This is a genomic window from Vibrio kyushuensis (assembly GCF_050337325.1).
Classification (GTDB): Bacteria; Pseudomonadota; Gammaproteobacteria; order Enterobacterales; family Vibrionaceae; genus Vibrio; species Vibrio kyushuensis.
In genome coordinates this window covers 403,700-460,474 of record NZ_JAKJSV010000006.1, presented here as the reverse complement: position 1 = coordinate 460,474, position 56,775 = coordinate 403,700, and the positions used below count along the sequence as shown (strand labels likewise).

Below are 56,775 nucleotides of genomic sequence, written 5' to 3'. Positions count from 1 at the left end.
CAGAGCCAGAGCCAGAGCCAGAGCCAGAGCCAGAGCCAGAGCCAGAGCCAGAGCCAGAGCCAGAGCCAGAGCCAGAGCCAGAGCCAGAGCCAGAATCAACTGCCGTAGCGAATGAATTTGGTACGCCACACGATGATGACTGGTTAACAGGTGAAGAATTAGAAACGCCAGATGTCGAAGCCGAAAGTGTGCTTGCAGGAGAAGAGGCCGAAGACGATTTTGAAGAAAGTCTATCCGATACACTTGATGATCTCGGTCTACCAACACTTCCTGTAGAGCCTGAATTAGGGGTAGAGCAAGAACTTGTCGAGAGTCTTGATGAGATTGAGTTACCTAGCCTTACAGAAGATGCCGAAGAAGAAGATGTACTGGCCGAAATGCCAGCCGACTCTGATGTTGAGCTAGATTCAGAACTCGATTCAGAACTTGAGCCTGAGCTTGAGTTAGACGCTGAACTTGAAGTAGCGTCAGCATCAGTAGAAGAGCCTTCGTTAGATGAGCCAACAGAGATTGCATCTGAAGAGTCGCTTGAGCCTATTACTGAAGAGCTAGAAGAATTACCTGAAAGCTTTGATGAGCTAGACCTTCCGACCTTCTCAGAAGATGATGCCGCCGAAGAAGATGTACTGGCCGAAATGCCAGCCGACTCTGATGTTGAGCTAGATTCAGAACTTGAGCCTGAGCTTGAGTTAGACTCTGAACTTGAAGTAGCGCCAGAATCATTAGAAGCGCCTTCGTTAGATAAGCCAACAGAGATTGCATCTGAAGAGTCGTTTGAGCCTATTACTGAAGAGCTAGAAGAATTACCTGAAAGCTTTGATGAGCTAGACCTTAAAACCTTCTCAGAAGATGATGCGGATGAAGAAGATGTGTTGGCCGAAATGCCAGCCGAATCTGACGTTGAACTAGATTCAGAATTTGAGCCGGAGCTTGAGTTAGATCCTGAACTTGAAATAGAGTCAGAGTCAATAGAAGAGCCTTCGTTAGATGAGCCAACAGAGATTGCATCTGAAGAGTCGCTTGAGCCTATTGCTGAAGAGTTAGAAGAGTTACCGGAAAGCTTTGACGAACTAGACCTTCCGACCTTCTCCGAAGATGATGCCGCAGAAGAAGATGTACTGGCCGAAATGCCAGCCGACTCTGATGTTGAGCTAGATTCAGAACTCGATTCAGAACTTGAACCTGAGCTTGAGTTAGATCCTGAACTTGAAATAGCGTCAGAGTTAGTAGAAGAGCCTTCGTTAGATGAGCCAGCAGAGATTGCATCTGAAGAGTCACTTGAGCCTGTTTCTGAAGAGCTAGAAGAGTTACCGGAAAGCTTTGACGAACTAGACCTTCCGACTTTCTCAGAAGATGATGCCGCCGAAGACGATGTGTTGGCGGAAATGCCAGTCGACTCTGATGTTGAGCTAGATTCAGAACTTGAGCCTGAGCTTGGATTAGATGCTGAACTTGAAATAGCGTCAGAATCAGTAGAAGCGCCTTCGTTAGATGAGCCAGCAGAGATTGCATCCGAAGAGTCGCTTGAGCCTATTGCTGAAGAGTTAGAAGAATTACCTGAAAGCTTTGACGAACTAGATCTTCCAACCTCCTCTGAAGATGATGCCGCCGAAGAAGATGTGTTGGCCGAAATGCCAGCCGACTCTGATGTTGAGCTAGATTCAGAACTTGAGCCTGAGCTTGAGTTAGACCCTGAACTTGAAGTAGCGCCAGAATCATTAGAAGCGCCTTCGTTAGATGAGCCAACAGAGATTGCATCTGAAGAGTCGCTTGAGCCTGTTACTGAAGAACAGTCAGAAGCTAAACCTGATGAAGACTCAATTGAAGCAGTAGCTGAATCTGGAAGTGATGAACTTCCTGAAACCTTTGATGCATTAGAGCTTCCCGAATACAACGAAGAGGACGCGTTGGCTGATATGCCTATCGCGGATGAACCGTTGAACGAAATTGTAGAGAGTTCTGAAGATCACCTTCCTGAAACGTTTGATGAATTAGATCTTCCTGAGTATAGCGAAGAGGATGCTTTGGCTGATATGCCTATTGATCCAGAGCTTGAATCAGAAATAGAATCAGCCAGCGTGGTCACCCCACCAGAAGTGACAGATTTTGATGCACTTGCTGACGAGTTAGCCGAAGAGCCGGTTATAGAACCTTCGAAGCTTTCCATGGAATCAGAGCAAGATGCATTATTTGATGTGTTTCAAGCTCAAGATATAGATTCATTATCACGTGATGAGTTTGATGAAAGCGCTCTGACTGAGTTACTTTCAGAGACGGAAGAACCTCTTGAGGCTAGTTCATTCTCATTTGATAACCATATTGATACACAAACTTCCGATAGTGCCGGTATGGATATTGATGCCATGCTAGAAATGGGAGGCGAAGATTGGAATGGCTTCAATCTTTCTCCAGAGCAGCAGGCGAGTATTTCTACTGATATTCCTGAAGAGGAACAAGCCGTTTGGAATGAAGACAACAAACCTGAGCAGGCCGTTGTTTCTGACGAGAACTGGGAGAATCAAGAGGATTTCGATACAAAGCCGGACCAATATCGCACTATTGATGAGCTAATGGCTGAGGTCGACAATGAAGAAGAAACAGCGCCGGATGATGAAGAGTTAAATCTCAACGTTGGGTTAGATGAATTCCCTGATGTTATTGGTGATATCGGCTTTGAAGATGTCGATACCAATGCTGAAGCTGTTGGCAAGCTTGATCTGGCTAAGATTTATATGGAAATGAACGACTCAGACGGTGCGATTAAACTGCTAGAAGAGGCGATTGTTGATGGCTCCGATAGTATTCGCCAAGAGGCAAAAAGCTTAATTGACGCTATCCGAAAAAGCTAAATTTTAAGACGTAAATATCAAGAGGTAGCTATGGCTGCCTCTTTTTTTTAGAGTTGTTAGATATTTGTCGTTATTGATATTATAATCTGCGGCCCAATTTTAAGAGTAAATGAACATGAGAATTGCACTGGGCATTGAGTACGATGGTACTAAATATTTTGGTTGGCAGCGCCAACGAGATGTTAATAGTGTTCAAGAGGAGCTTGAAAAGTCTCTGAGTATCGTAGCCAATCATCCCGTAGAAGTTCAATGTGCGGGTCGTACTGATTCTGGTGTACATGGCACTGGGCAAGTTGTTCATTTTGATACCAACTCCACACGTAAGCCTGCAGCTTGGACTATGGGGGTTAACGCTAACCTACCCAAAGACATTGCAGTCCGCTGGGCACATGTTGTCGATGAAGAGTTTCATGCTCGATTTACTGCGACTGCGCGCCGTTATCGCTATGTGATTTACAACCACTCCTTGAGACCCGGTATTCTCGCGTCTGGAGTAAGTCATTATCATGGTGATCTTGACGTCGAAAAAATGCACCAAGCAGGGCAATACTTGATTGGTGAGAATGACTTCACGTCCTTTAGAGCTATCCATTGTCAATCTCGTAGTCCTTGGCGTAATATCATGCATCTGAATGTGACTCGTCTTGGGCATTACGTTGTAATCGACATCAAGGCCAATGCATTTGTCCATCATATGGTAAGAAATATCACGGGTAGCTTAATCACAGTCGGTAAAGGTGAGCAAGAGCCTGAATGGATAGAAAGCCTTCTACAAGCGAAAGATAGAAAGCTTGCTTCAGCGACGGCAAAAGCGGCCGGATTATATTTGATTGATGTTGACTACCCTGAGCATTATCAGTTACCTAGAGAGCCTATCGGGCCTCTATTTTTGCCTGATGTATTAATTTAATGTTCGGATTGAGTCAATTTTTAAACACGTTGTGTGTGAGATATCGATACAGGAAATAGGTACAACCAGTTTTTTGTCTACAGTTGGCATTTTATATGCTTTAATCCTTCACGCATAAATTCCGAATTTGTATCTTACGCAATTAGGCGTAAGACTTGATAGAAAGGTCTTCCATGAGTTGGCTTGAAAAGATTTTAGAAAAAAGCAACATCGTTAGTTCTCGTAAAGCGTCTATCCCAGAAGGTGTATGGACCAAATGTACTTCATGTGAACAAGTGCTATATCACGCAGAACTAGAGCGTAACTTCGAAGTTTGCCCTAAATGTGATCATCATATGAGAATGAAGGCGCGTCGTCGTCTTGAAACATTTTTAGATGCGGGTAATCGTGAAGAGTTAGCGAATGACTTAGAGCCAAAAGATAAGCTTAAGTTTAAAGATTCGAAACGTTATAAAGATCGTATTTCTGCTGCTCAAAAAAATAGCGGTGAGAAAGATGCACTTATCGTAATGAAAGGTGAGCTATTAGGCATGCCTCTTGTTGCCTGTGCTTTTGAATTCTCCTTTATGGGTGGTTCAATGGGCTCTGTAGTAGGTGCTCGCTTTGTTCGTGCTGTTGATGCGGCGATTGAAAACAACTGTGGTTTGGTTTGTTTCTCAGCAAGTGGCGGTGCACGTATGCAAGAGGCGTTGATGTCTCTAATGCAAATGGCAAAAACCAGTGCTGCACTTGAACGTTTATCTTCAAAAGGTCTACCGTTTATTTCGGTGATGACTGACCCGACAATGGGTGGTGTATCAGCGAGTCTAGCAATGCTAGGTGACGTGAATATTGGTGAACCTAAAGCTCTAATTGGCTTTGCTGGTCGTCGTGTTATTGAACAAACCGTTCGTGAAGATCTTCCTGAAGGTTTCCAGCGCAGTGAGTTCTTATTAGAGCACGGTGCGATTGATATGATTGTCGATCGTCGTGAAATGCGCCAGCGTGTTGGTAGCTTGATCGCTAAAATGACTAACCGTAAGTCACCATTAGTAGTTTCTGTGAACGATTCTCCAAAGGAATCGGGATATCAAGTACCAGAAGCGGCTGAAAAAGGTTAAAGTAGTCACTAACAATAAACCACCGTTATTTGGTTATAGTTAGATGAAACAAAACCCAATTCCTCAAGCCACATCTCCCTTAACGATGTGGCTTGATTATTTAACCAACATCCACACTTCTGCTATAGATTTAGGTCTTGATCGCGTTCAAGCGGTTGCTGAAAAGGCCGGCCTTATTAAACCTGCGTCTACCGTTATTACCGTTGCTGGCACGAATGGTAAGGGCTCGACTTGTGCATTGATGGAAGCCATTCTTTTAGATGCTGGTTACAGTGTCGGTGTCTACAGTTCACCTCATTTGATTCGTTACAACGAACGTGTTCGCATAAATGGTGATGACCTTTCTGATAAAAAGCATTGCTCAGCATTTGATTATATAGAAAAGATGCGCGGAGAGATCACGCTTAGTTTTTTCGAATACGGTACTTTAGCCGCACTGAGAGCATTTCAAACTGAAAAAGTCGACGTAGTATTGCTTGAAGTTGGATTAGGTGGTCGCCTAGATGCGACTAACTTAGTTGATCATGACGTATCGGTTATTACTAGTCTTGCTGTTGATCATGTCGACTGGCTTGGTGATGACATCAATATTATTGGTTTTGAAAAGGCAGGAATATTCCGCTCTAATCGCCCTGCGATTTGTGGTCAGCCAAAACCCCCTGCGACTGTAGCTGCTCATGCCGATGATATTGGTGCCAATTTTCATCAAGTTGGCATTCAATACAGCTACCAAAAAGAGACAGACTCAACTTGGCAGTGGAAAAGTGGCACGTTTGAGTTAGATGCGTTACCAATACCAAAGTTACCGTTACCAAATGCCGCAACCGCTATAATGGCGCTGGCGACGGCAGAACTTGATTTGAGTGATGTCAACATTGTCAATGGTTTGAAATCGGCTCATCTTCCTGGCCGAATGCAGGTTATATCTACAGAACCCACCATTGTACTTGATGTAGCCCATAACCCTCACTCGGCGGAGTACCTTGTAGCGTCTATTAAAGAGCAATATCCTGATAAAGTGATTCATGCCGTTGTCGCTATGTTGCACGATAAAGATATTAAAGCGACGCTTGATGAGTTAACGCCGGTCATTACGCATTGGTATCCAGCATCACTTAAAGGTCCTAGAGCGGCTTCAGTTGAAGAGTTAAGTGAATATCTGCCTAACTGTCATGACTACTATCAAAACCCTACAGAGGCAATTCAAGGCGCGTTGACACAAGCTGCCAATCAGGATGTCATTATTGTAGTCGGTTCATTTCATACTGTTGGTGAAGTTTTAGAACACTGGCAGAATAAAGGAGAATAAATGGCGAGCAAGTTTCAAAGCCGCTTAGTAGGGACCATTGTATTGGTCGCTGTCGGCATCATTGTCTTACCTGACTTACTTGATGGTGAAAAGCAGCACTATAAAGAAGAGGTGGCGAGTATTCCTATTAAACCTGAGCTTGATAGTGAAATGGAAGTTTTTGAGCTGTTAGATCCAGTAGAAGACGAAATTGCGCTGCCAGACTCCCCGGTTGAAGTTATCGTTGATAGTGGTGATGTTGCTGATGAACCCGATAAGCCACTGCCGACAAACATTAAACAGATTGATGAAATAAATGACTATCAAGATAGTGCTTGGATTATCCAGCTGATGGCTTTAAAGAATGCTGAAAATGCAGAAACTTTAGTAAAGGATTTACAAAAGAGAGGTTATCAAGCTCATACTAAGAAAGAAAATGAATTCACACGTGTGATTATTGGCCCAGACGTGTCAAAAAGTAAACTTGAGCAACAACTGATTGAACTACAGAAAATTACTGGTTCAAATGGTCGATTGCTTAAATTTAAACCACTAAACCCATAAGAAAACGTTTGCGTCAGCATTTTTTCTGTTAAAATGCGCGCCAACTTAAGATGCAGAAAACATGAATTGGTTAGATATTGTCATTTTAGGGGTGATCGGGCTATCAGCTTTGATCAGTTTAGTTCGCGGTTTTGCGAAAGAAGCATTGTCATTAGTGATTTGGTGTGGCGCGTTTTTTATCGCCAGCCAGTATTACGCAAAATTGGCGGTATATTTCACCAATATTGAAGACGATATGTTTCGCAATGGTACTGCGATAGCAGCGCTGTTTGTTGCCACTCTAATCGTTGGAGCAATCGTTAATTACGTTATTGCCCAATTAGTCGAAAAAACAGGACTATCTGGGACAGACCGAATTTTAGGTATTGTCTTCGGAGGATTAAGAGGAGTGATGATTGTCTCGGCAGCGTTGTTTTTTATGGATATGTTTACAGCATTTCCGAATTCAGAGTGGTGGAAAAGCTCTCAATTGGTACCTGAATTTAGTCGTATCATTGAACCGTTTTTCGAGCACTTACAAGCAACATCAACTTTTTTATCTGGCGCGTTATAGCGCCAGCAATTGTCGATAATCGAGGGTTAGGTCATGTGTGGTATTGTTGGAATCGTGGGCGCAACGCCTGTAAACCAGTCTATTTATGATGCATTGACTGTGCTACAGCATCGTGGCCAAGATGCTGCGGGTATTTGTACCATAGAAAGCAATCGTTTCCGTCTGCGTAAAGCGAACGGATTAGTGAAAGACGTATTTGAAACAAAACACATGCAACGCCTACAGGGCACAGTAGGAATCGGCCATGTTCGTTACCCAACGGCAGGCAGCTCTAGTGCTTCTGAAGCTCAGCCATTTTATGTGAACTCTCCATTTGGTATCACCTTAGCGCATAACGGTAACCTAACTAACGCTCATAAAATTCGTGAGAAGTTAGCTGAGAAAGATCGCCGTCATATCAACACAACTTCTGACTCAGAAGTACTGCTAAACGTACTAGCACACGAAATTGATATGGTTAAGGGTAACGTAACTTCTGAAGACGTTTTCCGTGCTGTGACTAACGTTCACCGTACTATTCGTGGTGCTTATGCTGTTGTTGCAATGATCATCGGACACGGCATGATCGCGTTCAGAGATCCAAACGGTATTCGTCCTCTGTGTTTAGGTAAGCGTGAAGTAGCAGGTAAGACAGAGTACATGGTTGCTTCTGAATCTGTGGCTTTAGATGCAGTCGGTTTTGACTTTGTACGTGACGTTGCACCTGGTGAAGCAATCTACGCAACATTCGATGGCCAACTATTTACAGAGCAGTGTGCTGATAATCCAGTACTGAATCCATGTTTATTTGAGTTTGTATACTTCTCACGTCCTGACTCTTTCATCGATAAGATCTCGGTATACAGTGCTCGCGTCGAAATGGGTAAAAAGCTTGGTGACCGTATTAAAGACGAGTATGCCCACCTAGATATCGATGTGGTTATCCCTATTCCTGAAACTTCGTGTGATATTGCTCTACAGATCGCTCAAGCCATCGATATTCCATACCGTCAAGGTTTTGTGAAGAACCGTTATGTTGGCCGTACTTTCATCATGCCAGGGCAACAGCAGCGTAAAAAATCAGTACGCCGTAAGCTCAATGCAATTCGCTCTGAGTTTAAAGATAAAAACGTACTGCTTGTCGATGACTCTATTGTTCGTGGTACAACATCAGAGCAGATCATCGAGATGGCTCGTGATTCAGGCGCTAAGAAAGTGTTTATGGTTTCGGCAGCTCCAGAAATTCGTTTCCCTAACGTTTACGGTATCGACATGCCAAGTGCTAATGAATTGATTGCACATGGCCGTGATAATGAAGCAATCTGTAAACAGATTGGCGCAGATGAGTTGATTTTCCAAACGCTAGACGACCTAATCGATGCAGTTGGCCTTGGTAATACAGATATCGCGCGTTTTGAAGCTTCAGTATTCAGCGGTGAGTACGTTACTGGTGACATTAACCAGGACTACTTAGACTATCTAGAGTCGCTGCGTGGTGATGATGCGAAGGCAGAAGCAGAAGTTGAGCTAGCCAACCTTGATATACATAATGAAGGTGCGTAGCAAACAGCTGTGTATGCTCATTGAGTTTAGCGCAAGCTGTATTTAATCAATGATAACTACGAAAAAGGCTTCCTGTTGGAAGCCTTTTTGCATTTTAGCGTGTTCGTTCATGGGAATTAGTGAACTAAGAAACAAGGGCAATTTAGTTGACTTTCGTCTTAATGATTTGGCTTAACATAAACATACCCGTAGCACTTATCACTACTGATGGACCGGCAGGCGTATCAAAAGTCCACGATAGGTATAAACCGCAACAGACTGAAATTGTGCCAATAACTGACGCTATTGCCGCCATCTGCTCTGGGGTCTTCGACAATTTTCTTGCGGTTGCAGCAGGGATGATTAGTAAAGAGGTCATAATTAGCGCACCGACAAACTTCATGCCCACTGCAATGACGAGTCCTACCATTAACATTAGTATGAGACGCATCAAATCAACATTAATACCATCAATCGCAGCGAGGTCTTCATTGATGGTTGTTGAAAGCAATGGGCGCCAAAAAATGAATAAGGTGATTGCCACGATAGCAACGCCAGCATAGATAACGATCAAATCGGAAGGGGATACGGCAAGTAAGTCACCGAATAGGTAGCTCATCAAATCAATTCGCACCGAGTCCAAAAAGCTAACCGCAATTAAGCCAAGCGAAAGTGAACTGTGAGCAAGTATGCCAAGTAATGTATCGGTAGCCACTAATTTTTGTCTTTGTAATGTCACTAGGATGACGGCTAAACCAAGACAGCATATAAGCAATGCGAAATAAATATTAATCTCTAATAAAAATCCAAGTGCTAGCCCCATCAAAGACGCGTGTGCAAGAGTGTCACCAAAATAAGCCATCTTTCGCCAAACAACGAAAGAGCCAAGTGGACCGGCGATAAGTGCGATGCCTAAACCTGCTAGTAGCGATGGTAATAAAAAATCAATCATGTGAATGCCCGTGATTATGGTTGCTGCAGTCTGAAGCCTTGCCTTTTATTGTTTGACCTGAGAGATCGTGATGGTGCTGGTGTTGGTGTTGGTACAGAGCAAGTGACTCTTTACCACTGTGGCCAAACATGGCGATGTATTTTGGGTGCTTGGTGATATCTTGTGGCGATCCTGAGCAACAAATATGATGATGTAAACAGATAACATCATCAGTTTTTGCCATAACCAAATGAAGGTCGTGAGAAACCATAAAAACAGCGCAGCTAAAACGATGGCGGATATCATCGATTAAGTCGTATAAGTCAATTTGGCCCTGTATATCAACGCCTTGAGCAGGCTCGTCTAAGACTAATAAGTCTGGACGTTGAAGTAGAGCCCTTGCGATCAAAACACGTTGGTTTTCTCCACCGGAGAGTTGATGCATGTTGTTGTGTAGCAAATGCTCAGCTCGAACAAGCTTCAGTGAGTCTAGAATTTCTTGAGCGCTATATCTTCCAGCTAATTGGAGAAAGCGTTTAACGTTTAAAGGCAAAGCATCATTCAATCTTAGTTTTTGGGGTACATAGCCAATCTTACATGGAGTACTTTTATCAATGTTCCCGGAGTCTAGCGATTGAAGGCCAAGCAAGACTTTTACAAGTGTCGATTTACCTGCACCGTTAGGCCCAATAAGCGTTGTGATTTTTTTTCGCTCTAAAGTTAAGCTAACGTTATCCAATACGCGCTTACCGCTGAATGATACGCAGATATCTTTTAACTCGACCAAAACGGACATAAATAGAACTCATTTGCAATTGACTATTGTTATAATGTAACATTCCTTTCCTTCCAATTCTATAGAACGTTGACTGGTACCAAAAATGAGATCTCGCGTAGTTATTGCTTTACTGCTGTTAGTAAACACCTCTCCCGTGTGGGCAGTTAATCTGTTGACGAGTATTAAACCAATACAAATGATTGCAACTGAAATCATGATTGATGTTGGGAAACCTGATGTTTTACTTGCCAACAATACATCACCTCATGATTATGCTTTACGACCGTCAGATATGAGACGTATCAGAGGCGCAGACCTTGTGATTTGGTACGGTCAAGATTTAGAACCATTTTTGGTGAGAGTATTGAGTCAACAATCCAACGTTTTAACGCTAAGTGATATTCCTGGGTTAGCACTGGTTAAGCACTCTGGTGATCAGCATCAGCACGATGGCCATGATCATGGTGACTATAACCCTCATTTTTGGATGGGTGTTGAACCAAGCATACAAGTAGCAAAAGCGATCTCTGAGCATTTATCTGATATAGACCCTGATAACAAGGAACAATATCAGAGTAATTACCAAGCGTTTGAAGTGAAAATGCATAATGAGAAAGCACAGATCGCAGAAAAACTGAGCCCTGTAGCCCAACATGGGTATTACGTTTTTCATGATGCTTATGGCTACTTTGAAAACGACTATCAACTGAATCATTTAGGCTACTTTACTGTGAGCCCTGATAGAAAGCCCGGTGCCAAAACGCTAATTACCATAAAGAACACACTACGAGAGAAACAAGCTAAATGTGTTTTCTCTGAACCTCAATTCACACCAGCGGTTGTTGAATCGGTAACGAGAGGTAGTGACGTTAAGCTAGGTGAACTTGACCCGATTGGTATCGAAATAGAAGTGCAGGCTGGTAGCTATTTCGTATTTTTAAATCAGATGGCAGATAGTTTTGTTGAGTGTTTGAGTGAGTAGATTCAGAATCTGATGTACACCCAAAATTACAAACTAAAATAGTTTTTGCGGTATCTCTTGGTGAATATCTAAATGTGTTCATATACACTAAGAAAATTATCGCCGCAAAAAAACTGCACATCATTTCGATTTCTGGTCGATACCTTTTATAGAAGATAGTGCTAATCAATAATTAATGGCGTAGCTACACACTTACTTTGTTGCTGAAAGGGTATAGTTTGCTATTACGTTTCCTTCTGCTTTTATCTATTGCGCTGTTACCTCAGGTAGCAGCAGCAATCGATACATCACCATCCGTATTTTATCCTCTGTCGACTCAAGCAGAGGGGCGAGTCATTGCAGCTAAAAACCTTTTTCTTAGTGAACAGGGTGGGATTTGGATTCATGATGTTCATGGACGAGTCGTTTTTTATGATGGAAAAAATACGCTACCAAGGCGCGGTTCTGTCTTAGACTTCACTACCGAGCAACTTGTTTATCTCGACCAATCTTTTTGGTCTTTTGCTGATAACGAGATTTATCGTTCTGAGCCTAATCAGCAACGTGAACTGATCTTTAGCCTAACTCCGGGAACTTCAATCCGTACTATAGGCACATCTAAACAACTGATCTGGGTTGCCGATGACAGCAATTTCTACACGTACAACATTGATTCTGGTGAGTTTAGAAGTTACTCCTTGATGGAGTTGTATCAGTCAAGCCAGTCTAGCCGAGTTGTTATTAACGATGCCCAATTTATTAAGTCTAAATGGGTGTTGGCAACAAATACGGGTGTGTTCTTATCTGATAAGAACCAATTCTCCCATGTTAGCGCTTCAGGCAATAAATTTATTGAAACACTCTACTTTTCTGAAACTCGTAATGAGTTGGTGGTCGGGTCTTTATCTGGCGCTTTAGTCATCGATATCTTTCAACCACAGAAAACAATAAAGCCAATTAGTAAACATCATGTTTTGTCGATAGTTGAGACCGATACTGAATACTGGATAGGTACCGAACTTGGCTTGTTCGTATACTCTTTTGCAACAGGTGTAACAGTCGAACTAAAAAGTAGTGTTAGTGCCAAATACGATTTAGCAGGCAGTAAGATTTACGCTTTGATTAATGATGCCCGACAAGGGATATGGATTGCGACAGAACAAGGCATACGGTACTTTTCTCTTTACAGTAAAAAATTTCGCCGAGTTCCTAAGTATATGCTTACGTATAATAGCGGCGGAGAGTCCCTCAAAAAAATCGTAAAAAATGAAAACCAAGAAGGGTATTGGCTTGTATCCGACAAAGCTCTCTATTTGGTTTCATTGCAAAACCACCCAACGACAACCCTTGTTTACAATCAAAGTGAGGTCTTTGACATAGTGCAGCATAATGATGTGCTTTTACTTGCGACAGGCTCTGGAATCGTATGTGTTGATGTTAAAACAGGGAAAGTCATTGAAGATGATGGTTTGCCATTAGCCATTAAATCAAAGGCTGTTGAACAGCTTGAGATCGATGATGATGGGCGAGTATGGGGCATCAAAGGTCCTCAGCTTTGGTCCTATGATATAGAAAATAACACTTTCAAAGACTATGGTGAGCAGTGGATGGTGAGCCGCTTCTTACCTGCAAAGGTGACGCAGTTAAGGACAACTAAATCGTTAGGGTTACTCATTGGTACTGACCACGGTCTTTATCAGTTAATCGGCGGGAAGATTAAGTTTTTTAAAGACAGCACTCAATTTGGTCACGTTGTCGCTATTAAAGAAGTTGGTGACTTTGTGTGGGCAGCGTCTACCTATGGTCTATATAGAGTGAATAATGATGAGACCTACTCTCAGCCAATACCGCTCATCGAACAGAATGTTAGCCCAAAATGCTTAGTGAGCAACGGTGATGGTGTGTGGTTAACATCTTCCGCAGGGTTATCCTACTATGATACTGATGCGAATATTATCAAACACATAGGGGCTCCGTTTGGAGTGTTAAACAATGAGTTTGTGTCGAGCCTATGTGATTTAAGCAATGATGGAATTAATGATTTATTGTTAGGTACGACTAATGGCCTAGTTCAAGTGAGCGAATCCGCCTTATTAAATGATCCACTACCGCCTTATCAAGTACTCTTTAGCCAAATTAATGTGAACCAAGAGCCCATTTCCCTAGGCGAAAAATTGCCTAAAAGCTTCACTGTTCGATATGGCGATTCTATTAGTTTCTTGGTTGGTGTCGTTCCATGGAGTCACAGTGACCAACTGTATTATCGCTTAGACGTTGATAGCGATTGGACAGAACTTGAAGGTTATCAACTTTCATTTGATCATTTAATGCCGGGGACTCATTCCTTAAAGATAAAGCGAATCTCGCGTACTGGTGATAGCAGTGTACAAGTCAGCCAAGTATTTACTGTTTTAGAACCATGGTACCTGTCGACCTGGGCGATCGTTTTTGCTGTTTTCATGACTCTATTACTTGCTGGGCTCATATCGTTTTGGCGATCTAGAATGATGTCTGCGTCAAATAAACTGCTTAAAGCAAAGGTCTCCTTAAAAACCAACCAATTGCGTCACCAAAGCCGGATTCTGCTCACCAATAACCAACAATTACGAAAGCAATTGGAAGTCAGACACCTGATATATAACCAGGTGATCACGTCAGTGCAAGAGAACTTAAACAATTTAGCCCGTAATAATCATAGGGAATACAGCCTGTCATCGAAGGACGTGATTAGACTCGTCTCAAAAGAGCTTGAGATATTGCGTGATGCGAAAAGTAATGGCAACGGTACAAAGCAGATATTTGATTTGTCTCTTGTGATCTCAAGTGTTTTGTCTGGCTGGAAGCCAGAGTTTTCTAAATCTGAAATTGGAATTCAATTTAGTTGCTCTGAAAGTGAAGTGCTTGTTGAACTGAGTAACTTTAATTTGGATGTTGTGATTAATACTCTATTAGACAGTATTTTAAATCGGTGCTTCAGAAATCAACAGATTCAAATAGAGTTAAGCACGGTCGATGGGTTGGCTGTTATGAAAATGACGGACTCTGGGCGTGAGTTCCCTGATATCGAACATTATGAACAGATCATGTCTATGGACTTAAGTGTTCATAACCTACCAGCTTTAGTGGCGGAGAGTGGTGGCCATCTCGCATGCTACATTTCTAAGGAACGAAATTTAATTGAGATATCATGGCCTAGGGCAAAGAATATAGCTTCAGTTAATATCGATCAAAATGAGTCTCCATTTGGTCATGCAGAAGCTGTTTCAGAAGTTAGCGATGCAGAACGAAATTGGATTCGGAAGTTAGATGATTTGCTGCATAAGCACTATTCTGATGCCGAATTTGGTACTGCAACTGCCGCTAAACTGCTATTTATTTCAGAGCGTAGCCTTCAGAGACGTTTTAAAGCTAGCCATGATCGGACGTTTAAAGAGTATTTGAACGAATATCGTTTGGATAAAGCGGTGAAAAAATTATTAGCGGGCGAAAAGGTCTCTGACGTTGCTTTTGACTGCGGCTATAACGATGCCTCCTATTTTAGTCAGCGCTTTAAGCATCACTTCGGTGTTCCACCAACACAATTTGTTGGTGGCCATGAGCAGGCCGCTAATAAGTAATTTGAACGGTTGGTTATAAACGTAAGCAATTATCATCGATGATTGCTTCTTACATCCCTGTCTTCTTTATGTGTTCAATTATTCGTGACTTGATATTTCTTTTCTAGCGTACTCCCTCCATCAATAATCGATTCTTGTAGCTTTTAAACGGACCTGTTTTTTTGATTCGTGTCTAACATCAACGAATTGTTTTGCACCGCCTTCATTGAGATCGACCAATTTCATTGCTCACCAGTCGTCGAGCCCACAACACAAAGAAACAAGCTTATCGTTGCAACGCCTCTACGCGTTAGTAAAGCTCAGTTGTGTTCTTAGGCCTTAATTATCACTATTTAGAAATAGAGACGTGTGAGAACTATCTTGATAGTTTTGATGATTCAGAGGAGGAGATTAGAGTAACGGCAAACCAATATCATGCGGGGTTGAATGAGATGATAAGGAACTATTGTAGAGTTGATTGAAATTTGAAGGGGAAGAAAAAAAATATCGTGGCATAGCCGGGGGACTATACCACGGGTGTCAATGACACCTTCGCTTGCTGCCGGAGTGATATGGCGAGAACCATACCACCTCTGGAATTTGTTTAGAGGAAAACCCTCTCGACGTGATTAACTATAAAATAGCCCACTTATTTTACGTATAAAATTAACGCCAATATAATATAAGAAAAGCGACATATTTAAGGTTTAGTTGTAACTGGTTGTTTTTAAATAATTTTATGCGTTCAATTTAAGATCGCTAATATACATCAACAATCAAACTGTGAAACAAAGTGTAAAAATTAACGTTTTTAACGTGGTGTCAATTCACGAAATTGACGATATCAATTTTGCAAAGTTTGATTTCACACAATAAGTGAAGGGTTAATAGATATTACAATCGATAATAACAATCTTTCTCATTACTGTTGAGCGTGTGTATATATGAAGTTGTCCGAACTAAATCAAGGTGAGAGCGCTGTTATCCAGTCGTTCCTGTCATTGTCATTAGAGACCCGAAAAAAACTCATGGTGATGGGAGTGTTGCCTAATACACCAGTAACTCTTATTCGCAGAGCGCCTATGGGCGATCCGATTCAAGTAGATGTAAGAGGTGTCTCTTTAGCATTGCGTGAAAATATTGCCGCTGAAATTTTAGTCGAGGTTAATTCATGAGCTATCAAATCTTAACTGTCGGCAACCCAAATAGTGGAAAAACGACCCTATTTAATGCTTTGACAGGCGCGAAGCAGCAAGTAGGTAACTGGGTTGGTGTGACAGTTGAAAAAAAGACCGGTGTATTCGCGCACTCTGGCGATAGTTTCAACCTGACTGACTTACCGGGGATTTATGCTCTAGACAGTGGTAACGACGCCAATAGTATCGATGAGTCCATTGCTTCAAGAGCCGTGCTCACTCACCCTGCCGATTTAATTGTGAATGTGGTTGATGCAACGTGTCTTGAGCGATCGCTCTATATGACACTGCAACTCAGAGAACTCGGTAGACCAATGATTGTCGTTCTCAATAAAATCGATGCACTGAAGAGAGATCGTCAGCACATCGATACCAAAAAATTGGAACAAGCCCTCGGCTGTCCGGTAATGACATTGTCTGCAAATGATAAGCATCAGGTAACAGACTTTAGAGAAAAATTACATAAACAGATCGTTCAAGGTATCGCTCCGCACGAATTGGAACTTACGTATAACGAGGTTTTCGAGCAATGCATCCAAAAAATTGAACCGATATTCACTGATGAAACGGTTACAAAAAGAGCTCTCGCTATTCGAGCTTTAGAGAATGACCGGCTCGTACTTAATGGATTAAAAGATCAAGATAGAGAAATGGTTGTTTCTCTTCAGCACGCATGTGATATCGATATAGATTTACTTGTAGCCGATACTAAATACACCTATCTACATCAGCTATGTAAGAAAGTGAGAAAAACTGAGGGCAAGCTAAGCAGAAACTTCACCGAGCAGGCAGACAACATTATTTTGAACAAGTGGGTGGGTATTCCTTTCTTCTTTGTTGTTATGTACTTGATGTTTATGTTCTCGATTAACATTGGTAGTGCATTTATTGATTTCTTTGATATCGGTGTTGGTGCATTACTTGTGGATGGTGGGCACTACCTACTTGATGATCATTTGCCTGTATGGCTTGTTACTCTGATTGCTGATGGTGTGGGTGGCGGTATTCAGACTGTTGCGACCTTCATTCCTGTAATCGCAGCTTTGTATCTATTTTTAGCTATATTGGAAAGTTCTGGTTATATGTCGCGTGCTGCTTTTGTGCTCGATAAAGTTATGCAGAAGATCGGGCTTCCCGGTAAAGCCTTTGTTCCATTGGTTCTTGGTTTTGGATGTAACGTACCATCAATCATGGCGACACGAACATTAGATCAAGAAAGAGAGCGCAAACTCGCAGCATCCATGGCTCCATTTATGTCATGTGGTGCTCGATTACCTGTTTATGCATTATTTGCTGCAGCGTTCTTCCCAGAAAGTGGTCAGAATGTTGTTTTTGCCTTGTACTTACTTGGTATTGTCGCTGCTGTCTTTACTGGGTTAGTGTTAAAACACACCATCTACCCGGGTTCAAGCGACAGCTTAATAATGGAAATGCCAGATTATGAACTGCCAACACTCCAGAATGTTCTAATCAAAACATGGCAAAAGTTGAAGCGCTTTGTTTTGGGCGCAGGTAAAACCATTGTTATTGTTGTGACAATTCTAAGCTTCTTAAACTCTTTAGGTACTGATGGTAGTTTCGGTAATGAGGACAGTGAGAAGTCGGTGTTATCTAAGGCTTCACAGGTTGTGACCCCAATATTCGCTCCAATTGGCATCAATCAGGATAACTGGCCAGCGACGGTTGGGATTATCACCGGTATCTTTGCGAAAGAAGCGGTCGTTGGCACGCTAAACAGCTTATATACATCTTCTGATGAAGAGGCCGAAGAGTACGATTTAATGGCAAGCTTGGAAGAGGCTGTTATGTCTATTCCTGAAAACTTGGTTGGAATTAGCTACTCCGATCCATTGGGTATTGAAGTGGGTGACTTAACCGATATGGATTCAGTTGCCAATGAACAAGAAGTCGATACGTCAATATTTGGGAACTTGAAAGGGAAATTTGAATCTGCACATGCAGCCTTTGCCTATCTAATCTTTATTTTGATCTATACGCCCTGTGTCGCAGCAATGGGTGCTTACGTAAAAGAATTTGGGCATAAGTTCGCAAGGTTTATAGCAATTTGGACCATGGCGTTAGCCTATGGAAGTGCGACGTTATATTACCAAGCATCGCAAATTATGATTAATCCAGTAACCAGCACTTCTTGGATTGCTGCAATTCTAGTGACCTGTTGGGCTATCTATAGCTATATGAGATCGCAAGGAGCGAAGCAACAACTAGAGGCCCAGACGGTATGATTTTAACTGAATTGATTGAGCATATTACGAAAAATGGTACGACTAGCCGCCAAAAACTGGCGAATAGATTTGCTATTAGTGAAGATGGCGTCGACGCTATGCTCGAAGTATGGATCAAGAAGGGAAAGATCAGTCGAATCAATGATACTAGTAAGACAGGCAATATCACTGGTGTACGCTATTGCTCTAATCCAAAAGATAGCTTATCGATGACAGTAACTATGTAGCTATCTTAAGTTCGAGTTAAATACTTTCGAAAAGTAAAATGCCGCATTAGATGCGGCATTTTTTATAAGTCGCTTTATTGATAGAAGCGGCTATCACCAACTTTTCTTATCAGCGGTCTTGCTATCAGTGAACTTTGTTTTAGGGAGCAACGGCAAAGTATCTCTATTGCGCGTAAGGGTTAAAGATGGAACTGAGTGAAAGAACATTCTTAATTCGCGCTAGCATTGTTAATTGCTCACTCTCATTTCTGAATTGGCCATTGGTGTTTCCCCATAAAGGACCCGGCCATGCGACATCGTCACTAAAACGAGCAATGTGATGTATATGAAGTTGAGGCACCATGTTTCCTAGTGCACCTAAATTAAGCTTATCTGGTTTAAACGTTGCTTCAAGAGCTTGGCTAACCGCTTGTGATTCATATAAAAACTGCTGTTGCTCTTTCATCGTTAGGTGATGAAGCTCTTTTAAATTATTTCGCTTGGGTACCAAAATAACCCAAGGCACCGCGTTATCTTTATGAAGCAGTGCGAGACACAGTGGAAATTCACCGATTACCGTGGTGTCATTGGCTAGTTGTGGATGAAGTTCAAAGCTCATAATGTTGGTCTCACCAATAAAGTCAGTAATGTCGATGTCGTTTATTATTCTAAACGACCATGGGGTTGATTAAGTTTACAACAGGCAAAAAGAAAGGTTGACGTAAAACGCCAACCTTTACAAATGATACTTTGTTAGCGTTTACTACATACGTTCAAGCGTATCAATACCAAGTAAAGATAGACCTTGTTTGATCGTTTTCGCAGTTAATGCAGCAAGTTTTAAACGGCTATTTTTCACTGATTCATCTTCAGCGATAAGAATAGGGCAAGCTTCGTAGAAACTAGAGAACTGGCCAGCTAGTTCGAATAGGTAGCTACACATAATGTGAGGCTGCCCTTCACGCGCGACTGACTGAACTGCTTCTTCAAATTGAAGAAGTTTGGCAATCAGTGATTTCTCTTTCTCTTCCGTTACTTTAATTTCACCAGTAAGCTCACCCATAGAGATACCAGCTTTAGCAAATACGGAAGCAACACGTGTATACGCATATTGCATGTAAGGAGCGGTATTACCTTCAAACGCTAGCATGTTGTCCCAGTCAAACACGTAATCAGTCGTACGGTGCTTAGATAGGTCTGCATATTTAACCGCAGCCATTGCAACGGTATTTGCGATCACGGCTTTTTCATCTGCAGCTAGTTCAGGGTTCTTTGATTCGATTAGCTTCGCTGCACGAATTTCTGCTTCATCAAGAAGATCAGCAAGACGAACTGTACCACCTGCACGAGTTTTAAATGGCTTGCCATCTTTACCTAGCATCATACCAAACGCATGGTGCTCAAGAGATACTGACTCAGGTAGGTAACCCGCTTTACGAACGATTGTCCAAGCTTGCATTAGGTGCTGATGCTGGCGAGAGTCAATGAAGTAAAGAACACGATCAGCGCCTAGCTGCTCATAACGGTATTTCGCACAAGCAATATCGGTTGTTGTGTATAAGAAGCCGCCGTCACGTTTTTGGACGATTACACCCATTGGGTCGCCATCTTTATTCTTGTACTCATCTAAGAAGACAACTTGTGCACCATCATCTTCTTTAGCAAGACCTTGCTCAGCAAGATCTGAAACAATCTTAGGTAGCATATCGTTATACATGCTTTCACCCATTACGTGTTCACGAGTCAGTGATACGCTAAGGCGGTCATAGTTACGCTGGTTTTGAATCATGGTAACGTCAACAAGTTTTTTCCACATTTCTGCGCAGAACTCGTCACCACTTTGTAGCTTAACGACGTAGCCACGAGCTTTTAGTGCAAACTCTTCATCTTCGTCGTAAAGCTTTTTAGATTCACGGTAGAAGCCTTCAAGGTCAGAAAGTTCCATTGAAACTTCGCCTGATTCAGCTTGAACACGCTCCAAGTTGGCAATCAACATGCCGAACTGAGTACCCCAATCACCAATATGGTTGGCACGGATAACATTGTGGCCTAGGAACTCTAGCGTACGAACAACAGCATCACCGATGATTGTTGAACGCAAGTGACCAACGTGCATCTCTTTAGCAACGTTTGGCGCTGAGTAGTCAGCAACGATTGTTTGAGCTTCAGCTTCAGTAACACCAAGGCGAGAGTCTGCAAGTGCAGCATCGGCTTGCTTGGCAAGGAAAGCTTCATCTAGGAAGATATTAAGAAAACCAGGACCTGCAATTTCAACCTTACTTGCAATTCCATCTAGGTTTAGAACATCCAATACTTTTTGAGCAAACTCACGCGGATTTGTGCCTAGTCGTTTCGCAACGCCCATTACACCGTTCGCTTGGTAATCACCAAATTGTGCTTTTGCAGATTGACGTACAGCGGCAGGGCTTCCTGCAGGTGCGCCAGCGGCTTCAAGAGCCTTAGATACTTTATCATTAATGAGTGCTTGGATATTCACACGGGTTTCCTTCAATTCGTTGGAATTGTAAAACTATGCATCGAGCGGTGCTGGAACGGGCACTCTTACTGGTATGCATAACTTCTATTGTTCTTCAATTGGCGCTCATAATAACAACTTTATGGCTAAGCATATAGAGAGTTAAAGGGGAATTTTTCCACTTTTAACAGGCTTATTGATACTATTGTGGCGAAATCAATGTTTTGGATACCAAATAATGTCACAACTCCTTGCAAAAGCAGACTTAACCCCATTGCAAATGAAAGCAAAACTTAATGAGTTTATGCAAAAAATCACCGCATTAAGTGACCTTTTATGCTTAAATTTGTCCGAGTATCAAGCCGATCATATCGCGTTGCGTATTAATGACCCCGAGCTGGCAAGTTTGGCTCATCAAGAGTGGCAAAAAGAGGGAAGGGTTATTTCAGAGGCTCACATAAACGGACGCCCAATTATTGTCATTGAGTTTGATGCTCCTTTGCAAGGGAGAGAGTGGTCGATTGAATGTTTAGAGTTGCCATACCCAGCGGCAGGAAAGATATACCCTACTCAATCATGGGAGCATGTTGAGTTTGTTGTGCCAAGCGATGCGATGACGGCTGATGAATATCTTGTCGATTTGAAAGCTCGATTCCCAGAATTTAATAATGCTTACGATGAACTTGAACAGCTTGGAGTTGGTGTGAAATTATCAAGCCCTAAGGGAGAAGGGGAGCGACTAAATAATCCAACAGTTGCATTCAAATGGAGTGGAGTGTGCATTAAGCTCCACCCCCACTCATTAAAAGCGATTGTTGAGTCTGAACGCAGTTAATTCTAACTGCACTCGATACGCATCAGGTCTCTATGATTTAGCCAAGATTGCAATCTTTCGGCCTAAGTTGAAATTCACTGGTAGAGCCAATCTCTTGTCCAAGATCGAGCGCATCTTCTTCGTGATGCGCATCGCCTTGAGTGTGCATAATCAATCGGCTAGCTGTTCTAGGTTTCAGTTCATTGACAACGAATCGGATCATATCGCTACGTGTGAGATTTTTGAGCTCTTCTAACACTGTCTCTCTTTGATTAAACTGAACATCTTTATTGCCTATCGCTACCCATAACCGTTGTGCGCGCCCACGAAGCGTGCTGTCTGGCGTTGATATTTGATTCCAGAGTCCTCTTTTACTGATGTGCCATTGATATTCGTTGAGCTCCAGCAAGACCATATAAAATGCATTTAAAAACTCATCAATCGAGCTAATAAGGTCAATAGGGGCGGCGTTTGGGGATTGAACATAAAGAACAATACCAGGATGGCGATTTAGTGGCATATTCCCAGTACCGACCATATAACCCAGCTGCTGCTTGGTGCGGATCTCATGGAAGAAAGTAGCCGACATTAGATGATTGGCCAAAGAGTAGAGTGCGATACTTTTTGGGTGGGTATCTTCGCATTGATAGTAAACAACAATTGCGGAGTCATCTTGATTACAGATGACTTCTTTTTGGAATGTTCCGTTTTTACCCAACATGACTAAAGGTCGCAAAGACTCTTCGTAGGATTGGTTGCTTACCCTAAGAGCGTTCTTTAGTGTATCAGCGAGTGATAAAGCCGCTTTTTTGGTCCAATCTCCATATACGAACATTTCAACGTGAAGTTCACCTAGAATATCATCAACAAATGAAGAGAGCTCTTCAACATCAATGGTTTCAAGTGCTTCAATTAACGTCGCATAAGGAGGGTTGTTAGGTTGTAATAAACCGGTAATTGCATTGAAAAGTTGTGAAATTGGTCGATCTTGAGATGAATTTCGCCAGCTTCGCAATAGTTGTTGTTTAATGGATTCAAAGCGCTCTGAATTAAACTGTCTTGCTGCAAATTGAGCTAGAATCATCTCCATCAAATCAGCCTGCTTTTGGCTGAAACCGGAAATGGAAAGGGTTACTCCACCTTGATGGCAGTACAGGTTATAGCTCATACCTGCTATTTCGGCTTGATAGGTTTCCTTTACCAGTGAATCTAAAAACATCTCCACACAAAGACGTGTTTTAACGATGTTTCTTGGCGTAGCTACAGAATATGGGCTATCGATCGCGACGTAAATCACCCCTTTAGGAACACGAAACTCACTGTCTTGTAAGTGCCAAAGCTTAAAACCATCCTGCTCTTCGATGACTTCTGGAATATCACTGTGTTTTTCGATCTCTTGGGGATCTAAGTCGTAACAGATAAAGGCGTTTTTAGGCGGAAGCATTAAACTACTTTGCTGCAAAGGTGTTTGAAAAATAGCGTGTTGTTGTGAACTAATCGGCGTAATCGAATAGGGCGTGTTATACCATTTTGCTACTTTGTCATAATGACCGTCTTTTGCCACTAGCGTAATGCGAGCGTTGTCTGCGGTAAACGTAGCCAGTAATGAACGAATCAATGTTTCATCGTATTGACTCATCATGTAGTCACCGTAAATCACATCGGATTCATCATAGTGCTGCATGTTAATGACAAGGTGGCTAGCAAGATCAAGCGGCGTTGTTGGCTCTTGAAAGCGGAACGCTGATTCAAGCACCGCCTGCTTTTCTTTATAACGCCACTCATCAAAGCCATCTGCTTCAATCATTTTGATAAAATGAAATACAGATTGGATGATGAGGTCGGTATTTTCTAAGCCTTCATTCGTTAATGTGCAGCTAACAGTGAATTCGCGGTAGTTGTCACCACTTACACCACCCCCCGCAGAAAGAGAGCTAATGTAACCTTGATCTTTGAGTAGCAATAGCAGGCTACCTTCCCCTTCATAACCAAGAAGATGAGCCAAATAAGAGAGAGGTTTTGTTTGGTAGTACTTTTTAATGCTAGCTAACGGAAACGCTATGATGAGTTTTCTAATCTCTTTAACGGGCTCAACTTGAACAATAATATTGGTGCTATTTTCACCCAAGTATGGAATAGCTATCGTTTTATCATTTAGTTGGTTGTTGATGACTTCTGAGAACTTCTCATTCGCCCACGATTCAAGCTCATCAAGAGAGTGGTTACCGACCAAGGTTAGTGTCATTAGGTCGGCGGAATACTGATTTTGATAAAAGGCTATAATTTCGTCGCGAATAGACCCACTGTCGTTGTCACTGAGAGTTTCAATGTTACCGACTGAAAACTTTGCAAAAGGGTGGGCCTGGTTAATGGTCTCTTTATGAACTTGATAGAGGCGTCGAGCATCATCTTGAAGCTTCATCTTATATTCAGACTCAACCGCTTCACGCTCTTTTTCTAAAGCTTCATTGTTAAATAGAGGGTGAGTAAAAAACTGACTAAAACGATCAAGAGACTGGTTGAAAGCGTTTGGTGCAACATCGAAGAAGAAACAGGTGTGCTCAGTGCCAGTCCAGGCATTGTTGCTGCCACCGTGTTGACTAATATAACTCTGAAACTCTCCAACTTTGGGAAACTTTTCAGTGCCTAAGAACAACATGTGCTCAAGAAAATGAGCTAAGCCTTGTCTTTCGTTAGGATCATCAAAATGACCTACTTTAACGGCTAGTGCTGCAGCAGATTTTTGTGCATTTTGATCGTGAACTAATAAAGTTCTTAACCCATTAGATAGCGTGATATAGCGATAAGTATTAGTATCATTTGGGCTTAAATGCACAGTGGATCTCCGTCTCGATGGGCGCAAGAACTAAGGTCAATAGACCGTTAAATTGTAATAATTCGATAACAAGTATGACTGTTGAAATCATCTCCTGCAAACTTAGGCTCGCTAATAGTTATAATAAACGTTACTTAAGTCTCGGATTTCAATAGATTGTTAGAAAAGCCAACCGAATTAGCATGACGCTTGATATAATTATCCATAAGTAATAATAAATTGATAGAGCAGCGATAGACTGCAATTGAAGTGATTATTTTCACCAAACTCAAATGTTTTTAGGAAGCCCAAAATGAAAATTTTTATTATGCGTCATGGTGAAGCAGAACACTTTGCTGCTTCAGATGCAGAAAGAGCATTAACTGTTGGTGGTCGTTCAGCCTCAATTTCGGTTGCAAAGGCGTGTACCCAGCAAGGTTTCTCACAGTTTGATAAAGTACTAGTGAGTCCTTACTTACGAGCGCAGCAGACATGGAAGGCGATCAGCCAAGAATTCACGGCTAACCAAGTCGAGACTTGTGATGATATTACTCCTTACGGTCAGTCGCCTCAGGTCTTTGACTATGTCAACGCACTGATTGAACTGGAGCAACCTGAATCTATATTGTTGGTTTCTCATTTACCATTAGTTAGCTATTTAACCGCAGAGTTTGTTACTGACATTGTTCCCCCTATGTTTCCTACATCAGGGCTTGTTTGTATCGAATTTGATGCAAAAAAACAAAATGGAACCTTGCTGTGGAATATTCATAGCTAGATGTTGAATTACCACTCAGAGTAAATATCTGATCTCAGGGTAACTATTTGATCTTCGGGCTCCTACTTTCAGCCAACTTTTTGACGTGTTCGGTGGACTAAATCTTGCATCCACGGATAAATCTATTTAAAGAAAGCTAATTTTAGAATTCAGGCCACTAGCGAATCTATGAAATTTACTCTTCCATTTGCGGATAAACTTCCATCAATCCCACAGCGTAGTATGCCGGCTATAGGCGCGCCAGTAATGGTACTGGCGACGTTGGGAATGATAATCTTACCGATTCCAGCGTTTATCCTCGATCTTTCATTTACCTTCAATATCGCTTTAGCGATGGTCGTTTTATTAGTTACGGTTTACACACGTCGACCGTTAGATTTCGCTGCGTTTCCTACCGTCCTACTTATCGCTACATTATTACGTTTAGCACTTAATGTTGCCTCGACTCGTGTCGTTTTATTACATGGTCACGAAGGGCCGGGCTCTGCGGGTAAAGTGATTGAAGCTTTTGGTAACGTTGTTATCGGTGGTAATTACGCTGTTGGTCTAGTGGTATTCCTTATCTTGATGATCATTAACTTTATGGTTGTGACTAAAGGTGCAGGACGTATTTCAGAAGTAAGTGCCCGCTTTACGTTAGATGCGTTGCCTGGTAAGCAAATGGCAATCGATGCGGATTTGAATGCAGGCCTAATTGATCAAGACCAAGCGCGATTACGACGCTTTGAAGTAACCAAAGAAGCCGATTTTTACGGTTCAATGGATGGTGCTTCAAAGTTTGTTAAAGGTGATGCCATCGCAGGCATCTTGATTCTGTTTATCAATATTATCGGTGGCTTGGCCATTGGTATGGCGCAATATGGTTTAGGCTTCGGAGAAGCAATCGAAATCTATACCTTGTTGACGATCGGTGATGGTCTAGTTGCACAAATACCTTCGCTGTTACTGTCAATTGGCGCTGCCATGATGGTTACTCGCCAAAATACCGACGAAGACATGGGCCAGCAAGTTGTCTTCCAAATGTTTGATAATCCAAAAGCCCTGACCATAACTGCAGCTATTCTTGCGGTTATGGGGGTTGTTCCCGGTATGCCTCACTTTGCCTTCCTGTTATTGGCTGCAATTGCAGGAGGCAGCGCTTATGTTATTACTCGTAAGCAGAAGAAAACGGAAGAAGAAGCCAAGCTGCCAGCAACAATCGAGAAAGAGTCATCAACGCCCAAAGAACTCTCTTGGGATGATGTTCAGCCCGTTGATATTATTGGATTAGAAGTAGGATATAGGCTCATTCCACTGGTCGACCGAGATCAAGGTGGTGAGCTATTAGAACGGGTTAAAGGGGTGAGAAAAAAACTCTCCCAAGATTTTGGTTTTCTTATTCCAGCTGTACATATTCGCGATAACTTAGAGCTCACGCCTAACAGTTATCGCATCACTTTGATGGGGGTGGCGGTTGGTGAAGCTGAAATTCGCCCGGATCAAGAGTTGGCGATAAATCCGGGTCAAGTTTATGGAATGATAGAAGGTGAGCACACGATCGATCCCGCTTTTGGTCTAGAAGCGGTGTGGATTCGTGAAGAGCAACGAGAGCATGCTCAAGCGTTAGGTTACACAGTGGTGGATTCATCAACTGTACTTGCGACTCATTTGAGTCAATTATTAACCAATAACGCATCACAATTAATTGGTCATGAAGAAGTTCAAAACTTGATGGAAATGCTATCAAGAAGTGCACCTAAACTGGTTGAGAATTTTGTACCCGATCAGTTGCAATTAGGCACCGTAGTTAAGGTTCTACAAAACTTACTCAATGAAGCGATACCGATTCGAGATATCAGAACAATCGTTCAAACCTTGTCTGAATACTCTAGTAAGAGTCAAGAACCTGACATTTTGACAGCAGCAGTTCGCATTTCTTTGAAACGATTAATTGTTCAAGAAATCAATGGTATAGAGCCAGAATTGCCAGTGATTACCTTGATTCCTGAGCTGGAACAAATATTGCATCAGACTATGCAAGCATCAGGGGGAGAGTCAGCGGGTATTGAGCCTGGGTTAGCAGAACGACTGCAAAGCTCATTAAGCCAAGCGACTCAAGAACAAGAATTAAAAGGTGAGCCAGCTGTATTGTTAACTTCTGGTGTACTGCGTTCAACCCTTGCGAAGTTTGTTAAGAACACTATCCCATCATTGAGGGTGTTGTCTTATCAAGAAATTCCAGATGAGAAACAAATACGAATTGTACAAGCGGTTGGAAATTAAGGGACTTGCTAGACCAATTCAAATATGGACATAGACTTTGAAAATTAAACGATTTTTTGCCAAAGATATGCGCTCTGCACTGCTTCAAGTCAAAGAAGAACTCGGTGCTGAAGCGGTGATCATGTCTAATAAAAAAGTCGCCGGTGGTGTAGAAATTGTTGCAGCTGTAGATGGTGATCAAGCACCTCGTCAAACAGCAGGTAGCCAATCAGCGACTAACTATACCTCCAGACCAAGAAATGAATCTACACAAGCGGCCGCTGCAAAACCACAGCCGACGCCACGCCAGCTTGCTAATGACAAGGTAAGCTTACAAGCAGGTGCCGATTCAGGAAAATCCATGACTAAGCGCTTTGCTAACATGCTAAAGCAATACAGTAACGGCGAACCTGAATCAGAGCATCGAGCAGACAATGAAGATTCATTGACGGCACTTCTTAAGCGTCAGCGAAGTGCAGAACGTAGTTCAAATAATAATCGTGCCTCTAACAGGCCGAATAACGAAAATAACGCTAACGGTATGTTGTCTAATCCAGACTCACCTTTAGCTAAGTTGATTGCTCAAGATAGACGCACTGAAAGAGGTGCTCCTAAGCTTGACCCAACTCGATACGACAAGCCTCGCCGCGAAGAACAAAACGCAGGAGCAGAAGAGCTTGAAGGGATGCGAGAAGAGATGACGTCAATTCGTCGCTTACTTGAACATCAAGTATCGGGGCTTATGTGGCAAGAAGTTGAACGACGTGAACCACTGCGAGCAATGCTAATCAAGCGATTAGAAAGAATGGGCGTATCCCTTGAGTTAGCGGATCAACTGGCATGTTACATCCCGGAAGATACAGCGCCACCCAAAGCGTGGAAAGCCTTGCTAGGTCTAGTGGCTGATCAAATACCAGTCGCAAAAACAGATATTTTAAAACGTGGTGGTATTGTTGCGTTACTTGGGCCAACCGGCGTAGGTAAAACAACCACCATTGCTAAATTGGCAGCACGTGCCGCGATGGAATATGGGTCTGATAACGTCGCATTAGTAACAACAGACACCTATCGCATTGGCGCACACGAACAACTCTCCATTTATGGAAGAATTATGGGGTGCCCTGTAAGAGTTGCTAAAGATTCCAATGAGTTAGCCGATGTAATATATCAGTTGAGAAATCGCCGTTTAATTTTGGTCGATACAGCCGGTATGGGGCAGCGTGATGTGCGCTTATCAGAGCAACTAGACACGCTTATGCAAGAGAGTGGTGAGGTGATACACAGTTATCTAGTATTACCAGCCACTGCTCAACGAAAAGTTTTACAAGAAACCATAGAGCATTTTAGAAGAATACCGCTCTCTGGTTGCATCATGACTAAACTGGATGAATCACTCAGTTTGGGTGAGTTTTTAAGTGTTATTGTTCAAAACGCCTTACCCGTTGCTTATATAGCAAATGGTCAGCGAGTACCTGAAGATATTGTTTTGGCACAACCAAAATACATGGTAGCGAAAGCGAACGAATTACTTGAAAAGTCGACAGATAATGAACCTCACTACTGGAATAGTGACTCAGAAGAGGGGCTCTAGGCGGCGCAATTATATGACAGATAAAATGATTCATGACCAAGCAAGTGGCTTACGCCGATTAACTCAACCATCACAGACGAAAGTTATTTCTGTGACAGGTGGTAAAGGTGGTGTTGGTAAATCAAATGTAACTTTGGGGCTAGCTATTTGTATGGCGCGCCAAGGTAAAAAAGTGACTGTGCTGGATGCTGACTTAGGGTTAGCGAACGTTGATATCATGCTTGGAATTCGTCCAAAACGAAATCTGGGTCATGTATTGGCGGGGGAATGCGAGCTTCGAGATGCGATTGTGGAAGGCCCACATGGCATCAAAATCATTCCTGCGACATCAGGAACGCAAAGCATGACAGAGCTATCTCATGCACAACATGTCGGATTAATTCGTGCGTTTGGTAGCTTAGAAGAGGAAATGGACATACTGTTAATAGATACCGCAGCGGGTATCTCAGACATGGTTGTCAGTTTCTCGCGCGCAGCACAAGACGTTGTTGTTGTTGTTTGTGATGAGCCTACATCGATCACAGATGCATATGCACTGATCAAACTTTTGAGCAAAGAGCATCAGGTTCAACGCTTTAAGATTGTTGCAAATATGGTCAGAAGCTATCGAGAAGGGCGAGAATTATTCGCAAAGTTGACCTTGGTCACAGAGAGGTTCTTGAATGTCAGCCTTGAACTCGTAGCATGTATCCCATTAGATGATAAAGTGCGTCAAGCGGTTAAAAAACAAAAGATTGTAGTGGATGCATTTCCGAGATCTCCTGCAGCATTGGCCATTAGTTCACTAGCGAACAAAGCAGTAACATGGCCGATACCCAAAACGCCAAGTGGGCATTTGGAATTTTTTGTTGAGCGATTGCTAAATCGGACCGACATATTAGGGGAATCACTGAGTGAATAAAGCGCTGACTTACGATCAATACGCGAATCAAAATAGCCAAAAATTATTTTTGGAGAAATATTCCGTGTTGGTTAAACGCATAGCGCATCATCTCATTGGACGTCTTCCCCCAAGTGTACAAGTCGATGACCTAATTCAAGCCGGCATGATCGGCCTGCTTGAAGCTCAAAAAAATTACGACGGCACTAAAGGCGCAAGCTTTGAAACCTACGCTGGCATACGAATTCGCGGGGCCATGCTCGATGATATTCGTCGTGGAGACTGGGTTCCGCGCTCAGTACATAAGCATAATCGAGAAATCGGCCAAGCAATCTCAGCACTAGAAGGCGAGCTAAATAGAGACCCAACTGATGCGGAAGTTGCAAATCACCTAGATATGTCGCTAAAACAGTACCACACTGTTTTAACAGATATAAATTGTTCTCGGTTAGTTGGTATTGAAGATTTAGGTATCTCAGACGATGCTATTTCTCCGGTAGAAGATGATAAAAACACTCCGTTTAGCGGTGTTGCGGATGAGTTTTTTAGAAAAGCATTAATAGAATCAATAAAATCGCTACCAGAGCGTGAAGCCTTAGTACTTTCGCTTTATTATGATGAAGAGTTAAACTTAAAAGAAATTGGTGAAATTATTGGTGTGAGCGAATCTCGTGTCAGCCAAATATTAAGCCAATCAATGCAGCGTCTACGTACTAAGTTAAGTGCTTGGACTGAACATGAATAACAATCACTGATATCACTCTCAGTGGAGGCAATTTTGAATAAAAATATGAAGATCCTTATTGTTGATGATTTCTCAACAATGCGTCGTATCGTTAAAAACCTACTACGTGACTTGGGGTTTAATAATACTCAAGAAGCAGATGACGGTCTTACTGCGTTGCCAATGTTAAAAAAAGGCGAGTTTGATTTTGTCGTAACAGACTGGAACATGCCAGGAATGCAGGGAATCGACTTACTAAAGAATATTAGAGCCGATGAAGAATTAAAGCATCTGCCAGTATTAATGATCACTGCAGAAGCAAAGCGTGAGCAGATTATCGAAGCTGCACAAGCTGGTGTTAACGGATACATTGTTAAACCATTCACGGCAGCTACGCTTAAAGAAAAACTTGATAAAATTTTTGAGCGTTTATAAGTCAAAAGTTGTAGACAATTATTAAGCGCAATTAAGGCCAAATCAGGATGATTTCACTAGAACAGGCAAAACAACTTGTCGAGCTACTTGAGAGTGAGCAACAACAGGAAGCTGACACGCTGGTAAAAACTATCTATGAGAGTGGAGATAGCTCCATGCTTAATGAGATAGGAGCGCTGACTCGAGATCTCCACGATTCACTTCAGAACTTTCATATTGATGAACGCATGAGTGAAATCGCAAAAGATGAGATTCCCGATGCTCGCGATAGGTTGAAATACGTTATAGAAAAAACGGAAGTTGCAGCCAATAAAACAATGGATGCCGTTGACCGTTGTATGCCTATCGCAAATAACCTTCATGAGGGCCTTAATCAAGTAAGGCCTCAATGGAATGAGTTAATGCACGGTCGAATTGAATTAGCTCAGTTTAAAGCACTGTGTCACCGCATCGACGGATTACTAACTGAAGTCGAAGGTGATAGCACTGAGTTGAAAGGCCAATTGACTGAAATATTGATGGCACAAGATTTCCAAGATCTTACCGGGCAAATAATTAGCCGTGTCATCACATTGGTTAATGAAGTTGAAGATCGCTTAGTTGAGATTCTTACTGTATTTGGTACTAGCCAAAAGCAAGAATCAGAAGATAACAAGAATAAAGCATCAATCAGTCCTGAAGGACCAATTTTGAATCCTAATGAGCGAACGGATGCAGTTTCATCTCAAGATGAAGTCGATGACTTACTCTCAAGTCTTGGGTTTTAGGGGTAACGTATGAGCTATGATTTAGACGAAGATATTCTGCAGGACTTTTTAGTTGAGGCGGGTGAAATACTCGAATTACTTTCTGAACAACTTGTTGAGCTAGAAAATAACCCTGACGATAAAGAACTTCTCAACGCTATATTCCGTGGGTTTCACACAGTTAAAGGTGGCGCGGGCTTCCTTTCCCTAACGGAACTGGTTGATACCTGTCACGGCGCTGAAAACGTGTTTGATATTTTGCGTAACGGACAGCGCTCCGTAACTTCAGGTTTAATGGACACGATGTTGCGTGCTTTAGATACCGTTAACGCGCAGTTTAAAGCGGTTCAAGACTCAACACCGCTTCCAGTGGCAGATCAAGAACTACTTGATGAGCTTCATCGCATGTGTCGACCTGAGTCTGAAGATGAAGTAGCCGAAGAGCCTGCTGCACCTGAGGCTGTAGCTCCTGAGCCAGTCGTTACACCCACTCCAGAACCTGTTTCAGCTGCCCCAGCAGCATCAACGGATTCTGTAGGGTCACTTGATGAAATCACTCAAGATGAGTTTGAAAAGCTTCTTGATGAACTACACGGTAAAGGTACTGCGCCAAATCTAGCAGCCTCTACGCCTGCAGCAACAGAACCTGCTAAGCCAGCGGCTCCAGCTGCAAGTGCAGATATGAGCGGTGATATTACCGATGATGAGTTTGAAAAGCTTTTAGATGAATTGCATGGTTCAGGGAAAAGCCCTCAAGCCGCATCAACGCAAGCTCCAACACCTCCTCCAGCACCTGTTCCGCCTAAAGCTCCTGCTGCAGCTGCCGGTGGTGATGATTTAATGTCTGACGCTGAGTTTGAAAAGCTTCTTGATGATTTACATGGTTCGGGTAAAGGTCCTTCTCCGGATGAATTAGACGCAGCAACTCAGCCTGCAGCTGCGGCAGTACCACCGCCACCACCTGCACCAAAAGCTGCGCCTGCTCCAAAACCTGTAGCACAGCCAAAACCAGCCCCTAAAGCTGAAGCTAAACCGCCAGCGAAAAAAGAAGCCCCAGTTCCAGCAACTCAAGCGAAAAAACCGCAAGCTGAAGCGACTGTGCGTGTTGATACCTCAACGCTTGATACCATTATGAATATGGTCGGTGAGTTGGTATTGGTTCGAAATCGACTGCTTAGCCTAGGGTTAAACAGTAATGATGAAGAGATGGCTAAGGCTGTATCAAATTTAGATGTCGTTACTGCAGACCTACAAGGTGCGGTAATGAAAACTCGTATGCAGCCAATTAAGAAAGTGTTTGGTCGCTTCCCACGAGTTGTACGTGATTTAGCGCGTAGTTTGGATAAAGACATTACGCTTGAAATGCGTGGTGAAGATACTGATTTAGATAAAAACCTTGTTGAAGCTCTAGCCGATCCACTGATTCACTTGGTGAGAAACTCGGTCGATCATGGTATCGAAATGCCTGATGATCGCGCAAAGGCAGGTAAACCTCGCAATGGTAAAGTGATACTTTCTGCTTCTCAGGAAGGTGACCATATTGAACTGGCCATCGTTGATGATGGTGGTGGTATGGAGCCTGATAAGCTTCGTGCGATTGCCGTTAAGCGTGGCATGATGGATGAAGACGCAGCGTCTCGCTTGTCTAATAAAGAGTGTTTTAACTTAATCTTTATGCCGGGCTTCTCAAGTAAAGAGAAGATCTCTGATATTTCTGGACGTGGTGTTGGTATGGACGTGGTGAAAACCGCAATTAACACATTGAATGGTTCTATCGATATCGATTCTGAGCTTGGCAAAGGTACTAAAATTACTATCAAAGTTCCGTTGACGCTTGCGATCTTACCAACGTTAATGGTCGGTGTGGCGGGGCATCCTTTTGCACTACCACTCGCAAGTGTAAATGAGATTTTCCATCTTGATTTAAGCCGTACAAACGTAGTCGATGGTCAACTCACCATTATTGTTCGAGAAAAGTCTATTCCACTGTTCTATTTGCAGAATTGGCTAGCACCTCAAGCGGGTGTTGTTGAATTGAGAAAAGGACACGGTCATGTTGTTATTGTGCAAATTGGCAGCCAGAGAGTCGGGTTTGTTGTTGATACCTTGATTGGTCAAGAAGAGGTGGTGATTAAACCACTTGATAACTTGCTGCAAGGCACGCCTGGTATGGCAGGTGCAACAATCACTAGTGATGGACACATAGCACTAATTTTAGACGTACCAGATCTGTTGAAGCAGTACGCTGCCGCATCAAGAATCTAATTTACGTCAACAGATAAAAGGGAACCTATGGCGATTAAAGTACTCGTAGTAGATGATTCTAGCTTCTTTAGGCGTAGAGTTAGCGAGATCATTAATTCAGAATCGCGATTAGAAGTGATGGATGTTGCTGTTAATGGTAAAGAGGCGGTTGAAAAAGCGAAAACGCTAAAGCCTGACGTTATTACCATGGACATTGAGATGCCCGTAATGGATGGCATAACGGCTGTAAAACAGATTATGGCAGCCTGCCCAACGCCAATACTGATGTTCTCTTCGTTAACTCATGATGGCGCTAAGGCTACACTTGACGCATTAGACGCTGGCGCACTCGATTTTCTGCCTAAGAAATTTGAGGATATTGCACGTAATCGAGATGATGCTGTTGCGCTACTTCAGCAGCGTGTTATTCAAATAGCATCAAAGCGTGCAATGATGAGAAGAGCCCCAATCGCTCCTCGTCCTACAAGCACATCGGCACTCGCTCCAAAGCCTGCTATTGGTACTCGAACTGCTCGTCCTGCCGCGCCAACCGCAGCCGCTCGATTTAAAGCGAGTGGTAAAAAATATCAATTAACAGCCATTGGTACATCGACTGGCGGTCCTGTAGCGTTACAGAAAATTTTAACAAAATTACCGGCTAATTATCCTCATCCAATATTGTTGATACAGCATATGCCTGCGACGTTTACTTCAGCCTTTGCAAGTAGGCTGAATTCGTTGTGCAAAGTTGAAGTAAAAGAAGCACAAGATGGTGATATGTTGCGTCCGGGTGTTGCGTATCTCGCGCCAGGTGGCAAACAAATGATGGTTGACGGTCGCCCAGGCTCAGCAAGGTTGAGAGTCATTGACGGTGGTGAACGAATGAATTACAAGCCGTGTGTTGATGTTACTTTTGGGTCTGCGGCTAAAATATACGCTGATAAAGTTCTATCAATGGTATTAACCGGAATGGGGGCCGATGGTAGAGAAGGCGCAAGAATGCTTAAATCGGCTGGTGCTACTATATGGGCGCAAGACGAAGAGAGCTGCGTTGTATATGGAATGCCACAAGCGGTAGCAAAGGCGGGAATCTCAACTGAAGATTTACCACTAGATCGTATTGCAGAACGTATGCTCGTTGAAGTTGGTATCGGGTAGAGGAAACTTAATGATAGTTTGGAGTGTAGCAAACCAAAAGGGTGGTGTCGGCAAAACAACGACGACCATCACGCTAGCTGGTTTGTTAAGCAAGCAAGGAAAGAGAGTCCTACTGGTTGATACTGACCCACATGGGTCTTTAACAACCTACCTAGGTTATGACTCCGATGATGTTCCTGCGAGTCTATTTGATCTTTTTCAATTGAAGGAATACACAGAGCAAACTGTGAACCCTTTGATTTTAAAAACGGAGATCGAAGGTATAGACATCATTCCAGCTCATATGTCTCTCGCAACTCTCGACAGAGTGATGGGCAATCGTAGCGGTATGGGGCTCATTTTAAAGAGAGCCCTTCTCGCGTTACGCGCTAACTATGATTATGTTCTTATTGATTGTCCGCCTATTCTCGGCGTTATGATGGTTAACGCACTGGCGGCTAGCGATCGAATTCTTATCCCTGTTCAAACCGAGTTTTTGGCAATGAAGGGGCTAGAGCGTATGGTTCGAACCCTCGCTATTATGCAAAAATCACGTAATAAAGGGTTTAAAGTTACCATCGTGCCTACTATGTATGACAAACGTACAAATGCGTCACTTCATACACTTAATCAGCTGAAAAAAGATTATCCCGATCAAGTTTGGAATTCTGCAGTGCCGATTGATACGAAATTTCGAGATGCAAGCTTACGCCACTTGCCAGTGTCTCACTTCGCAGCAGGGAGCCGAGGTGTTTTTGCGTACAAGCAATTATTACTATTTCTCGAGAGGCTAGGCATTAATGAGTAATCATACGCTTATTTCTAGTGAGCAAGCACTCGACGAGTATTTTACAGCGCTGTTAGATGAAGAGGAAATGCAACTCTCCGAAGAAAGTGTCGCTGAGAACATCGAACCACCTGTAGAGCTTGAGCCGGAACTTGAAGCACAAGTAGAAGTAGCCGAAAAGAGCTTTTACAAAGTACACAGTGATGAAATTGTTGCTCCAAACTTAGAAGATGTTGAGCGTCTTTTACAGCAAATGGAAGCGAGTAACCCTGTTGCTGAACTCGATTTAGAAGAAGTGCTTGATCAAAATACTCTGCAAATCGCAGCGGATAAAAAAGCTCAAGAAGAAGAGATTCAAGAGTGGCCAGTTGACGATATGGCCATTGAAGAAGTACAAGTAGAAGAAACGGTCATAGAGGCTTTAGCCGTCGATGAACCCGTTGTTCAAGAGTTCGAAATTGTAGAGCCACAAGTTGAGATAGATACAGCGGTAGAGCTTGAAACTCAAACAGGTGGGAGCCAAGTTGATGTCTGGCACAGCACAGAGCGAGTTCAAGATTTTCAGGTGCTCTACTTCGACGTTAATGGCGTTATGTTTGCAGTACCACTTGACGAACTCGGTGGCATTCATCGGTTAGGTGAATTAAGCAATCTCATTGGTCGCCCTAACTGGTATTTAGGCTTACAAACAAGCAAAGAAAATCAGTTAGATGTAGTAGATACGGCTCAGTGGGTTATGTCTGAGAAATTGACGGATGACAGCCATAAAGAACAGTATCAATATATAGTAATGATGGGTGAAAGTATGTGGGGACTTGCTGGTACCGAATTGAAGGGTACGGAGTCGCTAAGTGCAGATAAAGTCCGTTGGCGTAAGACAGCCGGAAAACGTCCATGGCTTGCGGGAATGGTTAAAGAAAAAATGTGCGCTTTGATTCATGTTGAAGCATTGATAGCTATGCTTAATGCAGGGCTTGACGTAAAAGCACTTAATAAATAAATTTGTGTCGGAAACGACTTAGAGAGGAAAAGGTATGTCTCAATCTAATGAAGTCGAAGTAAGAAAAGATCAGTCTAATGACGAAGTGCTTCAGTGGGTGACGTTCCAGCTTGAGGAAGAAACTTACGGTATCAATGTAATGCAGGTGCGTGAAGTACTACGCTATACCGAAATTGCACCAGTACCAGGCGCGCCAGATTACGTATTAGGTATTATCAACCTTCGTGGCAACGTTGTTACCGTTATTGACACGCGCTCTCGTTTTGGCTTGATGGAAGGTGAAATAACAGATAATACTCGTATTATCGTAATTGAATCTGAGCGACAAGTTATCGGTATTTTGGTCGACAGCGTTGCTGAAGTTGTTTACTTACGTTCTTCTGAAATCGATACCACCCCAAGTGTTGGTACTGATGAAAGTGCTAAGTTTATTCAAGGTGTGAGTAACCGAGATGGCAAATTGCTAATTTTGGTAGACCTTAATAAACTTCTTTCTGATGAAGAATGGGATGACATGGCTCATCTATAATGACACCTGATTTTATGATGAATACTCCCATTTTAGTGGGAGTTCTAAGTTTTATTATTGTTGTGGTTAGCTTATTGGTTTACCGCTCTGCTTCTCGCGCTAAAAAACAGCGAGAGCTTTATCATCAAAAGTTTCGTGGTTTAGATAAAGAGTTACAGAAATCTAATAAACAGCTGCTTGAAGTTCGCTCTGTTGTTGTCGGGTTAGGGCAAAGAGTGAGTGAACAACAAGATATCATTAAGCATTTAAATGAACGGATCTCTGAACTTGAACATGCTGATAGTGACGGTCGTCTCTATACAAGAGCAAGTAAGATGGTCCAGTTAGGTGCAGGGCTTCATGAACTCATCGAAGAGTGTGAGTTACCTAAAGCAGAAGCCGAGCTTATGATGTCGCTACAAAATAAGTTGACTGGAAAAGAAAAAGTCCCTCCTTTAGAAGCACAGCCTGATAAACGACAGCAAGTGCCAAGAGCCGCGCATCATCGAAAATAACAACAAAAGGAAGCCTCGCTTCCTTTTGTTGTATATGTAACTCCAAAGTAGTAAATGAGACAAGAAGTGATTAGAAATTAACAGTTTCTTACGTAGTTTCGTGACTCATGAAGCTGTTATCCTATTTCGTCTGATGTTGGCTGTGTTAATATAAGTTTCATGAATTTTCTTGATGACAACACATGCTAGAAGTAAAAAAGCTAACCGCCATCCGAGATGAAAGAGTACTGTTTGAATCCCTATCTTTTCAGATAAATGAAGGGGAATTAGTACAAGTAGAAGGTCGAAACGGTACCGGTAAAACCACACTACTGCGTATTATTACTGGACTGGGTGATCGCGATGAAGGTGATATTTTTTGGAATCAAGAAAATATCGAATCTAACCGTGACGCTTTCCATCAAGATTTGCTATTTCTTGGCCACCAAACCGGGGTCAAGCGAGAACTAACAGCATTCGAAAATCTTCATTTCTATCAATCTATCCACTCGCCGAGTTCTCGTGATAAAGAGACTATTTTTAAAGCGTTGACGAAAGTTGGGCTTGCGGGTCGTGAAGATGTGCCTGTTGCACAGCTCTCTGCTGGACAGCAACGTCGAGTTGCCTTGGCTCGCCTTTGGCTAAGCAACCAGAAATTGTGGATTCTTGACGAGCCTTTAACTGCGATAGATAAACAAGGTGTGAAAGTTCTAGAAGCACTATTTTTAGAGCATGCAGAAAATGGCGGGATAGTCATTTTGACGACACACCAGGATATGTTTACCGACAATCCTAAGTTAAGAAAAATTAAGTTAGGTAATTAACGATGATATCTATCATGAATACCATTGTTCGCCGTGAATTATTGATCGCGTTTCGCCGACAAGCCGATATTTTTAATCCATTGTGGTTTTTTATTATCGTTATTACTCTATTCCCGTTGAGTATAGGGCCTGAGCCAAATCTACTGGCAAGAATAGCGGCAGGCATTGTTTGGGTCGCAGCATTACTATCAGCTCTTCTATCATTGGAAAGACTTTTCCGAGATGATTTTCAAGATGGGGCGTTAGAGCAAATGATGCTCATGCCAATTCCATTGCCAATCGTAGTGATCTCAAAAGTTATCGCTCACTGGGTGTTAACGGGTTTACCGTTGATCATTATTAGCCCTTTATTGTCGATTCTTCTATCACTCGATTTTAATACGTGGAAGGCGGTAGTATTGACCTTACTCGTCGGCACACCAACGCTTAGTTTTATAGGTGCAATTGGTGTCGCACTTACTGTCGGTTTACAAAAGGGCGGAGTATTATTGAGTCTGCTAATTTTGCCGCTCTATATTCCAATATTGATCTTCGCTACATCTGCGATAGATGCCGCTTCACTAGGCGTTGCATACAACGGTCAATTAGCGATTCTAGGAGCCATGTTTATCGGTTCGATGACATTAACACCATTTGCTATCAGCGCGGCACTTCGTGTAAGTGTCCATTAAAAGTTTATTTTTATAATTCTAGAGCGGGCATTAAGTTCGTCTAAACGAAGTTAGAGTGAGAAATTACAATGTGGAAATGGCTTCACCCTTATGCAAAGCCAGAAACCTCTTACCAGTTATGCGGTAAGTTGATTCCTTGGTTTGCAGTCTTGGCACTGTTGTGTCTTTGTTTAGGTACCATTTGGGGCCTAGCCTACGCACCTTCTGATTATCAGCAAGGAAACAGTTTCCGGATAATCTATATTCACGTTCCTTCGGCTATTTGGTCGATGGGTGCATATATGTCGATGGCGATTGCAGCTTTTATCGGCTTGGTTTGGCAGGTCCGTTTATCAAGTATGGCGGCTGCAGCCATGGCACCTATTGGCGCAGTGTTCACCTTTATTGCTCTGTTAACAGGCGCAGTGTGGGGGAAACCAATGTGGGGAACATGGTGGGTATGGGATGCTCGATTAACAGCTGAACTCATTCTTCTATTTCTATATTTGGGTGTTATTGCTCTCTATCACGCGTTTGATGATCAAAAAACGGCTGCGAAAGCTGCTGGTATATTGGCGATCGTTGGTGTGGTGAATCTTCCTATTATTCACTTCTCGGTTGAGTGGTGGAATACGTTGCATCAAGGTGCGACGATCACGAAATTTGAAAAGCCTTCCATTTCTAACGACATGTTATGGCCATTGCTTCTCAATATATTTGGTTTTGCATTTTTCTTTGGTTGGGTCACCATGATTCGTTTCCGCAATGAAATCATCAGCAAAGAAACCCACAGACCATGGATTATTCAATTAGCTTCTAAGAAATCTCAGGGAGAAGTTTAATCATGTATTTTGACTCACTGAGTGAGCTCTTTCAGATGGGTGGCTACGCCGCTTATGTATGGAGTGCTTTCGGTATTACATTTTTATCATTGTTTATTATTTTAGTCACAAGTATCCGACGAGGTAAGAACCTACTTAAAGAGGTTCAAGCAAAAGTCGATCGTCAAGCTCGAATTGATGCAGCGAAGGATCTGGAGAACACTTTATGACCCCAAGACGTAAAAAGAGGCTCGGTATTGTTCTTGCGATATTTATTGGTATCGCCTCTACCGTTGGTTTGATGCTCTATGCATTGAATCAAAATATGGACCTTTTCTATACCCCAACCGAACTGGTCAATGGTAAACCTGACGGCACTAAGCCTGAAGTAGGCCAAAGACTTCGTATTGGCGGCATGGTTGTACCTGGTTCTGTTTCACGTGATACTCAATCACTTCGTGTTAGCTTTGATCTACACGATGTTGGCCCTAAAGTTACTGTCGTTTACGATGGAATTCTTCCTGATCTGTTCCGTGAAGGGCAGGGCATTGTTGCTCAAGGCGTACTGCTAGATGCGACAACAGTTGAAGCATTTGAAGTTCTTGCTAAACATGATGAAGATTATGTACCTGCAGAAATTGCTGAAGCGATGAAAAAAACGCATGAGCCATTGCAATATACAGATGAGCAATTGCAAGGAAGTGATCAATGATCGTTGAAATTGGCCACTTTGCCTTAATTGTATCGTTAGGAATGGCTGTACTACTTAGTATTCTGCCGCTCATTGGCGTATCTCGTAACAACACTATGCTAATCAATTCTGCAAGACCTCTGTCTTGGGGAATGTTTTTACTGATCTTCGTTTCGTTTGTCGTTCTGTTATGGGCATTTTATGTCAATGACTTTACCGTCAATTACGTTGCGACTAACTCGAATAGTCAACTTCCTTGGTACTATCGATTAACAGCGGTATGGGGTGCACACGAAGGTTCATTGCTACTTTGGGCACTGATTCAAGCGGGTTGGACAGTTGCTGTTGCCAGCTTTAGTCGCGGCATGCCACAAGAGTCTGTTGCGCGTGTTCTAGCTGTAATGGGTATGATCACGGTAGGTTTCCTGCTGTTTATCATCGTTACTTCAAACCCATTCCTACGCACGTTGCCTTTCTTCCCTGTAGATGGTCGTGATTTAAACCCGCTACTTCAAGATCCGGGTTTGATTATCCATCCCCCTATGCTTTATATGGGTTATGTTGGATTCTCGGTGGCGTTCTCGTTTGCTATTGCATCGCTGATGTCAGGTCGTTTAGATACAGCCTGGGCACGTTGGTCTCGCCCTTGGACAACCGCAGCATGGTTATTCCTAACGCTAGGTATCGCGCTTGGTTCATGGTGGGCTTACTATGAACTTGGCTGGGGCGGTTGGTGGTTCTGGGATCCAGTAGAAAACGCATCATTTATGCCTTGGCTTGCCGGTACTGCTTTGATGCACTCATTAGCGGTGACTGAAAAACGTGGTACGTTCAAAGCTTGGACTGTGCTTTTAGCTATCTCAGCATTCTCGTTAAGTTTACTAGGTACATTCTTAGTACGTTCGGGCATATTGGTTTCTGTACACGCATTTGCATCTGATCCTGCGCGCGGTATGTTCATCTTAGGATTTTTAATCTGTGTTATCGGTGGTTCACTACTACTTTTCGCATTAAAAGGTTCAAAGGTCCGAGTTCGTGGTAATTACGAATTAGTTTCACGTGAGAATGCACTATTAGGTAACAACATACTATTAATGGCGGCATTGGCCGTAGTAATGGTCGGCACATTACTTCCACTGGTTCATAAACAGTTGGGTCTTGGGTCTGTATCCATCGGTGCGCCATTCTTTGACATGTTGTTTGCATGGCTAATGATCCCATTCTCTTTCCTATTAGGTATTGGTCCACTAATCCGTTGGAAGCGTGATCACCTATCTAAGCTTGTTAAGCCAATGATGATCTCAGGTGCGTTGTCTTTAGCACTTGCTGCACTTTCTATCTATGTCTTTGCTGAACACTATAGCGGTATGGCATTTATGGGGTGGGTAATGGCGTACTGGATCATTATCATGCATGGCTTTGAGCTTTATGAACGAGCGACGCACCGTCATACATTCTCAAAGGGTATAACAAAATTACCGCGTAGCCATTGGGCGATGATCTGTGGACATATAGGCCTTGCAATTACGGTTATCGGTATTGCGATGGTGCAAAACTACAGTATTGAAAGAGATGTACGTTTAGCACCTGGTGAGCACTACCAAATCCAAGGTTACGATTTCTACTTTGAAGGTTTGCGTGATAAAGACGGCCCGAACTACGACGGCTACATTGCTGACTTTGTGATCACAAGAGATGGCGAGTACGTGAATACTCTTCATGCTGAAAAGCGTTTTTATCGAACATCTCGTTCTATGATGACTGAGGCAGCTATTGACGCGTCTGTAACTCGTGATCTATATATCGCGATGGGTGAGCGTCTTGATGATAACGTTTCTTGGGCTGTTCGAATTTATCATAAACCGTTTATCCGTTGGATCTGGGCTGGTTCACTATTGATGTCACTGGGTGGTGCGATAGCAATCAGTGATAAGCGTTACCGCTTCAGAAAATCAGACAAGCCAAGTAAAGCGAAGGAGGCATAAATGAACAAGAAGATATTATTTATTCCTCTGATCGCGTTTATGGCGCTAGCGGCTATTTTTGCAACGCAATTGGTACGGAACTCACAAGGTGATGATCCAACAAAGCTTGAGTCAGTATTGATTGGAAAAGAAGTACCAGAGTTTCGCTTAGAAGACTTGGTACAGCCAGGTAAGCTTTATAGCCAAGACATCTTTAAAGGTGAACCACTGCTGCTCAATGTTTGGGCAACGTGGTGTCCAACCTGTTATGCAGAGCACCAATACCTAAATGAACTTTCATCTCAAGGCGTTAAAATTATTGGGCTGAACTATAAAGACGACCGTGAAAAAGCGGTAGGTTGGTTGACCAATCTTGGTAATCCATACCTTATTAGCTTGTTCGATGGTAATGGCATGCTAGGGCTTGATCTTGGTGTGTATGGTGCGCCTGAAACGTTCTTAATTGATGCAAATGGCGTTGTGCGTTATCGACACGTTGGTGATGTGAATTCGCGTAACTGGGCTGAAAAATTAGGTCCAATGTACGCGGCACTGTTAGAGGAGGCGAAATAATGAAGAAACTAATTATCGCTTTCTTCGCAGTGTTTGCCATTTCGATGGGAGCGTCTGCGGCGATCGATGTTCATGAGTTTGATACTCTAGAACAAGAGCTACAATTCAAGGACCTTAGTCACACGCTGCGTTGCCCTAAATGTCAGAACAATACTATCGGTGATTCAAATGCCGAACTTGCTCAAGACTTACGTCAAAAAGTGTATGAGATGACAAAAGAGGGCAAATCAAAATCAGAAATTATTGATTACATGATTGCTCGATATGGCAACTTTGTTACCTATAATCCACCGTTGACTCTGGCGACGTCTATTTTATGGGGCGGTCCTTTCATCGTCATCATTGTTGGCTTTGGCTTAATTGTACTTCGTAGTAAAAAGCCTAAAGTCGTTGATACTGCGACAAATGAAGATTGGGATGCCGATAAAGAAGCACGTCTGAAGGCGCTGCTTGATGAAAAAAATGATGGAGATAAGCAGTAATGACATTATTTTGGGTCGCTTCTGTAATATTGGTTCTCTTTGGTTGTGTGTTGATTTGTCTTCCTGCGTTAAAGCAAAAGGCAAACAATGATCAATCGTTAAGAGATGAGTTAAATAAAGCATTCTATAAAGACCGATTAACCGAGCTTGAAGAAGAAGATAAAGAAGGCCTTGTAAATGATCAACAAGAGTTAATATCTGATCTTAAACAATCTTTGTTAGATGACGTACCAAGTGACACTAAGGCGAGTAGCGAAACATCTATATCGCCACTCGTTATGATTGTTCCTTCTATTATCCTGACAGTTGCATTGTCCTACGGAATGTACGCCAAATTTGGCGCAATGGATAAAGTCATAGAGTGGAATGAAGTCACGAGTAACCTTCCTGAACTCTCGAAAAAGTTAATGGACCCTAATGGGGTGATGTTGACGGATGACGAGATGGAAGATTTAACACTGGGTCTTCGTACACGTTTACACGCTGAACCTAGAGATAAAACGGGTTGGTTATTGCTTGGTCGTATTGCACTTGCTAATCGCGATGTTGAAACTGCAATGGGTGCGATGAAACGTGCTTATCGTCTAGATACTAGCGATCAAGATGTTCAGTTAGGTTTTGCCCAAGCATTGATGATGTCGGGTGATGAAGCGGATCAAAACCGTGCGCGACTAATGCTGAACAACCTTGTTCAACAAGACTATGTTGATTTGCGAGTATTCTCACTGTTGGCGTTTGATGCGTTTGAGCAAAATGATTACGCTGGAGCAGCAAGATACTGGAGCATCATGCAACAGATGATTGGTCCTGAAGATAGCCGCTACGAAATGCTTGCTCGAAGCATTGAAAGTGCACAGAAGAAAATGGGTGTAACAGCTTCGGAAGGCACTTCTGGTGCTCATGGCTCTGGAACACAAACTCTTCAAGGCAGCTCAGTGGCTATCACTATTTCACTCGCTGATAACGTTGAAACCCAGCAAGATAGTGCACTCATTGTCTCTATTCATAGTGCAGATGGTGCACCAATGCCAGTTGCTGCTGCTCGTTATCCTTTGGGTAGCTTTCCAAGAACCGTAGTATTGGATGATGGAAACAGCATGATCAAAGAGCGTAAGCTTTCTAGCTTAGAAAGTTACATAGTTCGCGTTCGTCTTGATACCGATGGTAATGTTTCAACCAAAGAAGGCGATTGGTACGGTGAAAGCTCTGTCGCACAAATGGGCGAATCTGCCACTGTCATTGTCGATAAACGTTATTGATTATGAATCAGCTGTTATACTAGCCGTGATGCATGGTTAGCTGATGTAATAAAAGGCCGATGTATTCATCGGCCTTTTGTTTATATAGACAAAAGTGATGCAGAACAGTAAATTGATAACAGTAACTGAATAGAATGCTTACTTTATGGAAGAAGTAGTCTATAGATACAGAAACATATAGGTAAAGTACTAGATGGGCAGGGGTAAATGGATTTAAACCGAGCGCTAATAATTAAGCTTGCAATGATGTCTGCTTTTTTGACAGGTTGTGCTTCTGCCCCCGATGGTGAGGAAAAGCAAGCCAGTGATCCTATACAAAGCTTTAACAGAACCATGTGGACGATTAATTACGATTACTTGGACCCATATCTTGTCCGTCCGACCTCTCTTGCCTACGTAAACTACGTCCCATCTCCAATTCGTAAAGGCATTGCCAATTTCCTATCAAACCTTGATGAACCTTCAAGCATGGTAAATAACCTTGTTATGGGTAATGGCGAGAAAGCATTAGATCATTTTAATCGTTTTTGGCTCAATTCTACGTTCGGTCTGTTAGGCTTGATTGATATTGCTTCAGAGGCAGGCATCACGAATCATGGTGATAAAACCTTTAGTGATGCTGCTGGGCATTACGGTGTGGGTAATGGTCCTTATGTGATGGTGCCTGCTTATGGTCCTTGGACAGTGAGAGAAGCGACGGACGTGGTTGATGGTTTATATGCCCCATTGTCTTACGTAAGTTTCTGGGCCGGGCTTGGTAAATGGGCGTTTGAAGGGATGGAATCGCGCGCGCGTTTAGTGTCGCAAGAATCAATGCTTCATAATTCCCCTGATCCATATTCACTCACCCGCGATGTCTATCTTCAACACCAAGACTTTAGAGCAGAAATTGAAAGTGACGATTATGATGAGGAAGAAGAAGACTTCCTAGATGATTATCTCGACGAAGATTTTTAGACTCAATTTAGATTAAGAGGAGGGCACATTTGGCCCGCCTCTTAGATTTTATTTTTCTCAGAACAAATCAGTTTAGAGCGTATTCAATTTAGAACGTATAGTTCGCTTGAACGCCTATCAACCACACACTTCCAGACGTCGTCCCTGTGAATGCTCCACCTATTTCTTGTGCACTATCATCAGACTCATACCCACGAGACTCTTTAATATCTGCGTCTTTGGCAAAAATGTAAGTTAACCCGCCATCGAAACTCAGTTGAGAGCTGACTTCATAGCTTGCACCAAGACTTAGCCATGTACGATCTGTTTCCGGAATCGTGATTGTTCGGTTTTTATCATCAACGGCAGACATGTCGTAAGCAATACCACTGCGTAGCGCTACTTTTTGGTTTAGTTGATAAGTTGCACCAACTGCAAAACGGTAGCTGTCTTCCCAGTTCTCTACTTTCACCATGTGGGTGCCATAAGTATCTAAGTGCGCTTCAAGCTTTTCAAAACTGCTCCAGTCTGTCCAGTTAACGCTGGCGTGCACAGCAAGTTGCTCATTTAATTGGTGGAAGCTAGCAAGCTCTGCGGTAGCTGGAAGCGCAAGAGTCATATAACCATTATCACGAGTGCTTGATGGAATACCAAAACCTAACCCTTCAGCATAGCCTTCAAGTTTTAACTCAACTTCTGACTTGTAGGCAAAACCTATTCGATGATCAGCGTTTATTTGCCAAGCCGTGCCAAGCTGCCAACCCCAAGCCGTATCGTCACCTTCCATGTATTTTAGAGTTGTACCTTGAGGTAAACTCGGCTCCGATTGTTTTGGAGAGGTCGCACCGAAATGGCCTTCACCCATAACGTAACGAATACCACCACCGATGCTAATTTCGTCATTAAGTCGATAAGCAAGGTTTAGGTTGGCTTCCATGCTTTTCACCATGGCTTCGTTACCAAAATGGCTCGCAGCAAAGTCGTTGTCTAATTCGGTTTCCATTCCATAGTTAGTACCAAGCGCTACGCCCAGAACAAGTTGCTCGTTAAGCTGATGTGAGAAATAGAAATTGGGAATAACCGCACTGTTAGCAAAATCATCAGACTGTGTATCAAGTGCGCCGTTAATTTGGCCGCTTACGTCAACATTTGGGTCAACATAAATAGCACCCACAGAAATCTGTGTGCCTGATAGGTAAGTTAGCATTGCTGGGTTTCGCCATTGAGCACTAGCATTGTCTGCCATGGCAGCTTCGCCCGCATAAGCGCGGCCTAAACCTGTCGCTGAGTATTCAGCTAATTGAAAGCCTGCGGCAGAGGCGATAGAAGGGGTAGAAAGAAGGCCTGCCGTCACTGCTGTTGATAAAAGCGTTTTATAAATCGTTTTTGTTTTCATTGTCATGTTCGCTCAATTAAGTCCATTCAGGTGATGAATGTTATTATTAGAGTTTTTACTTTAGAAATTAAAAACAGTGTATTTAGAGTATTAAGACTAAAAAACTTTCAAGTGGATTGTTTTTAGTGAAATAGTCTAGATGTTATGGGCTTGTTTCATTTTTTCAGCGAACAGTTGTGATATGAAAGGAGTGGTATTTGTTAAAGATTTGAATTTTTAATGCTTAGAAATAACAAAAGGGCTGGAAAACCAGCCCTTTAAAGATCGTAATTATATTGAATTAGAATCTGTGAGTATACTGAACACCAAATAGCATCGCTGTTGCTTTTGTTGTTGTATCAAGCGTTAAAGTTTGGCCTGAGGCACTGATAGTGTCTTGAACGCTAGTATCTTCACCAACTAGGTAAGTAAAGCCAAGATCAAGTGTTTGATCTTTGTTGAAGTGGTAACTTGCACCAGCTGAGAACCATTGGCGGTCTGAATCAGGTACTGATACTGAAGTTAGCTCATTCTGTACGCCTTCATCGAACATGTAGCCGATACGTGCTTCCCAGTTTTGGTTGATGTAGTAAGTACCACCAATTGAGTAATGGAAAGTATCTTGCCACTTGTAATCTTTGATGTTTGTACCATCAGTTGTTACAAGTGCATCAAAGTCGCTCCAGCTGATATATTGAACACTGTAATGTACCGCAAATTTTGTATCTTCAATACGGTGGTAACCTGAGAACTCCGCCATTGAAGGTAGTGGCATTTTTAGATCGCCAATATTATCGTTACCAGCGTATGAAACAGTACCACTTGCTTCAATTTCAGGGCTGTAGTGGTAGCTCAAACCGAAACGGTTGTTTTCATCCAGTTCATAAACAGCACCAAGGTTGAAACCAACCCCCCAACCTGATGCATCGACATCCATTAGGTTCTGAGTAGATGTTTGACCTGTTGCTGTTGATGAACCAGGAGCACCTAGTTCAACATTCATCGTTGTATCGCGTTTTAGTTCACCTTCACCGTGAATAATGTCAATACCAGCACCTATGCTCCACTGATCATTAATTCGGTATGAACCAGCAATTAGTAGGTTCATTGAAGTTACGTTAGTAGTACCGCCGAACGCATCTGCACCAGGAACGGCTGCCAGTGGATTCCCCGAACCATCAACGTATAAATTACCAGTTTCTGAACCCCAGTTATTATCAAACTCATTAGTAGTACCGAAGTTTGAGTATGCTCCAAAACCAACCGCGAATTTATCATTAATAGGGACTGCAACGAAAAGGTTTGGAACAATTGAAGTTGCGTCATTGGTTGTATCGGCAATTGCTACTGGGCCGCCTGAAACAGGTGAAGTGTAATTAGTACCTGTAATGTCAACTTCTGAGCTGATGACGTTAACGCCTAGAGATAGTTCTGTGCGATCAAAAAGCGCAAGAGCGGCGGCGTTACGAGACATAGCTGAAGCGTTATCTGCGATAACTGCATCACCAGCGAATGCACGGCCAAGGCCGGTTGCTGATTGAGAGTTAAGTTGGAAGCCTGCTGCTGTTACTTGCGCAGAGGCAAGAGAAGCTGAGGCGATGGTCACTGCTAGAAGCGATTTTTTAAACAGACGCGAGTTGTTCATAGTTGCTTTTTCCTTTTTGTAATATTCGCCTCTAGTTGGGCGATATATTTGAGCAAATGCTCAGTTGGTGGCTGATCCTAGACTCAAGTATATAGCAAAGAAATCCGACCACTGAGAAATTTGGTGGTAAAATTAACGAAATGATGGCGAACTGACACGAAAAAGCGAATAAAACACTGTTTTTAGAGTTTTGACTCTATAAAATAGGCAAAAAAATGGCCCCAATATGAAACTGGAGCCATTTACTGGTAATAATTAGCTTATTGGGTGGAGATCACCATGGAGGCGAGCTTTTCGGCTATTTTAGCGACATCTTCGCCTTCTTCTCCAACAATAACCATACTGGAATTATTGATGGGCTCGACGATGCCTGTCATCCCTTTTTTAGTAAACTCGTTACGATCTTGTTCAAAGATGTTGGTCACAAATAGCGTGACTCTTCCTTTTTCACCTTTGAACACCATGTGCATCGCATTCGAGTCACCAAACCCGCAATGATTTAGGTAATAGACATGGTATGGGAAATCTTGATCAAACTTAACGTTAAAAGGCTGCATTTTAACGTTAATCTGATATGAGCCAACGCGTTCATCTAAAGGAGCGATAAAATCCTTTTCATTAATAACGTGCTCCATTGCCGTGCTGGCCAAGCTAGCTTGAGCGGGTGAAACAAGCACATTGCCCCAATTCAGTTGGCCTGCGAATAAACCAACCGCAAACGCGACAGAAGCAGCTAACGCCATTGAACGTTTAGAAAAGCTAGGGCGAATAACATTTGAGTCGTCGCTAGGTTGATTAAATAAGATTTTATCAGCCAGTCCATCCGGCGCATCCACTTTCATCGCGTTTAAAATTTGCGCGTCGAGATCCAGAGCTTCATCTAAAAACTTACTGTTTGCCTCGCTGGCGCTGATCGCTTCTAAAATGTCGTTATCCCTGAATTTAGGGTCCGACATAATATGGCGGCGAAATTCTAAATCATCCATTTTGCTGCCCTCTGGTTGACTGCGATGAATCCATCATCTCTTTTAATTGATTACGAGCTCTGAATAAGCGTGTCATTACCGTGTTTTTATTGAGATCCAGTATCGAACCGATCTCTTCACCGCTGAATCCCCCCACTACTTGTAAGAAGAGTGGCTCTCGGTATTCAACATCCAATTTCATAATCAGCTTTTGTAGCCATTCAGACTGATGATGCGAATCATCGCTGACGACCGCATCATTACCGTAATCATCAATATCGACAAGATCGAATTGCTTTCGCTCAAAGCGCCTCGCGTTCTCACGTCTTAATATTGTGATGAGCCATGACTTGGCTGCCTTTTCATCTTGCAAGCTATCCAAAGATTTCCATGCTCTTAAGCAGGTTTCTTGGACGAGATCTTCCGCTATGCTCTTATCTTTACAGAGCCAAAATCCGTAGCGAAACAGGTCAAGGTGATAGGCGCGTACAAGTGCTTCGTACTTTCGTTGCTTATCCATATCAGAGTTGACCGTACGTTTTGGTTTTTTCTTTCCAAACATTTCGATTATTGACACTTAAGTCTCCATCTAGGGGTCAATGAGTTCAAACTTGAGATTAATTGATCTAACTCAAAATCTTATACCTTATTGTAGCTATAGTACAACCTGTCATCTAGTTAGCTCTATGAGCTAGCGTGTTGAGCAAGATGACACTTCCTTTTGAAGGCTGACTTTACTTTCTCCTAATCAGGAAACTGATTTTTACAATTGGCGTTAAGTTAATTGCTTTATACATTCCAACCACACAGCTTTGTGTGGTTTTTTTTACCTGTTTCTTCTCTTTTCCTTACTTTACCTCCTGTTTGTCCTCTTACTTTCTCCTCTTTCCTACCTCTATTCCATCTTCTATTTATTCCCCTCCTATTCCTTGATTTCGAGTTCTATACTGCTTACATCACGTTTATTCAAACGAGCGTTTGATTGTGTTAACAATTTCGTTACAATGCATCAGGTCTGACCTCTAATCTTTGATGGGGTATGTAAGGAGAACTAATGGGCAAGCCAAACAATATTAATAAGCAAATTCTGCAAACACGTTCCGGTGAACGCATTGCCATCGTTGCGGGTCTTAGAACCCCGTTCGCTCGTCAAAGTACTGAGTTTGGTCACGTGCCAGCTGTCGATCTTGGAAAGATGGTGGTCAGTGAAATGATGGCTCGTAGTGAAGTTCCGCCAGAGCTAATCGATCAAGTTGTTTTTGGACAAGTGGTTCAAATGCCTGAAGCGCCAAATATTGCGCGTGAGATTGTATTAGGAACAGGCATGAATGTTCATACTGACGCGTACAGTGTTACTCGCGCCTGTGCGACGAGCTTTCAATCGGCAGTCAATATCGCTGAAAGTATTGTTTCTGGTACGGTTGATATTGGTATCGCTGGCGGTGCTGATTCCTCTTCTGTTCTGCCTATTGGTGTCTCAAAAAAATTGGCGTCTAATTTACTAGCGCTGAGTAAAACCAAAACAGTGGGTCAAAAGCTAAAGATTCTTAAAAGCTTATCTCTAAAAGACCTTGTTCCGGTTCCCCCTGCAGTTGCTGAATACTCAACTGGAATTTCGATGGGCCAAACGGCTGAACAAATGGCCAAAAGTCATAGTATCTCTCGAGCCGATCAAGATGCTTTAGCGCATCGTTCGCATACCTTGGCAGCTAAAGCGTGGGAAGACGGAAAGATTCAAGGCGAGGTGATGACTGCATTTCCTGAACCTTACAAAAAGTGGATAGACAAAGATAACAATATTCGTCTTGATTCAACGCTTGAAAGCTATGCCAAGCTGCGCCCTGCATTTGACCGTCAATACGGTTCAGTGACTGCGGCAAACAGCACACCATTAACTGATGGTGCTGCGGCTGTAATGTTGATGAGGGAAGGGCGTGCTAAAGAGTTAGGTCTTGAAGTGATGGGCTATATTCGTTCTTACGCTTTCTCTGCCATTGGTGTTGAAAAAGACATGTTGATGGGGCCTTCGTTTGCAACGCCATTAGCACTTGCTCGCGCTGGTATTGAACTATCAGATCTGACTTTAATTGATATGCATGAAGCCTTTGCTGCTCAAGCGCTTTCTAATGTCAAAATGTTCGCCAGTGATTCATTTGCACAGGAGCATTTAGGCCGAGGCAAAGCGATTGGCGAAATAGATATGGATAAGTTCAACGTACTGGGTGGTTCGCTCGCTTATGGTCACCCATTTGCTGCAACTGGCGCTCGAATGATGACTCAAACGTTACGTGAATTAAAACGTCGTGGTGGTGGGTTAGCACTTAATACGGCTTGTGCGGCAGGTGGATTAGGCGCGGCAATGATTTTGGAGGTTGAATAATGTCTGACACTAAAGCGTTCCACCTGAAAGTGGATGAAAACAATTCGGGTGAAAAGAAAGTAGCTTGGTTATCAATCGATGTTCCGGGCGAAAAGATGAACACCCTTCAAGCAGCCTTTGCTTCTGAAGTGAAGGACATACTGGTTGAGCTAGAGTCTTACCAAAATGAATTAAAAGGTGTGATTCTTTACTCAGAAAAGCCTGATAACTTTGTTGCTGGTGCTGATATTCGCATGTTGGCTGCCTGTACCACGGCAAAAGAAGCCGAAGCGTTAGCCAAGCAAGGCCAAGAGATGTTTCAAGCCTTGTCTGATCTGCCATACCCTGTGGTGGCCGCAATTCATGGCCCTTGTTTAGGTGGTGGATTAGAACTTGCCTTAGCGTGCGATTACCGAGTTTGTACCGATGATGATAAAACACGTTTAGGTCTTCCAGAAGTGCAACTTGGCTTATTGCCGGGATCTGGTGGTACACAGCGTTTACCAAGACTCATAGGGTTACTGCCTTCCTTAGATATGATTCTTACGGGCAAACAGCTTCGAGCTAAAAAAGCGAAAAAGCTTGGTGTTGTCGATGCTTGTGTCCCTCAAAGCATTCTATTTGATGTTGCTCTGTCACTATTAGACAAAGCTTCAAACAAAAAAGCATCGAAAGATAAAGCTCAGAAGGCGTCGACTAAAGAGAAGTTGATGTCTAAGACGGGCTTAGGTCGTAAGGTAATATTTGAACAAGCGGCGAAGAAGACACACCAAAAAACACGGGGTAATTATCCTGCCGCTGATAGCATTTTGGAAGTCATTCGTCACGGCCTAGAGAAAGGTCTTAAAAAAGGCTTTGAGCTAGAAGCAAAGCGTTTTGGTGAACTTGTAATGACAGAGCAATCAAAAGCTCTGCGTTCTATATTCTTCGCCACAACAGAAATGAAAAAAGAAAATGGCAGTGACGCCGAACCCTCAGCCACAGAACGCGTTGCCATATTAGGCGGCGGTTTGATGGGCGCGGGCATCGGTCATGTGACGGTCACTAAAGCAAAACTGCCAGTACGCATTAAAGATGTCTCGAATGATGGGGTATTAAATGCACTTAAGTACAATAATAAACTGCTAGATAAACAGCGCAAACGTCGAATTATTTCCAAAGCTCAGCAACAGTCTCAAATGATGAAAATTTCAGGCGGAATTGATTTTGCACGCTTCGAGAAAATGGATGTTGTTATTGAAGCGGTATTTGAAGACTTGTCACTAAAGCAGCAGATGGTTGCAGATGTAGAGAGTAATTCGAAAGATAGCACCATTTTCGCGACAAACACGTCATCGTTGCCGATTGCTAAGATCGCTGAAAAAGCCGTTCGTCCGCAAAATGTTATTGGGTTGCATTACTTCAGCCCTGTAGAAAAAATGCCATTGGTAGAAGTTATTCCGCATGAAACGACCAGCGATGAAACCATCTCAACGGTTGTTGCGCTGGCTAAAAAACAGGGTAAAACGCCAATCGTTGTTAAAGATTGTGCCGGTTTTTATGTAAACCGTATTCTTGCACCTTATATGAATGAAGCCGCGGAAGTATTGCTATCTGGTGAGCCGATTGAGCATTTGGATAAATCACTGCTTAATTTTGGTTTTCCTGTAGGCCCAATTACGCTGCTTGATGAAGTGGGTATTGATGTCGGCTCTAAGATCATGCCTATCTTAGTTGCTGAGTTAGGCGAACGATTCAAAGGCCCAGATGTATTTGACACCTTACTTAACGATGGGCGTAAAGGTCGTAAGAGCAAGAAAGGCTTCTACTCTTATAAGGGTAAGAAAAAGGATGTCGATAAGTCAGTTTATAAATTGCTTAAACTAACACCGCAGCAGCGTTTAAGTGAGAAAGATATCGCGATTCGTTGTACGTTATTGATGCTTAACGAAGCAGTACGCTGTTTAGATGAAGGCATCATTCATAGTGCGAGAGATGGCGATATTGGTGCGATTTTTGGTATTGGCTTCCCACCGTTCTTAGGCGGTCCATTCCGCTATATTGATAAGCTTGGCGTAAAAACCGTGGTTGAAATGCTAAATGACCATGCTGAAAAGTATGGCAGTCGTTTTGCACCATGCGATGGTCTATTAACCAGAGCAGGCCTTGATCAATCTTTTTATAGCTAATTATTATTTAAGCGGTATCAATAAGTTGCTTGGAATGAAAGGTGAACGTTAATCGTTCGCCTTTTTTATTATTGAGAGTTATTATCAATACATAATATTAGAATTAGAAGAAAGGACTCCAAATGGACGCTCTCGATTTACTGCTCAACCGTCGTTCAATTGCAAAGTTAATAGCACCTGCTCCAGAGGGGAACGCACTTGAAAATATCATCAAAGCTGGGTTACGTGCCCCTGATCATGCGGCATTAACTCCTTGGCATTTTGTTATTGCCCAAGGGGAGGGGCTAAACAAGCTCTCTTCTATTTTAGAGCAAGCGGCTTTGAATGAAGGAAGTGACAACACAGTGGTTGAGAAAGCCAAGAAGGCGCCTTTTCGCGCGCCAATGGTGATCACTGTGATTGCTCGGATTACTGAACACGAAAAAGTCCCGGTTGTCGAACAAGTAATTTCAGCAGGCTGTGCCGTGCAAGCCATGCAGATGGCCGCTGTAGCTCAAGGTTTTCAAGGTTTTTGGCGTTCTGGGAAGTGGATGTTTGATGCTAGCGTTAAGCAGTCATTAGGTGCAAGAGAAGAAGATGAAATCGTCGGGTTCTTGTATCTTGGTACCCCAGGGTGTACAGCAATGAAAGTACCTGAAAGAGAGCTGTCCAAGTTTGTAGAATACCTCTAACACTAAAGCTTCTCTTTGGTGGTTTTAGAATAAATGAAAGCGCGAGTCTGCTTAGTTGGCATCACTCGCGCTTTTCTTTTCTAGCTCTACGAAATCCAGCTCTATGATATTAAGCCCTGTGAGATAGCGCTAGATGGAAAAATCTATTTCGGCATTGTAAAGGCGATGACAAAATCGATAAACAAGCGAACTTTTTCTGGTAAATGCTCTTTGTGGTTATAAAGCATGTAAATGTCTCTTGGGTTAGCACTCCAGTCTTGTAGCACTCTTACCAAGCTTCCACTCTCAATATACTCTTTAAGCATGACATCTGGCATTAGCGTGATCCCCAAGCCATCTGAACAGGCACAGCGAACAATGTTAAGCGTACTGGCCTGAAAACGGCCTTTATCATTATTAACAACAGTTTCCCCTGATTGATTGGAGAGCTGCCAACGAATAAGTGGGTGTCCTTTTAATAAAGAGTGCTCGGTGAGTTCTTCAGCGTGCTTTGGCTCAGAAACTGAAGCTAGGTATTCAGGGCTTGCGACCAAAATATCTTCAACTTCATTTATTTTACGGGCAATAAGGCTCGAATCTCGTTGTGGGCCGACTCGAAAAATGACGTCCCATTCCGTTGGTTCGAGCTGGTCAGCGTGGTTACTTGTCGCAAGTTCGATATTAATGTCAGGAAACTGTTTCATGAACGCATTAAACATAGGCATCCACATGCGTTTTGTCAGATTGGAAGGCGCTGAAATACGAATTTTTCCCGCAGCCCCTCGGCACTCATCGGTGAGTTCTTCCGCTGTAGAAGCTAAACGCTGCAATAGCGGAGAACATTCTTGGAAAAAACGTTCCCCTGCTTCTGTTAAGGAAAGTTTACGCGCATGGCGATTAAGCAATCGAAGGTTAAGTGACTCTTCTAAAGCCTGTATCCGTCTAGTTATTGTTGCAACCGGCACTAAGGTTTTACGAGAAGTTGCCGTGTAGCTCCCATTCTCAACAACAAGTCTAAAGAGATTTAAGTCATCTAATTTCATTATT

At 42.7% G+C, this 56,775-nt stretch carries 49 protein-coding genes; 39 read left to right on the top strand and 10 right to left on the bottom strand.

Features of this window, described 5'->3' with window-relative positions:
• The 7 genes from L4D20_RS15630 to purF all read left to right on the top strand — a co-directional run.
• On the top strand, window positions 1–2,849 hold a 2,849-nt coding region (locus L4D20_RS15630), incomplete at its 5' end, for a FimV/HubP family polar landmark protein (protein WP_428802528.1).
• Between the two features lie 115 nt (window positions 2,850–2,964).
• Window positions 2,965–3,759, top strand: coding sequence for a tRNA pseudouridine(38-40) synthase TruA (gene truA / locus L4D20_RS15625; RefSeq protein ID WP_428802542.1), 795 nt, complete (start codon window positions 2,965–2,967; stop codon window positions 3,757–3,759).
• Window positions 3,760–3,932: 173 nt separating this feature from the next.
• Window positions 3,933–4,859 carry an acetyl-CoA carboxylase, carboxyltransferase subunit beta gene (accD, locus tag L4D20_RS15620; RefSeq protein WP_428802527.1) on the top strand — a complete coding sequence of 309 codons (927 nt, stop codon included), beginning with the start codon at window positions 3,933–3,935 and terminating at the stop codon, window positions 4,857–4,859.
• Between the two features lie 43 nt (window positions 4,860–4,902).
• Window positions 4,903–6,168, top strand: coding sequence for a bifunctional tetrahydrofolate synthase/dihydrofolate synthase (gene folC, locus L4D20_RS15615; RefSeq protein WP_428802526.1), 1,266 nt, complete (start codon window positions 4,903–4,905; stop codon window positions 6,166–6,168).
• Complete coding sequence (locus L4D20_RS15610) at window positions 6,169–6,711, top strand: SPOR domain-containing protein (protein ID WP_428802525.1); 543 nt, start codon at window positions 6,169–6,171, stop codon at window positions 6,709–6,711. It abuts the gene before it with no gap.
• A 61-nt stretch (window positions 6,712–6,772) separates the two neighbouring features.
• Window positions 6,773–7,264: a CvpA family protein gene (locus L4D20_RS15605; protein ID WP_428802524.1), complete on the top strand. Its 492-nt coding sequence runs from the start codon at window positions 6,773–6,775 to the stop codon at window positions 7,262–7,264.
• Window positions 7,265–7,297: 33 nt separating this feature from the next.
• The gene (gene purF, locus L4D20_RS15600) at window positions 7,298–8,806 is read left to right on the top strand and encodes an amidophosphoribosyltransferase (RefSeq protein WP_428802523.1); all 1,509 of its coding nucleotides are present in this window, start codon (window positions 7,298–7,300) and stop codon (window positions 8,804–8,806) included.
• A 142-nt stretch (window positions 8,807–8,948) separates the two neighbouring features.
• Here the strand turns inward: purF and znuB are convergent, their stop codons facing one another.
• Window positions 8,949–9,737: a zinc ABC transporter permease subunit ZnuB gene (gene znuB / locus L4D20_RS15595; protein WP_428802522.1), complete on the bottom strand. Its 789-nt coding sequence runs from the start codon at window positions 9,735–9,737 to the stop codon at window positions 8,949–8,951.
• On the bottom strand, window positions 9,730–10,512 hold the full coding sequence (gene znuC / locus L4D20_RS15590) for a zinc ABC transporter ATP-binding protein ZnuC (RefSeq protein WP_428802521.1): 783 nt from the start codon (window positions 10,510–10,512) through the stop codon (window positions 9,730–9,732). The genes znuB and znuC overlap by 8 nt, the downstream gene beginning before the upstream one ends.
• A gap of 85 nt (window positions 10,513–10,597) precedes the next feature.
• Between znuC and znuA the strand changes: the two genes are divergently transcribed.
• The 5 genes from znuA (at window position 10,598) to L4D20_RS15565 (ending at window position 18,717) form a co-directional block, all read left to right on the top strand.
• On the top strand, window positions 10,598–11,476 hold the full coding sequence (gene znuA / locus L4D20_RS15585) for a zinc ABC transporter substrate-binding protein ZnuA (protein WP_428802520.1): 879 nt from the start codon (window positions 10,598–10,600) through the stop codon (window positions 11,474–11,476).
• 278 nt (window positions 11,477–11,754) lie between these two features.
• On the top strand, window positions 11,755–15,072 hold the full coding sequence (locus L4D20_RS15580) for a helix-turn-helix domain-containing protein (protein ID WP_428802541.1): 3,318 nt from the start codon (window positions 11,755–11,757) through the stop codon (window positions 15,070–15,072).
• Between the two features lie 923 nt (window positions 15,073–15,995).
• On the top strand, window positions 15,996–16,226 hold the full coding sequence (locus L4D20_RS15575) for a FeoA family protein (protein ID WP_428802519.1): 231 nt from the start codon (window positions 15,996–15,998) through the stop codon (window positions 16,224–16,226).
• Window positions 16,223–18,490 (top strand): Fe(2+) transporter permease subunit FeoB, encoded by a 2,268-nt coding sequence (feoB, locus tag L4D20_RS15570; protein WP_428802518.1) that lies wholly within the window; start codon window positions 16,223–16,225, stop codon window positions 18,488–18,490. The genes L4D20_RS15575 and feoB overlap by 4 nt, the downstream gene beginning before the upstream one ends.
• Entirely contained in the window at window positions 18,487–18,717 is a 231-nt protein-coding gene (locus tag L4D20_RS15565) for a FeoC-like transcriptional regulator (RefSeq protein ID WP_428802517.1), read from the top strand. Before feoB ends, L4D20_RS15565 begins: the two co-directional genes overlap by 4 nt.
• A 163-nt stretch (window positions 18,718–18,880) precedes the next feature.
• On the opposite strand, the gene L4D20_RS15560 is transcribed toward L4D20_RS15565, so the two are convergent.
• The gene (locus L4D20_RS15560; protein ID WP_428802516.1) at window positions 18,881–19,315 is read right to left on the bottom strand and encodes an HIT family protein; all 435 of its coding nucleotides are present in this window, start codon (window positions 19,313–19,315) and stop codon (window positions 18,881–18,883) included.
• A 144-nt stretch (window positions 19,316–19,459) separates the two neighbouring features.
• Window positions 19,460–21,193: an arginine--tRNA ligase gene (gene argS / locus L4D20_RS15555; RefSeq protein WP_428802515.1), complete on the bottom strand. Its 1,734-nt coding sequence runs from the start codon at window positions 21,191–21,193 to the stop codon at window positions 19,460–19,462.
• Between the two features lie 217 nt (window positions 21,194–21,410).
• Here argS and L4D20_RS15550 point away from each other — a divergent pair, with 217 nt between their 5' ends.
• The gene (locus tag L4D20_RS15550) at window positions 21,411–22,007 is read left to right on the top strand and encodes a VOC family protein (RefSeq protein WP_428802514.1); all 597 of its coding nucleotides are present in this window, start codon (window positions 21,411–21,413) and stop codon (window positions 22,005–22,007) included.
• Between the two features lie 37 nt (window positions 22,008–22,044).
• Here L4D20_RS15550 and L4D20_RS15545 read toward each other — a convergent pair whose 3' ends face one another.
• Window positions 22,045–24,822 carry an insulinase family protein gene (locus tag L4D20_RS15545; RefSeq protein ID WP_428802513.1) on the bottom strand — a complete coding sequence of 926 codons (2,778 nt, stop codon included), beginning with the start codon at window positions 24,820–24,822 and terminating at the stop codon, window positions 22,045–22,047.
• Window positions 24,823–25,114: 292 nt separating this feature from the next.
• Between L4D20_RS15545 and sixA the strand changes: the two genes are divergently transcribed.
• The 23 genes from sixA (at window position 25,115) to L4D20_RS15430 (ending at window position 46,587) form a co-directional block, all read left to right on the top strand.
• A complete protein-coding gene (gene sixA / locus L4D20_RS15540; RefSeq protein WP_428802512.1) occupies window positions 25,115–25,579 on the top strand; it encodes a phosphohistidine phosphatase SixA in 465 nt (154 codons plus the stop codon).
• Between the two features lie 168 nt (window positions 25,580–25,747).
• Complete coding sequence (gene flhA / locus L4D20_RS15535) at window positions 25,748–27,841, top strand: flagellar biosynthesis protein FlhA (protein ID WP_428802511.1); 2,094 nt, start codon at window positions 25,748–25,750, stop codon at window positions 27,839–27,841.
• A gap of 37 nt (window positions 27,842–27,878) precedes the next feature.
• Window positions 27,879–29,411: a flagellar biosynthesis GTPase FlhF gene (gene flhF / locus L4D20_RS15530; protein WP_428802510.1), complete on the top strand. Its 1,533-nt coding sequence runs from the start codon at window positions 27,879–27,881 to the stop codon at window positions 29,409–29,411.
• A 13-nt stretch (window positions 29,412–29,424) separates the two neighbouring features.
• On the top strand, window positions 29,425–30,312 hold the full coding sequence (locus L4D20_RS15525; protein ID WP_428802509.1) for a MinD/ParA family protein: 888 nt from the start codon (window positions 29,425–29,427) through the stop codon (window positions 30,310–30,312).
• A complete protein-coding gene (locus L4D20_RS15520; protein ID WP_428802508.1) occupies window positions 30,305–31,036 on the top strand; it encodes an RNA polymerase sigma factor FliA in 732 nt (243 codons plus the stop codon). Before L4D20_RS15525 ends, L4D20_RS15520 begins: the two co-directional genes overlap by 8 nt.
• A 45-nt stretch (window positions 31,037–31,081) precedes the next feature.
• Complete coding sequence (cheY, locus tag L4D20_RS15515) at window positions 31,082–31,450, top strand: chemotaxis response regulator CheY (protein ID WP_232767174.1); 369 nt, start codon at window positions 31,082–31,084, stop codon at window positions 31,448–31,450.
• Between the two features lie 47 nt (window positions 31,451–31,497).
• Complete coding sequence (locus tag L4D20_RS15510; RefSeq protein WP_428802507.1) at window positions 31,498–32,217, top strand: protein phosphatase CheZ; 720 nt, start codon at window positions 31,498–31,500, stop codon at window positions 32,215–32,217.
• Between the two features lie 9 nt (window positions 32,218–32,226).
• Window positions 32,227–34,461, top strand: a complete 2,235-nt coding sequence (locus tag L4D20_RS15505; protein WP_428802506.1) for a chemotaxis protein CheA — start codon at window positions 32,227–32,229, stop codon at window positions 34,459–34,461.
• 27 nt (window positions 34,462–34,488) lie between these two features.
• On the top strand, window positions 34,489–35,598 hold the full coding sequence (locus L4D20_RS15500; protein ID WP_428802505.1) for a protein-glutamate methylesterase/protein-glutamine glutaminase: 1,110 nt from the start codon (window positions 34,489–34,491) through the stop codon (window positions 35,596–35,598).
• A gap of 10 nt (window positions 35,599–35,608) precedes the next feature.
• Entirely contained in the window at window positions 35,609–36,385 is a 777-nt protein-coding gene (locus tag L4D20_RS15495) for a ParA family protein (RefSeq protein WP_428802504.1), read from the top strand.
• Window positions 36,378–37,364, top strand: coding sequence for a chemotaxis protein CheW (locus tag L4D20_RS15490; RefSeq protein WP_428802503.1), 987 nt, complete (start codon window positions 36,378–36,380; stop codon window positions 37,362–37,364). The genes L4D20_RS15495 and L4D20_RS15490 overlap by 8 nt, the downstream gene beginning before the upstream one ends.
• 34 nt (window positions 37,365–37,398) lie before the next feature.
• The gene (locus tag L4D20_RS15485; protein WP_017035204.1) at window positions 37,399–37,893 is read left to right on the top strand and encodes a chemotaxis protein CheW; all 495 of its coding nucleotides are present in this window, start codon (window positions 37,399–37,401) and stop codon (window positions 37,891–37,893) included.
• Window positions 37,893–38,387 carry a DUF2802 domain-containing protein gene (locus L4D20_RS15480; RefSeq protein ID WP_428802502.1) on the top strand — a complete coding sequence of 165 codons (495 nt, stop codon included), beginning with the start codon at window positions 37,893–37,895 and terminating at the stop codon, window positions 38,385–38,387. Before L4D20_RS15485 ends, L4D20_RS15480 begins: the two co-directional genes overlap by 1 nt.
• 182 nt (window positions 38,388–38,569) lie before the next feature.
• Window positions 38,570–39,190: a cytochrome c biogenesis heme-transporting ATPase CcmA gene (ccmA, locus tag L4D20_RS15475; RefSeq protein WP_428802501.1), complete on the top strand. Its 621-nt coding sequence runs from the start codon at window positions 38,570–38,572 to the stop codon at window positions 39,188–39,190.
• 2 nt (window positions 39,191–39,192) lie between these two features.
• Window positions 39,193–39,861, top strand: a complete 669-nt coding sequence (gene ccmB / locus L4D20_RS15470; protein WP_428802500.1) for a heme exporter protein CcmB — start codon at window positions 39,193–39,195, stop codon at window positions 39,859–39,861.
• 68 nt (window positions 39,862–39,929) lie between these two features.
• Window positions 39,930–40,682, top strand: coding sequence for a heme ABC transporter permease (locus tag L4D20_RS15465; RefSeq protein ID WP_428802499.1), 753 nt, complete (start codon window positions 39,930–39,932; stop codon window positions 40,680–40,682).
• A gap of 2 nt (window positions 40,683–40,684) precedes the next feature.
• On the top strand, window positions 40,685–40,891 hold the full coding sequence (gene ccmD / locus L4D20_RS15460; protein ID WP_428802498.1) for a heme exporter protein CcmD: 207 nt from the start codon (window positions 40,685–40,687) through the stop codon (window positions 40,889–40,891).
• A complete protein-coding gene (gene ccmE, locus L4D20_RS15455; protein WP_428802497.1) occupies window positions 40,888–41,373 on the top strand; it encodes a cytochrome c maturation protein CcmE in 486 nt (161 codons plus the stop codon). Before ccmD ends, ccmE begins: the two co-directional genes overlap by 4 nt.
• A complete protein-coding gene (locus L4D20_RS15450) occupies window positions 41,370–43,337 on the top strand; it encodes a heme lyase CcmF/NrfE family subunit (RefSeq protein ID WP_428802496.1) in 1,968 nt (655 codons plus the stop codon). Before ccmE ends, L4D20_RS15450 begins: the two co-directional genes overlap by 4 nt.
• Complete coding sequence (locus L4D20_RS15445; protein ID WP_428802495.1) at window positions 43,338–43,889, top strand: DsbE family thiol:disulfide interchange protein; 552 nt, start codon at window positions 43,338–43,340, stop codon at window positions 43,887–43,889.
• The gene (locus L4D20_RS15440) at window positions 43,889–44,371 is read left to right on the top strand and encodes a cytochrome c-type biogenesis protein (RefSeq protein WP_428802494.1); all 483 of its coding nucleotides are present in this window, start codon (window positions 43,889–43,891) and stop codon (window positions 44,369–44,371) included. Before L4D20_RS15445 ends, L4D20_RS15440 begins: the two co-directional genes overlap by 1 nt.
• The gene (gene ccmI / locus L4D20_RS15435) at window positions 44,371–45,630 is read left to right on the top strand and encodes a c-type cytochrome biogenesis protein CcmI (RefSeq protein ID WP_428802493.1); all 1,260 of its coding nucleotides are present in this window, start codon (window positions 44,371–44,373) and stop codon (window positions 45,628–45,630) included. The genes L4D20_RS15440 and ccmI overlap by 1 nt, the downstream gene beginning before the upstream one ends.
• A gap of 207 nt (window positions 45,631–45,837) precedes the next feature.
• Entirely contained in the window at window positions 45,838–46,587 is a 750-nt protein-coding gene (locus L4D20_RS15430) for an MlaA family lipoprotein (RefSeq protein WP_428802492.1), read from the top strand.
• A gap of 88 nt (window positions 46,588–46,675) precedes the next feature.
• Here L4D20_RS15430 and L4D20_RS15425 read toward each other — a convergent pair whose 3' ends face one another.
• The 4 genes from L4D20_RS15425 to L4D20_RS15410 form a co-directional block, all read right to left on the bottom strand.
• Window positions 46,676–47,962: an outer membrane protein transport protein gene (locus L4D20_RS15425; RefSeq protein ID WP_428802540.1), complete on the bottom strand. Its 1,287-nt coding sequence runs from the start codon at window positions 47,960–47,962 to the stop codon at window positions 46,676–46,678.
• 280 nt (window positions 47,963–48,242) lie between these two features.
• Window positions 48,243–49,586: an outer membrane protein transport protein gene (locus L4D20_RS15420; protein ID WP_428802491.1), complete on the bottom strand. Its 1,344-nt coding sequence runs from the start codon at window positions 49,584–49,586 to the stop codon at window positions 48,243–48,245.
• Window positions 49,587–49,846: 260 nt separating this feature from the next.
• The gene (locus tag L4D20_RS15415) at window positions 49,847–50,572 is read right to left on the bottom strand and encodes a DUF3379 domain-containing protein (RefSeq protein WP_428802490.1); all 726 of its coding nucleotides are present in this window, start codon (window positions 50,570–50,572) and stop codon (window positions 49,847–49,849) included.
• A complete protein-coding gene (locus tag L4D20_RS15410; protein ID WP_428802539.1) occupies window positions 50,565–51,113 on the bottom strand; it encodes a sigma-70 family RNA polymerase sigma factor in 549 nt (182 codons plus the stop codon). The genes L4D20_RS15415 and L4D20_RS15410 overlap by 8 nt, the downstream gene beginning before the upstream one ends.
• A 492-nt stretch (window positions 51,114–51,605) precedes the next feature.
• Here L4D20_RS15410 and fadI point away from each other — a divergent pair, with 492 nt between their 5' ends.
• From fadI to L4D20_RS15395, 3 genes are all read left to right on the top strand, one after another.
• The gene (fadI, locus tag L4D20_RS15405; RefSeq protein WP_428802489.1) at window positions 51,606–52,931 is read left to right on the top strand and encodes an acetyl-CoA C-acyltransferase FadI; all 1,326 of its coding nucleotides are present in this window, start codon (window positions 51,606–51,608) and stop codon (window positions 52,929–52,931) included.
• The gene (fadJ, locus tag L4D20_RS15400) at window positions 52,931–55,078 is read left to right on the top strand and encodes a fatty acid oxidation complex subunit alpha FadJ (protein ID WP_428802488.1); all 2,148 of its coding nucleotides are present in this window, start codon (window positions 52,931–52,933) and stop codon (window positions 55,076–55,078) included. Before fadI ends, fadJ begins: the two co-directional genes overlap by 1 nt.
• A 122-nt stretch (window positions 55,079–55,200) precedes the next feature.
• Window positions 55,201–55,749 (top strand): NAD(P)H nitroreductase, encoded by a 549-nt coding sequence (locus L4D20_RS15395; protein ID WP_428802487.1) that lies wholly within the window; start codon window positions 55,201–55,203, stop codon window positions 55,747–55,749.
• A 143-nt stretch (window positions 55,750–55,892) separates the two neighbouring features.
• Here the strand turns inward: L4D20_RS15395 and L4D20_RS15390 are convergent, their stop codons facing one another.
• Window positions 55,893–56,771: a LysR family transcriptional regulator gene (locus tag L4D20_RS15390; RefSeq protein WP_428802486.1), complete on the bottom strand. Its 879-nt coding sequence runs from the start codon at window positions 56,769–56,771 to the stop codon at window positions 55,893–55,895.
• Window positions 56,772–56,775: the final 4 nt, after the last annotated feature.

Coding starts and splice junctions, on each gene's coding strand:
- truA (WP_428802542.1), top strand. CDS start 2,965: ATGAGAATTGCACTGGGCATTGAGTACGATGGTACTAAATATTTTGGT.
- accD (WP_428802527.1), top strand. CDS start 3,933: ATGAGTTGGCTTGAAAAGATTTTAGAAAAAAGCAACATCGTTAGTTCT.
- folC (WP_428802526.1), top strand. CDS start 4,903: ATGAAACAAAACCCAATTCCTCAAGCCACATCTCCCTTAACGATGTGG.
- L4D20_RS15610 (WP_428802525.1), top strand. CDS start 6,169: ATGGCGAGCAAGTTTCAAAGCCGCTTAGTAGGGACCATTGTATTGGTC.
- L4D20_RS15605 (WP_428802524.1), top strand. CDS start 6,773: ATGAATTGGTTAGATATTGTCATTTTAGGGGTGATCGGGCTATCAGCT.
- purF (WP_428802523.1), top strand. CDS start 7,298: ATGTGTGGTATTGTTGGAATCGTGGGCGCAACGCCTGTAAACCAGTCT.
- znuB (WP_428802522.1), bottom strand. CDS start 9,737: ATGATTGATTTTTTATTACCATCGCTACTAGCAGGTTTAGGCATCGCA.
- znuC (WP_428802521.1), bottom strand. CDS start 10,512: ATGTCCGTTTTGGTCGAGTTAAAAGATATCTGCGTATCATTCAGCGGT.
- znuA (WP_428802520.1), top strand. CDS start 10,598: ATGAGATCTCGCGTAGTTATTGCTTTACTGCTGTTAGTAAACACCTCT.
- L4D20_RS15575 (WP_428802519.1), top strand. CDS start 15,996: ATGAAGTTGTCCGAACTAAATCAAGGTGAGAGCGCTGTTATCCAGTCG.
- feoB (WP_428802518.1), top strand. CDS start 16,223: ATGAGCTATCAAATCTTAACTGTCGGCAACCCAAATAGTGGAAAAACG.
- L4D20_RS15565 (WP_428802517.1), top strand. CDS start 18,487: ATGATTTTAACTGAATTGATTGAGCATATTACGAAAAATGGTACGACT.
- L4D20_RS15560 (WP_428802516.1), bottom strand. CDS start 19,315: ATGAGCTTTGAACTTCATCCACAACTAGCCAATGACACCACGGTAATC.
- L4D20_RS15550 (WP_428802514.1), top strand. CDS start 21,411: ATGTCACAACTCCTTGCAAAAGCAGACTTAACCCCATTGCAAATGAAA.
- sixA (WP_428802512.1), top strand. CDS start 25,115: ATGAAAATTTTTATTATGCGTCATGGTGAAGCAGAACACTTTGCTGCT.
- flhA (WP_428802511.1), top strand. CDS start 25,748: ATGAAATTTACTCTTCCATTTGCGGATAAACTTCCATCAATCCCACAG.
- L4D20_RS15525 (WP_428802509.1), top strand. CDS start 29,425: ATGACAGATAAAATGATTCATGACCAAGCAAGTGGCTTACGCCGATTA.
- cheY (WP_232767174.1), top strand. CDS start 31,082: ATGAAGATCCTTATTGTTGATGATTTCTCAACAATGCGTCGTATCGTT.
- L4D20_RS15510 (WP_428802507.1), top strand. CDS start 31,498: ATGATTTCACTAGAACAGGCAAAACAACTTGTCGAGCTACTTGAGAGT.
- L4D20_RS15505 (WP_428802506.1), top strand. CDS start 32,227: ATGAGCTATGATTTAGACGAAGATATTCTGCAGGACTTTTTAGTTGAG.
- L4D20_RS15500 (WP_428802505.1), top strand. CDS start 34,489: ATGGCGATTAAAGTACTCGTAGTAGATGATTCTAGCTTCTTTAGGCGT.
- L4D20_RS15495 (WP_428802504.1), top strand. CDS start 35,609: ATGATAGTTTGGAGTGTAGCAAACCAAAAGGGTGGTGTCGGCAAAACA.
- L4D20_RS15490 (WP_428802503.1), top strand. CDS start 36,378: ATGAGTAATCATACGCTTATTTCTAGTGAGCAAGCACTCGACGAGTAT.
- L4D20_RS15485 (WP_017035204.1), top strand. CDS start 37,399: ATGTCTCAATCTAATGAAGTCGAAGTAAGAAAAGATCAGTCTAATGAC.
- L4D20_RS15480 (WP_428802502.1), top strand. CDS start 37,893: ATGACACCTGATTTTATGATGAATACTCCCATTTTAGTGGGAGTTCTA.
- ccmA (WP_428802501.1), top strand. CDS start 38,570: ATGCTAGAAGTAAAAAAGCTAACCGCCATCCGAGATGAAAGAGTACTG.
- ccmB (WP_428802500.1), top strand. CDS start 39,193: ATGATATCTATCATGAATACCATTGTTCGCCGTGAATTATTGATCGCG.
- L4D20_RS15465 (WP_428802499.1), top strand. CDS start 39,930: ATGTGGAAATGGCTTCACCCTTATGCAAAGCCAGAAACCTCTTACCAG.
- ccmD (WP_428802498.1), top strand. CDS start 40,685: ATGTATTTTGACTCACTGAGTGAGCTCTTTCAGATGGGTGGCTACGCC.
- ccmE (WP_428802497.1), top strand. CDS start 40,888: ATGACCCCAAGACGTAAAAAGAGGCTCGGTATTGTTCTTGCGATATTT.
- L4D20_RS15450 (WP_428802496.1), top strand. CDS start 41,370: ATGATCGTTGAAATTGGCCACTTTGCCTTAATTGTATCGTTAGGAATG.
- L4D20_RS15445 (WP_428802495.1), top strand. CDS start 43,338: ATGAACAAGAAGATATTATTTATTCCTCTGATCGCGTTTATGGCGCTA.
- L4D20_RS15440 (WP_428802494.1), top strand. CDS start 43,889: ATGAAGAAACTAATTATCGCTTTCTTCGCAGTGTTTGCCATTTCGATG.
- ccmI (WP_428802493.1), top strand. CDS start 44,371: ATGACATTATTTTGGGTCGCTTCTGTAATATTGGTTCTCTTTGGTTGT.
- L4D20_RS15430 (WP_428802492.1), top strand. CDS start 45,838: ATGGATTTAAACCGAGCGCTAATAATTAAGCTTGCAATGATGTCTGCT.
- L4D20_RS15425 (WP_428802540.1), bottom strand. CDS start 47,962: ATGAAAACAAAAACGATTTATAAAACGCTTTTATCAACAGCAGTGACG.
- L4D20_RS15420 (WP_428802491.1), bottom strand. CDS start 49,586: ATGAACAACTCGCGTCTGTTTAAAAAATCGCTTCTAGCAGTGACCATC.
- L4D20_RS15415 (WP_428802490.1), bottom strand. CDS start 50,572: ATGGATGATTTAGAATTTCGCCGCCATATTATGTCGGACCCTAAATTC.
- L4D20_RS15410 (WP_428802539.1), bottom strand. CDS start 51,113: ATGTTTGGAAAGAAAAAACCAAAACGTACGGTCAACTCTGATATGGAT.
- fadI (WP_428802489.1), top strand. CDS start 51,606: ATGGGCAAGCCAAACAATATTAATAAGCAAATTCTGCAAACACGTTCC.
- fadJ (WP_428802488.1), top strand. CDS start 52,931: ATGTCTGACACTAAAGCGTTCCACCTGAAAGTGGATGAAAACAATTCG.
- L4D20_RS15395 (WP_428802487.1), top strand. CDS start 55,201: ATGGACGCTCTCGATTTACTGCTCAACCGTCGTTCAATTGCAAAGTTA.
- L4D20_RS15390 (WP_428802486.1), bottom strand. CDS start 56,771: ATGAAATTAGATGACTTAAATCTCTTTAGACTTGTTGTTGAGAATGGG.